The following is a 56,919-nucleotide window of genomic DNA, read 5'->3' as shown; positions in this document are numbered from 1 at the left end:
CGTGGCGCACATCAGTGATGCTGAGATGGCGCTGGTGCCGACGCTACTGATCCAGCGTCGTATCCAGATGACGGCGTGGATGGGCACGCACGCCGATACCGAGATGGCGCTCAGCCTCGGGCCGCACTGGGCCAGCCATTCGGTGCGGCTGTGCCGTCGCTATCTTGAGAGCAGCCAGCTGCCGGTAGGCGCGTGACCTGCACCAGCAGAGGGCAGCGGCGCGCGCTGATGGCGTAATCTGGTGCCTGCGCATCAAGCGCGCCAGCCGTGACAGGCGCGCTGACAGGAACGCAGATCGCCGCCAGGAGCGCGCCAGCGGCGGCCAGGCGGTGCATTGCCTTGCACCGCGCGCCGCCGGGTGACGCTGGTATGAAAATTGCTGGATCCCTTCATTCTGTTATCCGCGCGATCCCTGAGAGGTTCCCATGCAATCACTCATCTCTGCTGCTGATGCCTTCAGCGCGTTTGCCACACCCGCCAGCAACCGTGGCGTTCTGGCCGCGGCGGCGACCGGTCTGAGCGCCTTCATTACGGATAAAGGCGGCGATGTCGATCGCATCTTTGGCATCAGCGGTATCGATTCTGAACTGCTGGCCAGCCCGACACTGAGCCTCGGGCTGGTGAACTATTGCCGCGTGATGGAAGAAGCGGCGCGCCACTCCGGCTTTGATAACTTCGGTTTGCATTACGGCAGGCAGTTCAAACCGCAGTCATTAGGGTTAATTGGCTACATCGGACTGTGCTCGCCGACGCTGGAGCAGGCGCTGCACAATGTGGTGAACGCGTTTCCCTGGCACCAGCACGATACGCTGACGCGGCTGGTGGACAAGGGCGACTGCTGGCGGCTCGATTATCAGGTGCGCCACGGGGCGATCCTGGCGCGCCGTCAGGATGCGGAGCTGACGCTCGGCATGTTCCTCAACCTGATTCGCCACGTGGCGGGCAAAAACTGGGCGCCGCGCGAGGTGCACTTTGAACATCCGCGTCCGGAGCAGTGGCACGAGCACTGCAAAGTGTTTGATGCGCCGGTCTGGTTCGATCAGCCGTTTAACTCACTGCTGATCGCGAAACGCGACCTGCAGCGCGCCATGCCGGAGCAGGATGCGATGCTGCTGATGGTGATGCAGGATGCCATTCGCCGCCTCAACAGCAGCGCCAGCGTGCAGAGCGTGGTCGAACAGGCGCGTTCGCAGGTCAGCCTGACGCTCATTCAGGGCGAACCGGTACTGGAGGAGATCGCCGGCAAAATGGGGTTGTCGAGCTGGTCGCTGCAGCGACGCCTGCGCGAAGAGGGCATTAGCTTTAGCGCACTGGTGGATAAGGTGCGCTGCGAAATGGCCACGCACTATCTGCAGCAGAGACAATTGCCCATCTCGGAAATGGCGCTGCTGCTTGGCTATTCCGAGGTCAGCGCGTTTTCCCGCGCCTTCCGCCGCTGGTTCGGCATCAGCCCGCGTCAGTGGCGCCAGGATGGGCTGGTAAGTCAGGCCGGTGTGGCGCAAAGCCAAACCACGCTGGCTGGTCGCGCTGCGGCGGAGGCGGTAAGCCGCGCGACTGACCAATAAGCTGCCACGCACGCAAACACAGCGCTTCGTCGCCCTGGGTTTGCGTCACCGCGTAGCGCCCACTGTTCTGCCACTCCAGGCGCACCCAGCACTGCTGTCCGGCATAGCGCGCCGCATCGTGAAACTGCTTATTGAGCTGCTGCTGCAGTGCTTCACTCCAGTGGCAGGCGGCGCTGTCAGCATCGCCCTGCGGCTGGCACTGATTGGCCAGGCTGGGGGCCGGCGCGGACACCTGCTGGCAGGCGCTGAGCCCCACCATCATTACTAACCCACCTGATAGTCTCGCTAATCGATTAATTAAATTCATTAATAAGCCTGCATTTTCGCTAAAGATTCCTGGCGCTGCTGCCGACAGTCTACAGACCGCAGCAGGGAATGCTATGGCATTACTCTGACTGTCGGCATAACCAGAATTTGCCGCCTGGTGGCGGTGTTATCCCTTCCTTTATTCATGGACCAGAAATGCAGAAGAAATATGCCTTTGCGGCACTCTCCTTGTTAAGCGCCGCGCTGCTCAGTGGCTGTGCCACCGAGTCGTCGCGCGCCATCGACGCACCTCAGGTTCGCGCCGCAAGCCAGCCGGCTTATCAGGGCGTGCGCAGCCCAATCGCGGTGGGACAGTTTGATAACCGTTCGTCATACATGAATGGGATTTTCTCCGACGGCGTTGATCGTCTGGGCAACCAATCCAAAACCATTCTGATTACGCATCTGCAGCAGACCAATCGCTTCAACGTGCTGGATCGCAGCAACCTGAAAGAGCTGCAGCAGGAAGCCGATTTCAAACACAGCCAGCAGAACATCAAGGGCGCTAACTACATCATCACCGGTGACATCACCGAGTTCGGGCGCAAAGAAGTGGGCGACCAGCAGCTGTGGGGCATCCTCGGGCGCGGTAAAAGCCAGATCGCTTACGCCAAAGTGAACCTGAATGTGGTGGATGTGACCACTTCAGAAGTGGTGTACAGCGTGCAGGGCGCGGGTGAATACCAGCTGTCAGCGCGTGAGGTGATCGGCTTTGGCGGCACCGCCAGCTATGACTCTACCCTGAACGGCAAAGTGATGGATCTGGCGATCCGTGAAGCGGTCGACCACCTGGTGGATGGCATCAATAACGGCGCATGGCGCCCGGTGAAATAAGGATATTGACGATGAAATTACTGCAACTGAGCGCCGCGCTGATCGCGGCAGGCGTGCTGGCCGGCTGTGCGCCAAAAGGACCGGAGCCGATCTACTACTGGGGTGATTACCAGCAGCAGGTCTACAGCTATTACCAGAAAGACAGCGATCCGCAGAAGCAGATTGATGCGCTGAATCTGGATATCGAAAAGGCCAAAGCGGTGAACAAGCCGGTGGCACCCGGTCTGCACGCCCAGCTGGGCCTGCTGTACGCCAAAAACGGCAACACGGATAAAGCTTTCAGCCAGTTCGCCCTCGAGAAGCAGCTGTTTCCGGAATCGGCGCCGTACATGGACTTTCTGATGAAGAAAAAAGGAGTGAACCAATGAAAAAACTGATTGCCGTGTGCGGCGTATTCGCGGCGCTGCTGCTGACCGGCTGTGCCCAGAATAAGAAACCGTATGACTACAGCGCCTTCCGTGCCAGTAAGCCGGCGTCAATTCTGGTGCTGCCTGCCGATAACCGTGCGCCGGATATCAACGCGTCGCACAGCTTCACCTCGCTGGTGACCCAGCCGCTGGCGGAAGCGGGTTACTACGTGTTCCCGGTGGCGGTGGTGGAAGAGACCTTCCAGCAAAACGGCCTGAGCAACGGGCATGAAATTCAGGCGGTGAGCACGAAGCGCTTGCATGACATCTTCAACGCAGACAGCGCACTGTACATTTCGATTACCGATTATGGCAGCAGCTATCTGGTGGTTGATTCGGTGACCACGGTCTCGGCCACTGCCCGTCTGGTCGATCTGCGCAGCGGTAAAGAGCTGTGGCAGGGCATGGCCACCGCCAATGATTCTGAGAACAGCAACAACAGCAACGGCGGCATCATTGGCATGCTGGTGTCGGCGGCGATCAAACAGATTGCCAGCAACGCGGGCGACAAAGCGCACACCATTGCTGGTGTCACCAGCGCACGTCTGTTAGCGCAGAACGAGCAGGGTGGTCTGCTGGCCGGCCCGCGCTACAAAGCGCCGGTTACGCGTTAATCTACCTGGCGCGGCGATCAGCTGATCGCCGCGCCACTTCACGCATCACTCGCCCGGCAGCTCCAGTTTACTGTAGCCGAGCCCGTTCATTTTACGCACCCGGATCTGCACCGGGATGCGCTCTTTCATCGCTTCCACATGACTGATCACACCGATGGTTTTCCCGCTGGCGTTGAGCGCATCGAGCGCATCCAGCGCGGTGTCCAGCGTTTCGGCATCCAGCGTGCCGAAGCCTTCGTCGAGAAACAGTGATTCAATGCGCGTTTTATGGCTGACCAAATCGGACAGCGCCAGCGCCAGCGCAAGGCTGACGAGGAAGCTCTCGCCGCCGGACAGCGTACGCGTGTCGCGCGTGGCATCGGCCTGCCAGGTATCCACCACTTCCAGCTCCAGCTCATCGCTGACGCGGCGCTGCAATAAATAGCGGCCGTGCAGGCGATCGAGCTGGCGGTTTGCCAGCCACACCAGATGATCGAGGGTTAAGCCCTGAGCAAAGCGGCGGAACTTGTCGCCTTTGGCCGACCCGATCAGATCGTTGAGGCGGCTCAGCTGTGCCAGTTCCGCTTCGTCAGCGGCGATCTGCGCCAGCAGCGTTTGCTGCTGCTGACGCTGTTGGGTATCGCTGTGCAACTGCTGCTGCGCTTCCCCTTGCTGGCGTGCGTTGTCACGCAGCGCCACGCGCAGCTGCTCCAGCCGGGCGGCGATGGTACAAGCATCGGCATCGCTGAGCGCGGCCGGGCGCTGCTGCTGGTGATCGCTCAGCCGCTGCGCCAGTCTGGCATGCAGCGCGGCGTGCTGCTGATGCTGCTGCTCCAGCGTTTGCAGCCGCTGGCGCAGCGTCTGCACCTCATCTTCCGCCAGCAGCGCGGCGCGCAGGGCGCTTTCGTCAGCGAAATCACTGAGCAGCAATGCCTGCCGGAAGGCGCTTTCGGCGTCCGCTGTGCGCTGCGCCAGCGTCTGCTGCTGGCTGACAATCTGTTCATACTGACCTTTCAGGCCGTGCAGCTCGCTTTGCGCCTGCTGCCAGCGCTGCAGCTGTTGCGCCAGCGCCTGGTCATGCTGTTGCAGCGCGGCGTGCTGCTGCTGACGCGCGTCCGCCACGCGCCGGTCGCCAAACAGCTGCTGGCGCTGCTGCTGCTGGGCCTGCTGCTGCTGTTGCAGGTGGTTAAGGGCTTGCTCCAGGCTGGCGACCTGCTGCTGTTCACGCGCCAGAGTTTGCTGCAGGCTGCTGCCTTCCGTTTCGCTTTTCGCCAGCTGCGGCTGTAGCTCAGCAAGTAACCGCTCACTTTCCTGCCACTGCTGCCAGCGCTGCTGCAGCGTTTGCAGCCAGCCGGCGCGCTCGGGCGCTGCAGGCAGGCTAAGCTGATGGGCAGCCAGCTGCTGTTCCAGCTGCTGCAATTGCTGCTGACACGCCTGACGTTCACCACTGATGCGCTGGTCGAGCTCATCGCGCTGCTGTTGGGCGCTGGTGAGCTGCTGCTGCGCCAGCAGTTGCTGCTGCAGATGCTGCTGCCAGCGCTGCTGCTGGTGCAGATGCGCGTCTTTGGCCTGCTGCAACGTGACGGCCGCCTGTTCACGCGCCTGCAACTGCTGCTGCTGGCGGGCTTCGAGCGCGTCCTGCTGCTGCTGCCAGGCGCTGAATTCTGCGTGCTGTTCAGCGCTGAAGGTAAGCGCCAGCTCACCGCACAGCGCCTGCCAGCGCTCGCGGGTGGCGGCGATCTGCTGGTCGAGATCGGCGATTTCCTGTTGCAGCGCCTGCTGTTGCTGCTGCGACAGTTTAAGCTGCTCGCCCCGCGCGGTACCGGCTTCCCTGAGCTGCATCACGCGGCTCTCCAGCGCGGCCAGGCGCTGTTGATTTTCGTCCGGCTGCAACTGCTGGTAGCGGTCGATGGCCGGATGCTGGCAGGAGCCGCACAGCGGGCAGGGCTGTTCCGGCTGCAGCCGGGCCCGCTCGTCGGCCAGCTGAATAATCGTGCGCTCCAGCTCGCACAGGCGACGCACATCCAGTAGCGTCTGATGCTCGCGCTTGTACTCCTCGCGCAGCTGCTGCAACGCCAGCGCTTCCTGCTCAGCATGCTGCTGTAACTGCTGCAGCTTAAGCTGGCGCTGCTGGCGCTGCGGCTGGAGCGTTTGCCACTGTGCCGCCAGCAGGCTGAGCTGCTGACGTGCGCCGCGCTGCTGCTGATGCTGCGCCAGCGCCGTCCGCAGCGCCGGGCTGGCGATCTCCGCTTCCAGCGAAGTAAGCACCTGCTCCGCCTGCTGGCGCTGCTGCTGTGCCGCGGCTTCCGCCTGTTGCAGCGGCTGTGCCGCCTGTTCGCGCGCCTGCAGCGCCTGCTGCTGCTGTTCGAGCTGGCTTTGCAGTTGTTGCTGCTGCGCGCTGAGCTGCGTCAGCGTTTGCTCACGCTCTTCAAGCCGGGCGAGTTCGGCCTGCCAGCGCGCCAGTTCGCCGCCCCAGCGGGCGACAGCGGCTTCACTCAGGCGAAACGCCTGCTGCTGCGCCAGCTGTTGTTGTAAGCGTTCACTTGCCTGCTGATGCTGATCCAGCGCCTGCTGGCTGAGTAACAGGGTTTTTTGCTGTTCGCTCAGCAGCGCCTGCTGCTGCTCAAGCTGCTGTGCACGGCTGGCGATCTGCTGATCGAGCGGGATCACCTGTTCGCTCAGCAGCGTCTCCAGCTGTTGCTGTTCGGCCAGCGCGCGTTCACGTGCCTGCTGTGCGGCCTGATAGTGGCTTTCACCCTGCTGCAGCGCCGCTTGTGCCTGTTGCTGTTGCTGCTGTAACTGCTGCGCCTGCTGGTTCAGTGTCTGCTGGTCGCGCTGCAGCTGTTCGCGCTGCTGCAGTTTGTCGCGCAGCTTCTCCGCCGGTTCAGCACGCGCCAGCCGCTGGCGATCGCCTTCCGCCTGCTGCCAGGCCGCGGCGGCAGCCTGCAACGCCTGCTGCGCCTGCTGTTGCTCCGCGTTGAGCTGCTGCTGCTGCGTCAGCCACTGCTGCTGTTGCTGGGCCTGCGCCAGCTGCTCGCTCAGATCCTGTTCGGTGCGGGTGAGCTGGTCCAGCTGCTGCGCCAGTTCGGCGCGGCGGGCGTCATCGAGCAACTGCACCGCACCGGCGCGGGCGCGCAGCGTGTCGAGTGCCGCGCGCGCCGTGCGCCAGCGCTCGTAGATCTGCATCGAGATGTGGCCGTAGATTTCGGTGCCGGTCAGCTCCTCCAGCAGCTCGGCGCGCTCGCCGGGTTTGGCATTGAGGAAGGCGGCAAACTGCCCCTGCGACAGCATCATCGAACGGGTGAAGCGGGCAAAATCGAGACCGGACAAGGTTTCGATGGCTTTGAGCTTGTCACCGACTTTATCGGCGACGATCTGGTTGTCCGCCACGCGCGCCAGTTCGACGCGCGGCGCCTGCAGTTTACCTTCCGCCAGGCCGCGCGCGCGGTTCTGGCTCCAGAAGGCGCGCCAGGCTTCACCTTTGATCTCAAACTCCACTTCGGCGAGGCATTCAGCGGTGTCACGCGTCATCAGCTGATTTTCGCTCTGCGACAGGCCACCAAGGCGCGGCGTCTGGTGATAGAGCGCCAGACAGATGGCATCCAGCAGCGTGGTTTTACCCGCGCCGGTAGCGCCGGTGATGGCGAACAGCCCGTTGCTGGCAAACGGCTCGCGGCGGAAATCGATAAACCACTCGCCGCGCAGCGCATTGAGGTTTTTAAAACGCAGCGTCAGAATTTTCATGCGCCCGGATCCTCCAGCGTCGCCAGCGTGCTGCGAAACAGTTGCGTTAACTGCGCGCGCTGTTCATCCTCCAGCTGCTCCTCCAGCGCCAGCCGGCGGGCAAACACCTCTTCAACTTTCAGTTCGCTCAGGGTTTCGTTCTCCAGCCGCGCCAGGCTGCGCTGACGCTGATCGCGGCTGCGGCGCACCAGCAGCACCTCAACCGGCAGCGCGTCGGTAAGCTGTTCAATGCGGCGCTGCAGGTCGCTCAGGTACTCCTGAGTAGTGATTTCAATATCCAGCCACACCGGCAGATCGCCTTCATAGGTGTGAAACGCGGTCAGCTGCTGTTCGATCTCCGCCATGGCACCTTTCAGCATCTGCATCGGCTGGAATGACGGAATAACCAGCGGTGTGACGGACTCCAGCCGGGTGCTAAATTCCAGCAGGAATACGCTTTTCTCACGCCCCAGCTCATCAAAGCTGAGCGCAATCGGCGAACCGCTGTAGCGGATGTGATCGCTGTCGGCGATGCGCTGCGCACGATGGATGTGGCCCAGCGCAATGTAGTCGGCAGGCGGGAAGGCCTGCGCCGGAAAGGCGTCCAGCGTGCCGATGTAGATATCACGCACCGAATCGCTCTTGCTGACGCCCACGGTGGTGAGATGCCCGGTGGCGATGATCGGCAGCGTACTGCCCATGGCTTCGCGCTGCGCCACGGCGGCGGCATAACAGTGCTGATAGTGCTGCTCAATCGCCTGCAGCAGCGACAGCTGCTTATCGCGACCGGACTGACCCGCCTGGCTGCGCAGGATGTCGCGCGGACGCAGATAGGGAATGGCGCACAGCAGCGCGCCCGGCGTGCCGTCACGCTGTTGCAGCGTCAGCACCTGCTGCTCGCCGCCGGGCGTGGCGCTGGTAATGACGCGGGTATTGAGGCAGGCCAGCAGCTCGCGCGATTCATTCAGCGTGGCGACCGAATCATGGTTGCCGGCCAGCACAATCAGCTGGCAGCCGCTGGGCTGCAGCGCCACCACGAAACGGTTAAACAGTTCGCGCGCGTAGCTGGGCGGCGAACCGGTATCAAACAGGTCGCCAGCGACGATCAGCGCATCCACCTGATGCTGCACAATCGCGGCCAGCAGCCAGTCGAGGAATTGCTGGTGCTCGGCGGCGCGGCTTTTGCTGTAAAAGAACTGACCGAGATGCCAGTCAGCGGTGTGAATAATGCGCATGAATGCTCCGTGCCTGCTATCGCAAAGCGGCAGTATAACCGCTTAACAACGCAATGAAAAAAAAGCGAAACCGGTTGTCACAATTGCGCTTTTTATCTGATTATCATGAGGTGGGTTTTTCATAAAAGTGTCACAAAACTGACGCATAATGGCGCCGCAAACCCCCGTGACATGCCGTCACAATCGCAGGAGTAATAATGGCTAAGCGCATTTTGGTTGTGGAAGACGAAGCTCCCATCCGTGAAATGTTATGTTTCGTGCTGGAACAAAACGACTATCAGCCGATTGAGGCTGAGGACTATGACAGCGCGATTGGCAAGCTGATCGAACCCTGGCCCGATCTGATTCTGCTGGACTGGATGTTACCCGGCGGCAGCGGCATTCAGTTCATCAAACATTTAAAGCGTGAAGCCATGACGCGTGATATTCCGGTGATGATGCTGACGGCGCGCGGTGAAGAGGAAGATCGCGTGCGCGGGCTGGAAGTGGGCGCCGATGATTACATCACCAAGCCGTTCTCGCCCAAAGAGCTGATGGCGCGCATTAAAGCCGTGATGCGCCGCATCTCACCGATGGCGGTGGAAGAGGTGATTGAGATGCAGGGGCTGAGCCTCGATCCCTCCTCGCATCGCGTGATGTCCGAAACCACGCCGCTGGAAATGGGACCGACCGAATACAAACTGCTGCACTTCTTTATGACGCATCCGGAGCGCGTATACAGCCGCGAACAGCTGCTGAATCACGTGTGGGGCACTAACGTGTATGTGGAAGACCGCACCGTGGATGTGCATATCCGTCGTTTACGTAAAGCACTGGAAGTTTCCGGCCACGATCGCATGGTACAAACCGTTCGCGGAACAGGGTATCGTTTCTCTGCCCGCTACTAAACGGAGTCTTTTACCGTGCTGGAACGACTCTCCTGGAAGAGATTACTGACCGAGCTGGCGCTGGTGTGTCTGCCTGCGCTGGTGCTGGGTCTGCTGGTTGGCTATCTGCCGTGGTGGCTGTTACTGGCCGTGTGCGGCGTGCTGTTCTGGCACTTTAAAAATCTGATGCGGCTGTCGCACTGGCTGTGGATTGATCGTTCAATGACGCCGCCCACCGGGCGCGGCAGCTGGGAACCGCTGTTTTACGGCCTGTATCAAATGCAGTTGCGCAATCGCCGCCGCCGGCGCGAGCTGGGCAATCTGATCAAACGCTTTCGCAGCGGGGCCGAGTCGCTGCCGGACGCGGTGGTACTCACCACCGAAGAGGGCACCATTTTCTGGTGTAACGGTCTGGCCCAGCAGCATCTCGGGCTGCGCTGGCCGGAAGATAATGGCCAGAATATCCTCAACCTGCTGCGCTACCCTGAATTCTCCCGCTATATCCGCCAGCGCGACTTCAACAAGCCGCTGACGCTGGTGCTGAATAATCAGCATCACATGGAGTTCCGCGTCATGCCTTACAGTGAAGGGCAGTGGCTGATGGTGGCGCGTGACGTCACCCAGATGCACCAGCTGGAAGGGGCGCGGCGTAACTTCTTCGCCAACGTCAGTCATGAATTGCGTACCCCGCTGACGGTGCTGCAGGGCTATCTGGAGATGATGGACGACGCCGGGATGAATGAGCGCACCCGCAGCAAGGCGCTCAGCACCATGCAGGAGCAGACGCGGCGCATGGACAGCCTGGTGAAGCAGTTGCTGACGCTGTCACGCATCGAAGCGGCCCCCGCCATTGACCTGAAAGAGACGGTGGATGTGCCGACCATGCTGCTGCTGTTGCAGCGCGAGGCGGAAACCCTCAGCCAGGGCCGGCACAGCATCCATTTCCACACCGATCCGCACCTGAAGGTGTTCGGCAATGATGAACAGCTGCGCAGCGCGATTTCCAATCTGGTGTATAACGCGGTGAACCACACGCCGGATGGCACGCGCATCGACATCAGCTGGTTGCGCACCAAACAGGGCGCCGAATTTAAGGTGTGCGACAACGGGCCCGGCATCAGCGAGGAGCATCTGCCGCGCCTGACCGAACGCTTCTACCGCGTGGATAAAGCGCGCTCGCGCGCCACCGGCGGCAGCGGGCTGGGGCTGGCCATTGTTAAGCACGCGCTCGGCCACCACACCACGCGGCTGGAGATCAGCAGCGTGCCGCATCAGGAAACCTGCTTCCGCTTCGTGCTGCCACCGCGCTTGATTGTGGCGAACGGAATCCGCGAGAATGTGGCGCAGTAAACGCCACCGGACTCTGTGATGAAATCGCTGCTGCTCTCTCTTTTATTACTGTGCCCGCTGCTGGCGACGGCTCAGCAAAGCATGCTGACCGGCAACCTGAGCAGCGTGGGCTCGGACACGCTGGGCTACCTGATGACGCTGTGGGGCGAAGATTTCAGCCGTCAGTCGCCGGGCGTTAATGTGCAGGTGCAGGCGGCGGGATCGTCGACGGCGCCGACCGCGCTGGCCGCCGGGGCCGCTCAGCTTGGCGCCATGAGCCGGCCGATGCAGGTGGATGAGCGTCAGCTGTTTATCGCGCGCTATGGCTATGCGCCGCTGGCGGTGCCGGTGGCGATGGATGCGCTGGTGGTGGTGGTTAATCAGGACAATCCGCTGCCGTCCATCAGTCAGCCGCAGCTGGATGCGCTGTTCTCCGTGACCCGGCTGTGCGGCGCACAGCAGGTGCCGCAGCGCTGGGGCGATGTTGGCCTGCATACGGCGAACTGGGCAACGCGCAGTATTCAGCGCTTTGGCCGTAACTCCGCTTCCGGCACCTGGGGCTTTTTCAAGCAGCAGGCGCTGTGTCGCGGCGATTTCCGCGCTGACGTCGCGGAGTTTCCCGGCTCGGCGGCGGTGGTGCAGGCGGTCGCCAGCACGCCGAACAGCATCGGCTACGCCAGCTTTGGCTTTCACCTGAGCGGCGTGAAAACCCTGCCGATCGTCACCGCCAGCGGCGACAGCGTTATGCCGGATGCCGAATCGATCCGCAGCGGCCGTTATCCGTGGTCGCGCCCGCTGTATATTTACGTTAACAAGGCGCCCGGTAAACCGCTGCCGCCGCTGGTCGCCGCCTTTCTGCAGCAGGTGCTCTCTGCGCAGGGCCAGCGCCGTGTAACGGAGGCCGGCTACCTGCCGCTGTCCGATAGCCAGATCGCGCAGGCGCGCGCGGCGATTGCGCAAAACTAATTCACGCTGACCGATCATGAATTTTTTTCACGTCCCCTGAATTTTCTTCCATTGCCGCCGGTGGGGCGGCATGTCACTCTTATGGACATATAGCCATCCAGATGGCCAAAAATAACCGTACGCAATTATACCCTGACGCAATTATGTGTCAGTGCAGGAGTGAATATGCAACGCAACACCGCCCCGTTCCGCGCCGATACCGTCGGCAGCTTTCTGCGTCCCGCCGCCATTAAACAGGCACGTGAACAGTTCGCCAGTGGTGCCCTCAGCGCCGACCAGCTGCGTCAGGTAGAAGACGATGCGATTCGCCAGGTGGTGGAGCAGCAGCGCGCCAGCGGTCTGCAGGTGGTGACCGACGGTGAATTCCGCCGCGCCTGGTGGCACTTTGATTTCTTTGGCCATCTGCACGGCGTCGAGCTGTTTGAGGCCGATCAGGGCATTCAGTTCAACGGCGTGCAGACCAAAGCGCACGGCGTGAAGGTCACCGGCAAAGTCGCTTTTAACCCGCAGCATCCGATGCTGGACCATTTCCGCTTCCTGCAAAGCGTGGCCGGCGATGCGGTGGCGAAAATGACCATTCCCAGCCCGAGCGTGCTGCACTTCCGCGGCGGCCGTAAAGTGATTGATGCCACGGTGTATCCGGATCTGGAGCAGTACTTCGCCGATCTGGCAAAGACTTACAAAGAGGCGATCAAGGCGTTTTACGACGCTGGCTGCCGCTATCTGCAGCTGGATGACACCGTGTGGGCGTACCTGTGTTCAGGCGATCAGCAGCAGCAAATCCGCGAGCGCGGTGAAGATCCGCAACAGCTGGCGCGCATTTATGCGCAGGTGCTGAATCGCGCGCTGGAAGATAAACCGGCGGATCTCACCGTCGGTCTGCACGTGTGTCGTGGTAACTTCCGCTCGACCTGGATCTCGGAAGGCGGCTACGAGCCGGTGGCGGAAATTCTGTTTGGCAGCGTGAACATCGACGCGTTTTTCCTCGAGTACGATAATGAGCGCTCCGGTGGCTTTGAGCCGCTGCGTTTCATCAAACCCGGTCATCAGCAGGTGGTATTAGGGCTGATTACCACCAAAACCGGCGAGCTGGAAGACGCTGCACAGGTAAAGGCGCGCCTGCAGGAAGCGGCGCAGTTTGTCAGCCTCGACCAGATTTGCCTCAGCCCGCAGTGTGGCTTTGCGTCAACGGAAGAGGGCAACAGCCTGACCGAAGCGCAGCAGTGGCAGAAGATTCGTCTGGTTGTCGACATCGCACAACAGGTGTGGTGATGCTGTAAAGTTGTGCAAACAGGCGCGTAAAGCGCGCCTTTTGTGCATCCCTGCGGCGGTTTCTGCAAGGAGATCGCCCGCTTTGCAGAAACTTTAAGCAAATCATCTCAGGTGTTTTCCGACTATTTCCTGCTTATCCACTGCGTTCTGACGCTTTCCTGTTATATCCTTCTGGTTTTCCGATCCTGTATTGCCTTTCTTCGCTATAAACGTTTTAATTTGCGCCGTTGTCGATTCATCCCTCTGTGAACAGAAGAAAAGCAGTTTAAATCACCTGCGCTGTACCGATTCGGCCCGCATAACGCACTGGTCAAGCCAGTTAAGCCATTGTTTTCGCGCATCCAGGGGACAACACAAACCCAACTTCCACCGCAACATCAGCTACAGGCAGTACAGAAGTTTATGACACATCGTTTAACCTCCAGGGACATCCTGGCGCTGGGCTTCATGACCTTTGCCCTGTTCGTTGGCGCAGGAAACATCATTTTCCCGCCTATGGTCGGTATTCAGTCTGGTGAACATGTCTGGATTGCCGCCTTCGGCTTCCTGATCACCGCGGTTGGTTTACCGGTGATGACCGTGATCGCGCTGGCGCGCGTTGGCGGCGGTATTGATGCGCTCAGCTCACCGATTGGTAAAGCGGCCGGTCTGCTGCTCGCCACCGTGTGCTATCTCGCCGTCGGCCCGCTGTTTGCCACGCCGCGCACCGCGACCGTTTCATTTGAAGTCGGGATTGCGCCACTGACCGGCGACGGCCCGCTGCCGCTGTTTATCTATAGCCTGGTGTACTTCGCGCTGGTGATCGGCATTTCGCTCTATCCAGGCAAGCTGCTGGACACCGTCGGCCACTTCCTCGCGCCGCTGAAAATTGTCGCGCTGACCATTCTGGGCGTCGCGGCGCTGCTGTGGCCGGCTGGCGGCATTTCGCCGGCCACCGCCGACTACCAGCGTGCGGCCTTCTCCAGCGGTTTCGTGAACGGCTATCTGACCATGGATACGCTCGGCGCGCTGGTGTTCGGTATCGTCATCGTTAATGCGGCGCGTTCGCGTGGCGTGGAAGACAGCAAACTGCTGACGCGCTATACCATGCTGGCTGGCGTGATCGCCGGTGTTGGCCTGACGCTGGTGTACCTCAGCCTGTTCAAGCTGGGCTCCGGCAGCGGCGCGATTGTCGATCAGAACGCTAACGGCGCGGCGATTCTGCATGCTTACGTGCAGCAGACCTTCGGCGGTATGGGCAGTGTCTTCCTCGCCGCGCTGATTTTCGTCGCCTGTATGGTTACGGCGGTGGGCCTGACCTGCGCCTGCGCAGAATTCTTTGCGCAATACCTGCCGTTGTCGTATAAAGCGCTGGTGTTTATTCTCGGCCTGTTCGCCATGCTGGTGTCGAACCTCGGTCTCAGCCACCTGATTCAGATTTCGATTCCGGTGCTGACGGCTATCTATCCGCCGTGCATCGTACTGGTGGTACTGAGCTTTACCCTGAGCTGGTGGAATCGCAGCACGCGCATCATTGCGCCAACCATGCTGATCAGCCTGCTGTTTGGTATCGTCGATGCCATCAAAACCACCAGCTTTAAAGATGCGCTGCCGTTGTTTAGCCAGCATCTGCCGCTGGCCGATCAGGGACTCTCCTGGTTGCCGCCGTCGCTGGCGATGCTGGTGATTGCTGCGGTGGTTGACCGGGTGAAAGGGCGTGAGCAGGTTGCCGTTCACCAGTAAACGACATCGCTGTTAATTCCGACCACGGGCTTGCCCGTGGTTTTTTCATTTCCACAGGTACTGTTTGTTATGCAAGAAACCAATAAGCTCAAACGCGGACTGAGCACGCGCCACATCCGTTTTATGGCGCTGGGATCGGCGATCGGCACCGGGCTGTTTTACGGCTCGGCAGATGCCATCAAAATGGCAGGCCCCAGCGTACTGCTGGCCTACATCATCGGCGGCGCCGTGGCGTATATCATCATGCGCGCGCTGGGCGAGATGTCGGTTAACAATCCGCAGGCCAGCTCGTTTTCACGCTACGCGCAGGATTACCTCGGACCGCTGGCGGGCTATATCACCGGCTGGACGTACTGCTTTGAAATCCTGATTGTGGCGATCGCCGACGTCACGGCTTTTGGTATCTACATGGGCGTGTGGTTCCCGGAGGTGCCGCACTGGATTTGGGTGCTGTCGGTGGTGCTGATCATCGGCGCCATCAACCTGATGAGCGTGAAGGTGTTTGGCGAAGTGGAGTTCTGGTTCTCCTTCTTCAAAGTTGCCACCATCATCATCATGATCGTGGCCGGTTTCGGCATGATTTTCTGGGGCATCGGCAACGGCGGTCAGCCGACCGGCATCCATAACCTGTGGACCAACGGCGGCTTCTTTGCTCACGGTATCGTCGGCATGCTGCTGTCGCTGCAGATGGTGATGTTCGCCTACGGCGGCATTGAGATCATTGGTATCACCGCCGGCGAAGCTAAAGATCCGGCGAAATCGATCCCGCGCGCCATCAACTCCGTACCGCTGCGCATTCTGGTGTTCTATGTCGGCACGCTGTTTGTGATCATGTCGATCTATCCCTGGAACCAGGTCGGTACCGCAGGCAGCCCGTTCGTACTGACTTTCCAGCACCTCGGCATCGCCGCCGCCGCCTCCATTCTGAACTTTGTGGTGCTGACGGCCTCGCTGTCGGCGATTAACAGCGATGTGTTTGGCGTCGGCCGCATGCTGCACGGTATGGCGCAGCAGGGTCATGCGCCGAAGATGTTTATGAAGGTGTCGAATCGCGGCATTCCGTGGGTCACGGTGCTGGTGATGATGCTTGCCATGCTGGTGGCGGTGTACCTCAACTATCTGATGCCGGAAAAAGTGTTCCTGGTGATTGCCTCGCTGGCGACGTTTGCCACCGTGTGGGTGTGGATTATGATTCTGCTGTCGCAGATCGCGTTCCGCCACAAAATCGGCAAAGAGCAGGCCGGTAAGCTGCAGTTTGCTCTGCCGGGCGGCAGCGCTACGGCGTGGGTGGGAGTGCTGTTCCTTGCCTTTATCATCGCGCTGATTGGCTACTTCCCGGATACGCGTATCTCGCTGTACGTCGGGTTTGCGTGGATTGTCCTGCTGCTGCTGGCGTGGCCGCTGGCGAAGAAACGTAAAGCGTAAGAAGCTTTACTGCGGGCGAAGCGAGACTTCGCCCGCGTTGCATTACCAGTTTTTCCCCAGCGCCATCTCTCCGCCGTACGGATTCAGGTGATTGTTGTCATACCAGAGCGGCATGCCCTGATGAGTGACCAGACACCCCTGCGCATTACACAACGTCTCCTGCAGTGACAACACGCGCACGCCGCGCTGCTGATAATCCTTTAACAGATTTGCCACCGATGCGTTTGGCATCTGCATCTGCTGCGTGCGTTCCGCCGCCAGCGCCGCGCCATCCTGCGCGCTGAGCCAGCTATTCAGGCTGCGGCGCAGCGGCATATTGCGGTTATGGCTGTAGCGCAGCGGATCGAGCGTGATGGTCGGCACATCGTCTATCAGGGTGATCTTTTTCCCTGCCGCCAGCAGCTGCGCCACCACGGTATCCAGCCCGCTTTTCAGCGCCTGCAGATTGTCCTGCGCCGGATCGCGGAGACTGCGGAATCCGCTGCCCGGCTGCGCACTGAGGCCCGCCGCCCAGAACGCGCTGATCACCACTTCGTCTATTTTATCGCTCAGGATGATCGGCAGAACCCGCTGATTAAAATCGAGGCACTGCTGTGCATGCTGCGGTTTTTGCGGCATCGCGCGCGTGGCCTCAAGCAGGAAAGGGCAGGAGGCTTTGGTCAGCTGAAACAGCGGTTTCTGCTGCCGCCGGGCGTAATCGGCGACGTTGGCCGCCAGCGCCGCGGCATGGCTGTCGCCAATCAGCGCTATCGCCGGTGTGTCACTCTGCGGCTGGCACTGCGCATCACGGGCGGGCCGCGTGGCGCCGTAATCCAGCAGGCAGGGATCGCGCTGGGCGGCGACTTTCCATTCGTCGCCGAGCATCACCGCTTCACTGACGCGCGATTTCAGGCCACCGCTCTGCCACAGCAGCACCATGGCACCGGCTGCCAGCAGCGACGAGGCGCAGTAGCCGGGGATCAGCCAGCGCGTACCGCTGCGCGCCCGACGGAATGGCTGTTCGACGAAGCGCCAGGAGAGCCAGGCGATGACCAGCGCCACGGCACAGATGCTCAACGCCTGCCAGATACTGAGCGGTCGATCGCTGCAGATGCGTGCCAGACTGAGCAGCGGCCAGTGCCACAGATACCACGAGTAGAAAATTTTACCGATGAAGCGCATCGGCGCGTTCTCCAGCAGCCGCTGATTGAGCGGGCTGCGTGCACCGATCATCAGACAGGCCGCCAGCACCGGCAGCAGTGCCAGCCAGCCGGGAAAGCGATCGCTATGGCTGAGTAACAGCGTGGCACCGATGATCAGCAGCCAGCCAGCGAGATGACAGAGGCAGGCCAGCCGGCCGGTGACGGGGCGGGGTTGCCACAGCGCCAGCAGCACGCCGGCACCCAGCTCCCAGGCGCGGGTTGGCAGCAGATAAAACGCCTGAGTGCTGGAGAGGGGCGTTAACCACAGGCAGCCGGCCAGCGACAGCAGGCTGAGCAGTAGCACCACGCCGGTCATTGTGCGCCGCAGCCGCACGGCCAGCAGCAGAACAAACGGCAGCACGATATAGAACTGCTCCTCAATGCCCAGCGACCAGGTCATCAGGAGCGGATTGAGATCGGCATCCGCACTGAAATAGTCGCCACTCTTCAGTAACAGCATATTGGGCACCGAGAGAAACACCGCCATGCTGTATTTTGCCAGCTGGCTTAATTCCAGCGGTGATAACAGCAGATAACCGAGCAGCAGCAATACCATCAGCATAAAAAACAGTGCGGGCGCAATACGCCGGATGCGGCGTAAATAAAACTGATAAAACGAGAAGGTGCCGGCGGTAATTTCTTTACTGATAATACCACCAATTAAAAAGCCGGAAATAACGAAAAATATATCGACGCCAATAAAGCCACCCGGCACGGCGCTGACGCCGCAGTGGAACAGCACAACCAATATAATGGCGACAGCGCGCAGACCATCGATATCCGGACGATAGCGCAGCGAGACAGGTACAGACATAACAGGATCCCAGTTATTCAATGTTAATTTGCGATTTTATTACTGCGGGTAAAAATAGCTCGGCGCATCCTGTCGCCGAAAAATGTAAAAAGAGAAAGGTATTACTAAGGGATGATTGACCCGTGCAGCATATCGCAGTTTTTCAGCGCTAACGCTTTTAAGGGAAAAAAAAGAAAAGTCTCAGATAACCGTGCCCATCAGCTTGCAGTTTATTGCTGTAATTTCGCTGCAGGAATAAGCCGGCGTAATCTGTCTGGCTTAACCCGGCGGCTGGCGTCAGGGATAGTCCACGGGGATTACCGCGCGCTGATCAATGGCGGTGCGCCAGTGCTCAAGTGTCGATTGATAAGGACACAGCGTACCCACCGCCGTCTGGCGACAGTTTTGCTGATGCCACTCCTGGCGCAGCAGCGGGTGCTGCCGATCGATCGGCGTTAGCTGGCGTAGCGCATCCAGACTTTGCGCCTGAAAATAGACGCGCAACAGCAGCGTCTGCGTCTGGTTATCGCGCCAGCGCTCAAACACCAGGCTGCTGCCGGGCGGAATATTACCGCGCGCGTAGCCGGGCAGTTGCCAGCTGAAGCCGATCAGCGTGCGTAACATGGCGATATTGGTGTCGTGTGCCACCAGCAGCAGCCAGCGGGTGGAGGGCGTCGCCGCATCGTCCTGCAGGTTGCGCACCACCGCGTCCAGCAGCATCGACGCACGCTTTTGCGCGATATATGGCACATCATTACTCAGATCGTAATTGGCGGTCAGCAGCGGCAGCAGGGCGCTGATCTGCTGCGCCCGGGTGATGTTGCCCCACGCCAGCTGGCTGAACGGCAGATTTTCGCTCCAGCCGAGCCGTAAGGTTTCGGCCATGCTGGCCAGCACGCTGAGACCCTGCACGTAGGTATGGCCGCTTTTACTCTGCTTCAGCTGCCAGGGGCGATCGAAGAACGGGCAATCTGCCGCACACACCGCCTGCCTGAGCTGCTGCACGGCGGGCTGTAAACGCTGTTGCAGTGCGGTGAGATCGCCGGCGCGCGCCGCGACCGCTGCCCGCTCCGTGGCAGCATCCGTTTGGCCGAACGGCAGTTTTTCGCTCTGAAATAGCGGATCGACCGCCCCCGCGACGTGATGAACTGCCACATCGCAGTCAGGAAAGGCACCCTGCAGCAGTGCCTGCGCCGTGGCGCGGGTGCGCTGCAGCGGACTGGCGCGCACGTAGATTTGCCCGGCATCGGGACAGCCGGCACGCAGCAGGCCGAGCTGGCGATAGTGTTCACCCTGCCAGCGACCTTTATTCACGACCGCTGCATAACCGTGTGCGGTGAGTTCGCCGTCGGCGCTGCGCCAGCGCGGCCAGGCGCGCTGGGTGGCGGCTTCGATTTCCGTACGGTTACCTGCGGTGGGAGGACGCACGCCGTGACGACTGATCTCTACCACTTTTTCCAGCTGGTAGCGCGGCTGCGCCTGCGCGGTGAGCGCCAGCAAAGCCAGCAGCGCGCTCAGCAGCAGACGTGTCATAGCGTTGGCTGTGCCGGCAGCAGCGCTTTGAGCTGCGGATAGAGCACCGCGTTGGCCAGCAGCACCGGATTACCCTGTTGCAGGCCGTGGTGGCTGAGATAATCGTTGGTGACGCCGCCCGCTTCGCGCATCAGCACAATGCCGGGCAGGCCATCCCACGGATTCATATGCGCTTCGTAATAGCCAATCAGCCGGCCGGCGGCCGCCCAGGCGCTCATCAGCGCACCGGAACCGTTGCGGATAAACATGCCGCCCTGCGCCAGCAGCTGGCTGATAAAGGTGGTCAGCGGTTCAATCGGCTGGCTGTTCGAGCTGCTAAGGCCCAGCAGCCCCTGGTCGAGCCGCTGCGCGCTGTGTGCCTGAATGCGCTTGTCATTCACCCAGGCACCTTTGCCGCGGCAGGCGTGGAAGGTTTCCTGATGATTAGGATCGCTGACTACGCCAATCACCGGCTGATCGTCACAGACAATCGCCAGCGAGACGCACCAGTTGTGCAGGCCATTAAGAAAGCTGCTGGTGCCGTCAATCGGATCGATGACCCAGATAAAGCGCGCGCCGCTGACGTCACCGCCGCTCTCTTCACCCAGCACCGCATCGTCAGGAAAACGCTCATGAATCAGGTGTTTTACCAGCAGCTCAACGTTGCGATCCGCCTCGCTGACTACATCCTGCAAATCCTTCTTGTGCTCCACCACCAGCTGATGGCGCTGCTGATACCACGCCAGCGCGCGGCTGGCGGCGGTTTTCGCCACCTCACAGGCATAGTGATAACGAGCATCTAATTCGGTTAGCGTAGCTGATGACATTTTTCCCTCTTATCATTCACTGGCAATCGACGTGGCGAACCACGCCGGATAAAGCGCCATGGCTGTGTGACTGGCTTAACAAAAGTTAAGCAAGGCTTCATTAAGCCGCAGATGGCTGCGGCTGGCAAGGGGAGGCAATGCGGGGCAGCGGCAAATTGTGCTTCACAGCTGCCGGGCGCGCGCGGCGGCCATCAAGCGTGGATAGAACTGGAAAAACAGCGGTTCGAGCTGGGTGTAGTGGTCGACAAAATCCTGATAGGAGTCGCGCAGCGCCGCCAGCCGCGGCCGGCGATGCGCCATGCCGCTTAGCACGCGCGCCAGCCGCGCCGGGTCAGCATAGTGTTCAAACCAGCGTTCGCGCCACATTACCGCGTTGAGCTCGATAAAATCGCCCGGCGTGCCGGGCAGCTGCGGCACAATGTCGCGCTCGGCGGCGGCGCTAAAGGCGGACAGCGACTGCGCCGGATGCAGCTGATCCCAGTGGCGCGCCAGGAAGTGGTCCCAGATCACGTCGAGGGTGATTGGCGCTACGCGGCGCGTTTCGGCGCGGAACAGCTGACGCGCGCTGCGCACTTCCGGCAGGTTATCGGTCAGCACATCAATGCGCCGGTGCAGGGCAATACCGGCCACCACTGGCTGCGGCCACTGCGCCTCAACGTTGCCGCGCACAAAGTCGGCCAGCAGATTACCCAGCAGTGAGCTGTCGGCCAGGGTTGCGAGGTGAAGGTGAGCAAGAAAGTTCATGGCGCATTATAGGCAGAATCACACCGGCGCAGCCAGTTGTTCAGAATTGCCCACTTTTCCGCTAAACTATGCCGCCTGTTTTTTGAGTCCTGAAGAAGTGATGCATGCGTGTAGCCGATTTTGCCTTTGAATTACCGGAATCTTTGATCGCCCACTATCCGCAGGCGCAGCGCAGCGGATGTCGCCTGCTGTCGCTGGATGGCCCGAGCGGGGCGCTGAACCATTGCGTGTTTACTGATGTGCTGGATAAGCTCAATCCGGGCGATCTGCTGGTGTTCAATAATACCCGGGTGATTCCGGCGCGCGTCTATGGCCGTAAAGCCAGCGGCGGCAAAATTGAGATGCTGGTTGAGCGCATGCTGGATGACAAACGCGTGCTGGCGCACGTGCGCGCCTCCAAAGCGCCGAAGCCGGGTGCCGAATTACTGCTGGGCGACGACGAAAGCGTCAAAGCCACCATGGTGGCGCGCCACGATGCGCTGTTCGAAATCGAGTTTGCGGACGATCGCGCGGTGCTGGATATCCTGAACAGCGTCGGCCATATGCCGCTGCCGCCGTACATCGATCGTCCGGATGAGGAAGCTGACCGCGAGCTGTACCAGACGGTGTACAGCGCGCGCCCCGGCGCGGTGGCAGCGCCGACCGCCGGTCTGCACTTCGATGAGCCGCTGCTGGCGGCGCTGAAGGCAAAAGGCGTGGAGATGGCGTTTGTGACGCTGCACGTCGGCGCTGGCACCTTCCAGCCGGTGCGCGTGGAGAACATCAACGATCACATCATGCACTCTGAATATGCCGAAGTGCCGCAGGACGTGGTGGACGCGGTGCTGGCGTGCAAAGCGCGCGGTAACAAAGTGGTGGCGGTGGGCACCACCTCGGTGCGATCGCTGGAGAGCGCAGCGCAGGCCTGCCAGGATGGGCTGATCGCGCCGTTTTTCGATGACACGCAGATCTTTATCTATCCGGGCTATCACTATCAGGTGATTGATGCGCTGATCACCAACTTCCACCTGCCGGAATCGACGCTGATTATGCTGGTCTCGGCGTTTGCCGGTTATCAACACACCATGGCGGCTTATCAGAGCGCGGTGGCGGAGCAGTACCGTTTCTTTAGCTACGGGGATGCGATGTACATCACCCGTAATCCACAGGCTCCCGACGAAATCGTTGGTGGCTGAGTAATCAGACTGTTTCTCTGATTATCGAAAGAGGTCAATGTGAAATTTGAATTAGATACCACCGACGGGCGCGCGCGCCGTGGCCGTCTGGTCTTTGATCGCGGCGTCGTGGAAACCCCGGCGTTTATGCCGGTCGGCACCTACGGCACGGTCAAAGGCATGACGCCGGAAGAAGTGAAAGAGACCGGCGCGCAGATCCTGCTGGGTAACACCTTCCACCTGTGGCTGCGTCCGGGGCAGGAGATCATGAAACTGCACGGCGACCTGCACGATTTCATGCACTGGCAGGGACCGATCCTGACCGACTCCGGCGGCTTCCAGGTATTCAGCCTCGGCGATATCCGTAAGATCACCGAAGCCGGCGTGCATTTCCGCAACCCGATCAACGGCGATCCGATTTTCCTCGACCCGGAAAAATCGATGGAGATTCAGTACGATCTCGGCTCCGACATTGTGATGATCTTCGACGAATGTACGCCGTATCCGGCGGACTGGGATTACGCTAAACGCTCGATGGAGATGTCACTGCGCTGGGCGCAGCGCAGCCGCGACCGCTTTGACGCGCTCGGTAACAAAAATGCGCTGTTTGGCATTATTCAGGGCGGGGTTTACGAAGATTTACGTGATGTCTCGGTTAAAGGTCTGGTAGAGATTGGCTTTGATGGGTACGCTGTGGGCGGCCTGGCGGTGGGTGAACCAAAAGAGGACATGCACCGCATCCTGGAACACGTCTGTCCGCAAATTCCGCAAGACAAACCGCGTTATTTGATGGGCGTCGGCAAACCGGAAGATCTGGTGGAAGGCGTTCGCCGCGGTATCGATATGTTTGACTGTGTTATGCCAACGCGTAACGCGCGCAATGGCCATCTGTTCGTCACCGATGGCGTGGTGAAAATCCGCAATGCGAAATACAAAGATGACACCGCGCCGCTGGATGCGGAGTGTGATTGTTACACCTGTCGCAATTACACGCGTGCCTACTTGCATCATCTTGATCGCTGTAACGAAATACTGGGCGCACGTCTGAACACCATCCACAATCTGCGCTATTACCAGCGTCTGATGGCGGGTTTACGCCAGGCCATCGAAGAGGGTAAATTAGAGCACTTTGTTAGCGAGTTCTACCAACGGACGGGCAAAGCGGTTCCACCGTTAAACGTCTGATAATTCTATCAATGAGGGAAATTTAATGAGCTTTTTCATTTCTGACGCCGTGGCCGCAGCTGGCGCTCCGTCTCAGGGAAGTCCGTATTCTCTGGTGATCATGCTGGTGGTTTTTGGTCTGATTTTCTACTTCATGATCCTGCGTCCACAGCAGAAGCGCGCCAAAGATCACAAAAAGCTGATGGATTCCATCTCCAAAGGTGATGAAGTGCTGACCAACGGTGGCCTGGTGGGACGCGTAACGAAAGTGGCTGAAACCGGCTACATCGCTATCGCCCTGAACGACACCACTGAAGTAGTGATTAAACGTGATTTCGTGGCCGCCGTTCTGCCGAAAGGTACAATGAAGGCGCTGTAATTTATTCTTCCCGAAGGGAACTGCCGTGTTAAACCGTTATCCTTTGTGGAAGTACATCATGCTGGTCGTCGTGATTCTCGTCGGCCTGCTATATGCGCTTCCTAACCTTTATGGTGAGGATCCGGCCGTTCAGATCACTGGTGCGCGCGGTGGCGCCGCCAGTGAGCAAACGTTGGATCAGATCCAGACCGTATTAAAACAAGACAATATCCAGAGCAAATCCCTCGCGCTGGAAAATGGTGCCATTCTGGCCCGTTTCGCTAACACGGATATTCAGCTGCGCGCGCGTGAAGCCATCACCAATGCGCTGGGCGAAGATTTCGTCGTGGCGCTCAACCTGGCCCCTGCCACACCGCGCTGGCTGACCATGCTGGCCGCTGAACCGATGAAACTTGGCCTCGATCTGCGCGGCGGCGTGCACTTCCTGATGGAAGTCGACATGGACACTGCCCTCGGCAAGCTGCAGGAGCAGAATGCTGATGGCCTGCGCAGCGATCTGCGCGAAAAAAATATCCCTTACACCAACGTTAGCAAAATCGCTAACTACGGCACCGAAATACGCTTCCGCGACGGCGCCAGCCGTGATGCGGCCATCAGCTATCTGACGCCGCGCCATCGCGACCTGGTGATCACCAGCGCTGGCAGCGACACGCTGCGTGCGGTGATGACCGATGCGCGTCTGAGTGAAGCGCGCGAATATGCGGTGCAGCAGAACATTAACATCCTGCGTAACCGTGTGAACCAGCTGGGTGTAGCTGAGCCGCTGGTACAGCGTCAGGGTGCTGACCGCATCGTGGTTGAGCTGCCGGGTATCCAGGATACCGCGCGTGCCAAAGAGATTCTGGGTGCTACCGCAACGCTGGAGTTCCGCCTGGTCAACACCTCGGTGGATCCGAGCGCTGCCGCTAGCGGCCGCGTGCCGGGTGACTCGGAAGTGAAAAAGACGCGTGAAGGTCAGCCGGTGGTGCTGTACAAGCGCGTGATTCTCACCGGTGACCACATCACCGACTCGACGTCCAGCATGGATGAGTACAACCAGCCGCAGGTAAATATCTCGCTTGATGGCGCCGGCGGTAACATCATGTCCAACTTCACCAAGGACAACATCGGCAAGCCGATGGCGACCCTGTTTGTGGAGTACAAGGACAGCGGTAAGAAAGATGCGAACGGTCGTGCGATTCTGGTGAAGCAGGAAGAAGTGATTAACGTGGCGAACATTCAGTCGCGCCTCGGCAACAGCTTCCGAATTACCGGTATCAGCAACCCGAACGAAGCGCGTCAGCTGTCGCTGCTGCTGCGTGCCGGTGCGCTGATTGCGCCAATCCAGATTGTGGAAGAGCGGACCATCGGTCCAACCATGGGCCAGCAGAACATCACGCAGGGTCTCGAAGCCTGTCTGTGGGGTCTGATCGCCTCCATCATCTTTATGGTGGTGTTCTACAAGAAGTTTGGTCTGATTGCGACCAGCGCACTGCTGTGCAACCTGGTGTTGATTGTCGGCATCATGTCACTGTTACCGGGCGCCACGCTCACCATGCCGGGCATTGCCGGTATCGTGCTGACGCTGGCGGTGGCGGTGGATGCTAACGTGTTGATTAACGAACGTATTAAAGAAGAACTGCGTAACGGGCGCTCGGTACAGCAGGCGATTCATGAAGGCTATAAAGGCGCCTTCTCCAGTATCGTCGACGCCAACGTCACCACGCTGATTAAAGTTATCATTCTTTATGCGGTCGGTACCGGCTCGATCAAAGGGTTTGCGATTACCACGGCTATCGGTATCGCGACTTCCATGTTCACCGCTATCGTCGGCACCCGTGCCATCGTTAACCTGGTGTACGGCGGCAAACGCATCAATAAGCTGTCTATCTGAGGAGTGCGTTGTGGCACAGGAATATAGTATTGAACAGCTGAACCATGGGCGTAAAGTCGTCGACTTTATGCGCTGGGACACGCTGGCCTTTATCATCTCCGGCCTGCTGATTGTGGCGTCCATCGCCATTATCGGTGTGCGCGGCTTTAACTGGGGGCTCGATTTCACCGGCGGGACGGTGATTGAGATCAACCTCGAGAAGCCGGCGGATCTGGATGCGCTGCGTGACGGGCTGGTGAAGGCAGGCTTTGAGGAGCCGCTGGTACAGAACTTTGGCAGCAGCCGTGATGTGATGGTGCGTATGCCACCGACCACCGGCAATGCAGGCCAGGAGCTGGGCAACAAAGTGGTCGCCTCGATCAACCAGACGACGCAGCAGAACGCGACCGTGAAGCGAATTGAGTTCGTGGGCCCGAGCGTGGGCAGCGATCTGGCGCAGGCCGGGGCGATGGCGCTGCTGTCGGCACTGATTGCGATTCTGATCTACATCGGCTTTCGCTTTGAGTGGCGTCTGGCGCTGGGCACCGTGCTGGCGCTGGCGCACGACGTGATCATCACCTGCGGCATTCTGTCGCTGTTCCACATCGAGATCGATCTGACGATTGTGGCGTCGCTGATGTCGGTGATTGGTTACTCGCTCAACGATAAGATCGTGGTTTCCGACCGTATTCGTGAGAACTTCCGCAAAATCCGTCGCGGTTCTTCTTACGACATCACTAACGTGTCGCTGACCCAGACGCTGAGCCGTACGTTGATCACCTCGATCACCACGCTGGCGATGATCCTGATCCTGTTCATCTTTGGTGGCGCGCTGCTGAAAGGCTTCTCGCTGACCATGCTGATCGGTGTCACCATCGGTACCATTTCGTCGATCTACGTGTCGTCCGCGCTGGCGCTGAAGCTGGGCATGAAGCGTGAACACATGCTGGTGCAGAAAGTGGAGAAAGAGGGCGCCGATCAGCCTTCGATTCTGCCGTAATTGTGCCGGAGAAATGAAACGGGCTGCCTGAGTGCAGCCCGTTTTTTTATGCCTGACGCCAGAATTACTGGCCTGCAACGACCGTGCTGGCGTCCGCCACCGCCTGCACATCATGCACGCGCACGTAGCCGGGCTGACCCGGTGCCAGCCCGCTGAGTCGCAACGGTACGCTGACCGAACTGCGCGGCATCAGACTGGCGGGCACGGTAATGGTCTGGCTCAGGCTGTCGGCGTTCAGCGGCTTGCCGCTGGCGGGATCCATTTCGCCCCAAACCACGCGGGCGCTGAGCGCCGGCACCGGCTTATCATCGGTTGAACGGATATTCAGGTTAGCGCGGCTGCCGCTGGCTTCCCCCTCAACGTGCGACAGCGACAGGCGCAGCTTACCCAGCTGCGTCTGCAGCTCTACCGGCGTATTCGCCTGCGGGAGTAACCATGCGCCCTGCGTCGACTGGCTGTTGAGCTGCCCCTGAATCTCCAGCGCGCTGGCCTGACTGGTCAGTTTGCGCATCTGCTGGTTGAGCTGGCTCACTTCCTGATGCAGCGCTTTGACCTGAGGTGAAGCGGGGGTGGAGCTGCAACCACTGAGCACCAGCGCAGCAAGCGCTGCCGGCACCCAAATCATCCTGAACGTCATGCAATGTCCTTCCGGTTATTTAGGGATACGTAAAACCTGGCCGGGATAGATCTTATCAGGATGCGTCAGCATTGGCTTGTTCGCCTCAAAGATCTTGTTGTATTCGTTCGGCGTGCCGTACACCTGCTTCGAGATAGCGCTCAGGGTATCGCCTTTTTTCACCGTGTAGAATTCGGCCTGCGCGGCGCTGTCACTGGTGGTGACGTTATCTTCCACTTTGGTGATGCCGGCCACGTTACCCGCCGCCACCAGAATCTTCTCTTTCAGCTCCTGCGAGATACCGTCACCGCTGACCTTCACGGTATCGCCCTGGACATCGACTTTCACTTTATCGCTGTCGGGCAGGCCGAGTTGATTAATGTGCTCCTGCAGCTTTTTGCTCTGGTCATCGCCGCCTGACACCGCATCCCACAGTTTTTCACCCGCTTCTTTGACGAAATTGAATAAACTCATACATCCTCCTGTCATTAAGCCGGATTGGCTCTCTAAGCTTAGTAACTTTTCACGGTTTGCTGTAACCGTCAGGCGTCGCTGTGAGCCAGGTGGCGATTCTGCGCCCTGTATTTTGTTGCAACCGGGAACGCGCTACACTATCTGCCCCCAATTCTCGCGACAGGAAACGTCATGCATTGCCCATTCTGCTCCGCTGTGGACACCAAAGTGATTGATTCACGTCTGGTTAGTGAAGGCTCCTCAGTGCGCCGCCGCCGCCAGTGCCTGGTATGCCATGAGCGTTTTACCACCTTTGAAGTGGCCGAGCTGGTAATGCCGCGCGTGGTGAAAAGCAACGACGTGCGCGAACCCTTTAACGAAGATAAGCTGGCCAGCGGCATGATGAAGGCGCTGGAGAAGCGTCCGGTGAGCGCGGATGCCGTCGACAATGCGGTTAATCACATCAAAACCCAGCTGCGCGCCACCGGCGAACGTGAAATTCCCAGCAAGCTGATTGGTAACCTGGTGATGGAAGAGCTGAAGAAGCTGGATAAAGTCGCTTATATTCGCTTCGCATCGGTGTACCGCAGTTTTGAAGATATTCGTGATTTTGGCGAAGAGATCGCCCGCTTACAGGATTAATCCATGACCGATGCGCACTACATGGCGCGCGCGCTGGAACTGGCGCGGCGCGGACAATATACCACCACCCCAAATCCTAACGTCGGCTGCGTTATCGTGCGCGACGGCACGATCGTGGGCGAAGGCTGGCATCAGCGCGCCGGTGAACCGCACGCGGAAGTGCACGCGCTGCGCATGGCCGGTGACCACGCACGCGGTGCGACCGCGTATGTCACGCTGGAACCCTGCAGCCATCACGGTCGGACGCCGCCGTGCTGCGATGCGCTGATTGCCGCCGGCGTCAGCCGGGTGGTCGCGGCGATGCAGGATCCTAATCCGCAGGTGGCCGGGCGCGGCTTGTATCGTTTACAGCAGGCCGGCATCGACGTGAGTCACGGCCTGATGATGAATGAAGCGGAAGCGCTTAATCGCGGTTTTCTCAAACGCATGCGTACCGGTTTTCCGTGGATTCAGCTCAAACTGGGTGCCTCGCTGGATGGCCGTACCGCCATGGCCAGCGGCGAAAGCCAGTGGATCACTTCCGCAGCGGCAAGGCGCGATGTGCAACGTTTACGTGCCCGCAGTTCAGCTATCCTTACCACCAGCGCCACCGTGCTGGCGGACAATCCGTCGCTGACGGTGCGCTGGGATGAACTGAGCGAGACCGTGCGCCAGCAGCTGGATGAGAGCCAGCTGCGTCAGCCGGTGCGGGTGGTGATCGACAGCCAGCAGCGCGTGACGCCGCAGCACCGTTTGATCGCCCAGCCCGGCGAAACCTGGCTGATGCGCACGGAGGCTGATGCACAAAGCTGGCCGCCGGGCGTGAGTCAGATTGAGGTGCCGCCGCGCGGTGAGCAGCTCGATCTGGTGGCGATGATGATGCTGCTCGGTCAGCGTCAGATCAACAGCGTGTGGGTCGAGGCCGGTGCCGGTCTGGCTGGTGCGCTGCTGCAGGCCGGACTGGTGGATGAACTGATCGTTTATCTGGCCCCGAAACTGCTGGGTAATGCCGCGCGCGGCCTGTGTGCGCTGCCGGGACTGGAAACGCTGGCCGATGCGCCAGCGCTGAATTTTAGCGATGTGCGTCAGGTCGGCGACGATTTACGGCTGACCCTGACACCACGCTGAGCATGCACGGAAAAGCCTGAGCGCGTTGCCGAAGAGTATGATAGAATCCGCCCCCTTCTGCGGGGCCATAAAACAAACACCCAAAGGATATGTATGAAAGTTATCGAAGCTGCTGTTGCCACGCCTGATGCCAAGATTGCCATCGTAATCGCGCGTTTTAACAATTTCATCAATGACAGCCTGCTGGACGGTGCAGTTGACGCGCTGAAGCGTATTGGCCAGGTCAAAGCGGAAAACATCACCGTGGTCTGGGTACCGGGCGCTTACGAGCTGCCGCTGGCGGCACGCGCCCTGGCGAAAACCGGCAAGCACGACGCGATCGTTGCACTGGGCACGGTGATCCGTGGCGGTACCGCACACTTCGAATACGTGGCGGGTGAAGCCAGCTCCGGCATCGCTCACGTAGCGATGAACAGCGAAATTCCGGTGACCTTCGGCGTCCTGACCACCGAAAACATCGAGCAGGCGATTGAACGCGCCGGCACCAAAGCGGGTAACAAAGGCGCCGAAGCGGCCCTGACCGCACTTGAAATGATTAACGTATTGAAAGCCATCAAAGCCTGATTTTTGTAAGGGGAATTTTGTGAAACCTGCTGCTCGTCGTCGCGCCCGTGAGTGCGCTGTCCAGGCGCTTTACTCCTGGCAGTTGTCTAACAACGACATTGCCGATGTGGAATACCAGTTTCTGGCGGAACAAGACGTCAAAGACGTCGATATTAGCTATTTCCGCGAACTGCTGGCCGGTGTGGCGACCAACAGCGCGTTCCTGGACGGCCTGATGAAGCCTTACCTGTCGCGCCAGCTGGAAGAGCTGGGCCAGGTAGAAAAAGCCATCCTGCGCATTTCGCTCTATGAACTGAGCAAGCGTGACGATGTGCCGTACAAAGTGGCGATCAACGAAGGTATCGAACTGGCCAAAGTGTTTGGTGCTGAAGACAGCCATAAATTTGTTAACGGCGTGCTGGACAAAGCCGCTCCGCAAATTCGACCGAACAAAAAATAAGTGCAAAAGGCCGGCTCACCGGCCTTTTTTCATTGAGACCTGACTTATGTCCTGTGGTGAATTCGAACTGATCGCACGTTATTTTAACCGCGTCACCAGCTCCCGCCGCGATGTGGAGAAGGGAATTGGTGACGACTGCGCGTTGCTTAACGTGCCGGAAAAACAGACGCTGGCCATCAGCACCGATACGCTGGTGGCGGGCGTGCATTTCTTACGTGATATCCATCCGGCCGATCTCGGCTACAAAGCGCTGGCGGTTAACCTGAGCGACCTGGCGGCGATGGGCGCCGATCCGGCATGGTTAACGCTGGCGTTAACCCTGCCCGAAGTGGATGAGCCGTGGCTGGCGGCGTTCAGCGACAGCCTGTTTGAGCTGCTGGATTACTACGATATGCAGCTGATAGGCGGCGATACCACGCGCGGGCCGCTCAGCCTGACGCTGGGCATTCATGGCCTGGTGCCGGCCGGCCGTGCGCTGAAGCGCGCCGGGGCCAAACCGGGTGACTGGATTTTTGTCACCGGCACGCTGGGCGACAGCGCTGCCGGCCTGTCGCTGCTGCAGCACCATCATCGCCTGAACGATCCGGCGGTGCATGAAGTGCTGATCAAGCGTCATCTGCGCCCGATGCCGCGCGTGCTGCAGGGCCAGGCGCTGCGTAATCTGGCGACATCAGCCATCGATCTGTCCGATGGTCTGATCTCCGATCTCGGCCACATTCTCACCGCCAGCCGCGTCGGTGCCCGCATCAATCTGGATGCGCTGCCGCTGTCGGCCGCGTTGCGCGATCACTTTGAGCCGGAGCAGGTGCTGCGCTGGGCGCTGAGCGGGGGGGAAGATTATGAGCTGTGCTTTACCGTGCCGGAAGTCAATCGTGGTGCGCTGGATGTGGCGCTGGGCCATCTTGGCGTGGCGTATACCTGCATCGGCCAGATCGCGCCGGAAGCAGAAGGGCTGACGCTGCTGGAGAACGGCAAGCCGCGCAGTTTCCATCACAAGGGATTTGATCACTTTGACGCTAAATAAAGATGTGGCTAAAAGCCGTCTGCGCATGGCCAATCCGTGGCACCTGCTGGCGACCGGTTTTGGCAGCGGCCTGAGCCCGATTATGCCCGGCACCGCCGGTTCAATTGCCGCCATTCCCTTCTGGTGGCTGATGACGCTGCTGCCGCTGCAGCTGTATTCGCTGCTGGTGCTGATTGGCATTAGCGTGGGTGTCTACCTGTGTCACCGCACCGCGCGTGATATGGGTGTGCACGACCATGGCAGCATCGTGTGGGATGAGTTCATCGGCATGTGGATTACGCTGATGGCGATACCGGCGATGAGCTGGCAATGGGTGCTGACCGGCTTTGTGATTTTCCGTATTTTCGACATGTGGAAGCCGTGGCCGATTCGCTGGTTCGACCGTAACGTGCACGGCGGCATGGGCATTATGGTCGATGACATTATCGCCGGGGTCATTTCAGCGGCGATTTTGTATGGGCTGGGGCTGGTGCTTTAATGCGCCAGGTGCGCATGAATGCGCACCCTACAGAAAGCGTTGCCATGAATGCGTTGCCGCAGGCAGGTCGCCAGGAATGCGTAGCCCGCAGGCAGGTCGTATGAATACGTAGACCACAGGCAGGTCGCCATGCATGCGCTGCCTGTGACATCAGGTCGCACTGAAGGCGACCTGACTGGACGTTACTCGAATCCCACCACCGGATGCGGTTGGTAGACGCTCTCCAGCTCGGCGATATCGGTTGAACTCAGCTCCACGTCCACGGCTTTCACCAGTTCGGCAAACTGCTGCTCGCGCGAGGCACCAATAATCGGCGCGGTAACCACCGGCTTATGCAGCAGCCACGCCAGCGCCACCTGCGCGCGCGTCACGCCTTTGTCCGCAGCCACTGTTGCCAGCCGTTGCGCAATCGCCGCGTCATTTTCTTCGGTGCCGGTATAGAGTTTTTCCATCACGTTATCCGACACCGAACGCGCAGTGGTTTCTCCCCACGGACGCGTCAGCTTACCGCGCGCCAGCGGGCTCCATGGCAGCACCGCGATGCCTTCGCGCTGGCACAGCGGATGCATCTCCTTCTCTTCTTCGCGCTGAATCAGGTTGTACTGATCCTGCATACTGACAAAACGCGCCCAGCCATGCTGCTGCTGTAACTGCAGCGCCTGCGCAAACTGTGTGGCATGCATCGAGGAAGCCCCGATGTAACGCGCTTTGCCTGACCGCACTACCTGATCGAGCGCTTCCAGCGTCTCTTCAATCGGCGTGGCGTAATCCCAGCGATGAATCTGCAGCAGATCGACATACTCCATGCCAAGCCGCGTCAGGCTGTCATCAATCGACTGCAGAATATTGGTGCGCGACAGCCCCTGCGACAGGTTGCTCAGCGGAAAGTAGACTTTGGTCGCCACCACCACCCGATCGCGCTGCGCATAATCTTTGAGCGCGCGGCCGAGGATCTCCTCACTGCTGCCGTCGGAGTAGCTGTTAGCGGTGTCGAAGAAGTTAATGCCCGCGTCCAGCGCCTGCTTAATCAGCGGTCGGCTGCTCTCTTCCGGCAGCGTCCAGGCGTGGTTACCGCGCAGCGGATCGCCATAGGTCATACAGCCTAAACAGAGACGTGAAACCTGCAGATCGGTCTGGCCTAAACGAACGGTTTTCATGAAGGGCTCCTGCTCTTATGCGTGGGGTTTTACCCTCAAGCATAGCAGCAGGAGCGGGGAAGGGCGGTTACTGCGCCAGCCAGGCGGCGATTTGCTGCTGGATGCCTGCGGCGTCCAGCTGATAATCCTGACGCACTTCTTCCTGCGTCCCCTGCGGAATGAACTCATCCGGCAGGCCGAGGTTCAGCACCGGCACGCGCAGGCGTTTCGCCATCACGTATTCATTGACGCCGCTGCCGGCACCGCCTTTGATCGCGCCTTCTTCCAGCGTAACCAGCGCGTCGTGGCTGGCCGCCAGTTCGCTAATCAGGGCTTCATCCAGCGGCTTAACAAAGCGCATGTCGACCAGCGTGGCGTTGAGCGCGTCGGCGGCGGCCTGTGCTTCCGGCAGCAGAGTACCAAAGTTGAGGATCGCCAGCTGCTCGCCGCGGCGCTTAATCACCCCTTTGCCAAGCGGCAGGCTGGCCAGCGGTTCCAGCGTGGCGCCGGTGCCGGTGCCGCGCGGATAGCGCACCGCGCTCGGGCCATCCTGATAGTGGTAGCCGGTGTAAAGCATCTGACGACACTCGTTTTCATCGCTTGGCGTCATGATCACCATGCCCGGCACGCAGCGCAGATAGGCGATATCAAACGCCCCCTGGTGCGTCTGGCCGTCGGCACCCACGATACCGCCGCGATCGATAGCAAACAGTACCGGCAATTGCTGAATTGCCACGTCGTGAATCACCTGGTCGTAGGCGCGCTGCAGGAAGGTGGAGTAAATCGCCACCACCGGCTTATAACCGCCGATGGCCATGCCTGCGGCAAACGTCACCGCATGCTGCTCGGCGATCGCCACGTCAAAATACTGCTGCGGATAATCACGCGAGTAGCTCACCATGCCGGAGCCTTCGCGCATGGCCGGCGTCACGGCCATCAGCCGCGCATCGTCGGCGGCCATCTCGCTCAGCCAGTTACCAAAAATTTTCGAGTAGCTCGGCAGGCCCGGCGCGCTTTTCGGCAGCGAGCCGCTGGCCGGATCGAATTTTGGCACCGCGTGCCAGGTAATCGGATCTTCTTCCGCCGGCGCGTAGCCCTTGCCCTTTTTGGTCATGATGTGCAGGAACTGCGGCCCTTTCAGATCGCGCATATTCTTCAGCGTACTGACCAGCGTCAGCACATCGTGACCGTCGACCGGACCGATATAGTTAAAGCCCAGCTCCTCAAACAGCGTGCCCGGCACCACCATGCCTTTCAGGTGCTCTTCGGTGCGCTTCACCAGCTCTTTGATCGGCGGCAGCCCGCCCAGCACGCGCTTGCCGCCTTCGCGCAGGCGTGAATAGGTTTTCCCCGAGAGAATCTGCGCCAGGCGATTGTTCAACGCGCCCACGTTCTCAGAGATCGACATCTCGTTGTCGTTGAGGATCACCAGCATGTCCGGCTTGATATCACCGGCGTGGTTCATGGCTTCAAACGCCATGCCCGCGGTAATCGCGCCGTCGCCAATAATACAGGCGGTGCGGCGACCTTTGCCTTCGCGTTCGGCGGCCACGGCCATGCCGAGACCGGCGCTGATGGACGTCGACGAGTGGCCCACGCTCAGCACGTCATATTCGCTTTCGCCGCGCCACGGGAACGGGTGCAGGCCATTTTTCTGACGGATAGTGCCGATACGGTCGCGGCGGCCGGTCAGAATCTTGTGAGGATAGGCCTGATGGCCGACGTCCCACACCAGATGATCAAACGGGGTGTTGTATACATAATGCAACGCGACGGTCAGCTCGACGACGCCCAGACCCGAAGCAAAGTGGCCGGACGAGCGGCTCACGCTGTCCAGCAGATACTGACGCAGCTCGTCGCACAGGTCCGGAAGTTTTTCTTTAGGCAGTAAACGTAATTCCTGAACCGTGCCTGCTAACGCCAGTGTCGGGTATTTTGCAATATCAAAACTCATCAGAGACTCATTATATAAGTTATTTATCGCGTTCAATTATAAAGCTGGCCAGCGCCTGCAGAGCGGACGTGTCATACGACTGTGCCGCCAGCACCTCCAGCGCGCCCAGTGCTTCGCGATAGAGATCCTGCGCTTTGGCCCGCGCGTTATCCAGTCCCAGCAGCGCCGGGTAAGTGCTTTTCCCCAGCGCCTGATCGGCTCCCTGGGTTTTGCCCAGAACGGCGGTATCGCCGACCACATCAAGGATGTCATCCTGCACCTGAAACGCCAGTCCGATGGCGTTGGCGTAGATATCCAGCTGCGGCAGCGCATCGCGGCCCGCGGCACCCGCAGTGAGGGCGCCGAGACGCACGGCGGCGCGGATCAGCGCGCCGGTTTTATGGCGATGGATCTGCTCCAGCTGGTTCAGGTCCACGGATTGGCCTTCGGCGGCTAAATCCAGCGCCTGGCCACCGCACATGCCGGCCACGCCGCTGGCCTGCGCCAGTTCGGAAATCATGGCAATGCGATCCTGCGGGCTTACGCCGGGCATCGGCTGGTCCGCAAGAATGGTAAACGCCAGGGTTTGCAGGGCATCGCCGGCCAGAATCGCCGTGTCTTCGCCATATTTGATATGGCAGGTTGGCTGCCCGCGACGTAACGCATCGTCGTCCATCGCCGGCAGGTCATCATGAATCAATGAGTAAGCGTGAATGCACTCCACCGCTGCGGCGGGGGCATCCAGGCTGGCCGCCTCGGCGCGCAGCATCTCGCCAGTGGCATACACCAGAAACGGGCGCAGGCGCTTACCGCCTAATAGTGCCCCATATTGCATGGCGTTCACCAGAGGAGAACTCTGAAAAGGAAGTGGATCTATTAAGCGCGTCAACGCCTGGTTCACGCGCTCATGGTAGGCGCGCTGCAGTTGCACGAAATCCATTACTCATTTTCCGGCGTGAAAGGGGTGAGCGGGGCGTCTTTGTCGTCGCTCAGCAGAATCTGCACGCGCTGTTCCGCCGCCTGCAGGGTTTGCTGGCCGCTGCGTGCCAGCTGTACGCCGCGCTCGAATTCATTCAGCGCCTCTTCCAGCGGCAGTTCGCCACTCTCCAGACGGCTGACAATTTGTTCCAGCTGCTGCAGTGCGTTTTCAAAACTCACGGGCGCTTCGGCTTTTTTCGGCATAATCAGTGTCGACTCACAGGTTGGGACATTATGTTGCAATCGGTCATGGTAGCCGACGGGCATTGATTAGCAAAATAATCAATGCGGCGAAGGTTGCTTACAGCAGTCACCCGACAAAGGTGATATACTTGCGCGCCTCGGATGCGGTGGCTGATGCCAACCCGCAATTATATGATTTTACCAGCTAAGTGTTGATGATTTTAGCACTTATTTGCCCAACGAAGCTGTGTCGCCATGAAGTTTATCATCAAGCTCTTCCCTGAAATCACCATCAAAAGTCAGTCGGTGCGCCTGCGCTTTATTAAAATTCTGACCGGTAACATCCGTAATACCCTGCGCACCCTCGACGAAGAGATCGCCGTGGTGCGCCACTGGGATCACATCGAAGTGCGCGCGAAGAAGGAAGCGCTGCGTGCCACCGTCACGGAAGAGCTGACGCGCATTCCCGGTATCCACCATGTGCTGGCGGTCGAAGACCGCGCCTATACCGACATGCACGATATCTTCGAGCAGACGCTGGCGCTCAACCGCGAGCGGCTGGAAGGCAAGAGCTTCTGCGTGCGCGTGAAGCGTCGCGGCAAGCACAGCTTTAGCTCGCAGGATGTGGAGCGCTACGTCGGCGGCGGTCTCAATCAGCACATTGAAAGCGCGCGCGTGCAGCTGAATCATCCGGATGTGACGGTGAATCTGGAGATTGAAGACGATCGTCTGCTGCTGATTACCGGCCGCTATGAAGGCCTGGGCGGCTTCCCGATCGGCACCCAGGAAGATGTGCTGTCGCTGATTTCCGGCGGCTTTGACTCCGGCGTCTCCAGCTATATGCTGATGCGCCGCGGCTGTCGCGTGCACTACTGCTTCTTTAACCTTGGCGGCGCGGCGCATGAAATCGGCGTGCGTCAGGTGGCGCACTATCTGTGGCAGCGTTTTGGCCGTTCACATCGCGTGCGTTTTGTCGCCATCAATTTTGAGCCGGTGGTGGGCGAGATTCTGGAAAAAGTTGATGACGGCCAGATGGGCGTGGTGCTGAAGCGCATGATGGTACGTGCGGCATCGATGGTGGCTGAGCGTTACGGCGTGCAGGCGCTGGTGACCGGTGAGGCGCTGGGCCAGGTCTCCAGCCAGACGCTGACTAACCTGCGTTTGATTGATAACGCGTCCGACACGCTGATTCTACGCCCGCTGATCTCGCACGATAAAGAGCACATCATCAATATTGCGCGTCAGATCGGCACCGAAGACTTCGCCCGCACCATGCCGGAGTACTGCGGCGTGATTTCGAAAAGCCCCACGGTGAAAGCGGTAAAGGCGAAGATTGAAGCCGAAGAGCAGAACTTCGATTTCGACATTCTGCAGCGCGTGGTGCAGGAAGCCAGCAACGTCGATATCCGTGAAATCGCGGAGCAGACGGAAGAAGAAGTGGTGGAAGTGGAAACCGTGGCGTCATTCAGCGGCAACGATGTGGTGCTGGATATCCGTTCAATTGATGAACAGGACGACAAGCCGCTGGCGCTGACCGGAGTGGAAGTGAAATCGCTGCCGTTCTATAAGCTGAGCACTCAGTTCGGCGATCTCGATCAGAGCAGAACCTGGTTGCTGTACTGCGATCGCGGCGTGATGAGCCGGTTGCAGGCGTTGTATCTGCATGAGCAGGGCTTTAAGAACGTGAAGGTGTACCGTCCGTAACCGCGGCGGGAGTTAAGCCTGGCGCGCCTGATTTCGGGTGCACGGGCAAAACCCGGTGCGCAGGAATGCGCACCCTGTAATCACCGCGACGAATAAAACTGTGCGCTGATCCCGTGAGGTCGCCATTGATGGCGACTTTTTTTATGCGCGCTCTTCAAATTCCTGATAATTATAAATCCCTGCCGCCAGCACCAGCTGTGATGCGACTTCACGCGCTTGCTCTTTATCCACCAGCAGATCAATCAGCTTCAGGGCAAAATCGATCGCCGTGCCCGGCCCCTGGCTGGTCAGCAGATTAACGCGCGGATCCCACACCACGCGGCGCTCCATCCATTTCTCCTCCGGAATGGTGTGCTTCAGGCCGGGAAAACCGGTCATATTGCCCACCGGAAACAGGTCATGCGGCACCAGCACCGTGCCCGGCGCGGCACAGATCGCCGCGACAATTTTGCCTGACAGATGACACTGGCGTACCGTCTCCACCAGCAGCGGGCTGTCGCGGAAGGTTTCAGCGCCTTTGAGGCCGCCCGGCAGGACGATGGCGGCAAAATCGTTATCCGCCACTTCAACCAGCGGTGCGTCAGCCAGCAGGCGTACGCCGCGGGAGCAGACAATCTCGCGCGTGCCGTCGCTCTCCACGCTGGCGGTGGTCACCTTCAGGCCGGCGCGGACCAGCAGGTCAATGGTGGTGACTGCTTCGGTCTCTTCACTGCCATGGGCCAGGCAAACCAGCACTGATGCGTTCGCGCTCATATTGGGACTCCTTGCGTTTAATCAGGTCGTACAGGCGGGTGTTTTCCGGCAGTGCAATCCCCTGCGCGCGGGCGCGGCGCAGCAGGTAGCCGGTAATGTAATCAATTTCAGTCTGACGCTGCGCACGCACATCCTGCAGCATTGAGGAGACGTTGGCGGCGGTGCTGTCGATGACGTCGTAAATAATGTCGCGCAGGTTATCCAGCGCAATGTGCTGGCCCTCGCGCTCCATCACCCAGGCCAGCTCCTCGCACAGCCGTTTAATCTGCTCCGGCCAGGCGCGCAGCGCGCCGTTCTGGCAGTCGTGCTCAACCGTCAGCGTGTTGATCACGCAGTTAACTGCCAGCTTGCGCCAGCTGGCGGACGCGATGTTATCGTGCCACGCCACGTCCGGCAGCGCCTGATGCAGAATATCGGCGATATCGCTCAGCGCCGCGCTTTCGCGGCTGGCAGGCCCGATGTGGGTGATGCCCTGCGCGACATGTTTAATCACCGTGCCGTCGCGCATCGCCGCGTGCGTGGTGATGCCGCGCAGCAGCGGTTGCTGCACTTCTTTGAGCTCTTCGATCGTACCCATGCCGTTGTGCAGCAGCAGGATCGGCGCGTGGCGCGGCAGCACGCTTTGCAGGTTTTTCACCGCAGGTGAAACCTGTGGCGCTTTCAGGGTCACCAGTAGCAGCTGGCTTTCAGCCAGAAACAGCGGATCGTTAGCGATGAAGGTGTGATTGCTGACGTGGCCCTGCGGATCGACCACGTTGACCGAACAGTACGGCTGCGGTACGCGCAGCCAGCCCTGAACGTCATGTCCCTGGCGTGCAAGGGCCGCGAGCCAGATTTGCCCCAGGGCGCCGCAACCCAACACGGTAATTTTCATTATGCCTCCCGCTGGCGGGTGGGTGAATGGGTGTCACACCCTTAATTATAGCTTTCCGCGTCGCGTGTTTTATTAGCGCGACAAGACGCGTATTATGCATGTCACTTTAGTATCAGGAGAAGAAAAGATGCCATCTTTCGATATCGTTTCCGAAGTCGAACTGCCGGAAGTGCGTAATGCGGTGGAGAATGCCAATCGTGAGATCTCAACCCGTTTCGATTTCCGCAACGTGAGCGCCAGCTTTGAGCTCAACGAAAAGAATGAGACCATCAAAGTCACCAGCGAATCGGATTTTCAGGTGAAGCAGCTGGTGGATATTCTGCGTGAAAAGCTGCTGAAGCGCGGCATTGAAGGCGCAGCGATTGAAGTACCGGAAGAGATTGTGCACAGCGGTAAAAGCTGGAGCGTTGAAGCGAAGCTGAAAAAAGGCATCGAAAGCGATGTCGCGAAGAAAATCGTTAAGCTGATCAAAGACAGCAAACTGAAAGTGCAGACGCAGATTCAGGGTGAAGAGCTGCGCGTCACAGGTAAATCCCGCGACGATCTGCAGGGTGCGATGGCGCTGGTGCGCGGTGGCAACCTGGGTCAGCCGTTCCAGTTTAAAAACTTCCGCGATTAATCCCCTCTGTCGCGTGCCGCACGACGATACAGCGTGCTGCGCGCGACCCCCAGCGCCTGCGCCGCTTTACTGATATTGCCGTCATAGCGCTGCAGCGTTTCACTGATCAGCTGTTCATCGTGGCTTTCGCGCAGCGGCGGGGCTGGTGGGCGGCGATAGTCTGCTGGCAAGTGACTTTCCGTCAGCGTTTCGCCCTCATCGGCGAGCGCCAGCAGCACGCGCAGCAGACTGCGTAGCTGGCGCACATTGCCCGGCCACGGCTGCTGCGCCAGCGCCGTCAGCAGCGCCGGAGACAGCTGTACGCCACGCTGCGCGGCCCCCAGTTCCTGCCATAAATCGTGGATAAACCCGGCGACGTTCGGCCAGGCGCGCAGCGGCGGAAGGGTCAGCGCGAACTCCTGCAGACGATAGAGCAAATCTTCACGAAATTCGCCGGCGGCCACGCGCTGGGCCAGATCGCGATGCGTGGCGCAAATCACGGCAAAATTCACCGGCCAGCTGCGACTGGAGCCGAGCGGCGCCACCTCTTTTTCCTGCAGCACGCGCAGCAAACGGGTCTGCAGCGTCAGCGGCATATCACCGATTTCATCCAGAAACAGCAAGCCGCCATCCGCTTCGCGAATTTTGCCGATGTAGCCATTTTTACTGGCGCCGGTAAATGCGCCGGGCTGGTAGCCAAACAATTCGGATTCAATCAGCGCTTCGGGGATGGCGGCACAGTTGATGGCGACAAACTTGCCCGTGCGCCAGCGGCTTTGCTGGTGCAGCGCGCGGCTGACATACTCCTTGCCGCTGCCAGTTTCACCATAAATGCACAGCGAAACGCCGGCATCCAGCAAGCGCAGCATTTTTGCGCCGTCAGCTCCCAGCACGCGCGGCAGATCATGCGTGCGACTGTCCGGCACGCTGACGTGGCTGCGCTGCGGCGCGCGCAGGCGGAACCAGTAGCGCTGCGTGCCAATGTCGACCGCGGCGGGAACGCTGTTGGCCTGCTGCTGCAGTTGCGGAAACAGCTGCTGAAACGTCAGGCTGGCAAAGCGGTCGGCGCTGAGAGCCAGTTCGCGCATCGCCAGCCGGTTGGCTGCGGTCAGCACATTGTCAGAGAATACCAGCAGCAGTTCATCACTGGTGTCGATGCCCTGCGGCTGCGGATGCAGACTGAGCAGCCACTGCTGCGGATGCAGGCTCTGCTTCACCCACAGGTACTCGATCTGCTTTGCCGCTGCTTTCACCCGGTTCAGGGTATGCGGATGCGGAAAGTGTGCCGGACCCGAGATATCCAGCACGCCGGCTATCTGGCCGTTGGGCATCTGCAACGGCATCGCGGCACAGTACAGACCCTGATTGCGCGTCAGGAAATGCTGCTGGCCATCAATTTCACAGCCGTCATCAATCGCCAGCGCGGTGCCAATCGCATTGGTACCGCGTCCGCATTCACTCCACAGATTGCCGGGTGCCAGGGCAAACCGCTGGGCTTTCTCCAGCGCCTGCATATCGCCAAAAGTGTTCAGCACCAGCCCGCTGGCATCGGACAGGATCACCACCGACTGTGTCTCCGCCATCTGCTGCGCCAGCTGGCGGATGACCGGCTGCGCAAACTGCTGCAGCCCGGCGTTGCTGGCCAGCACATCGGCCAGCTCGCCCTGACGCACGCGCGGGAAATCGTCGGCGCTGCGCTCTAATCCATACAGCTGGCTGCGGAACCAGGAGTCGCTTAACAGCGGGTTGGCGTGCACGGCAGACGCGGCTGAATTTCCCTGCATGAGTGACCTCAGAACGGCGTGTAAGTGTTGCAACATTGTAGCGTTCGGGTTTCTGCACTGTTGCGATACGCAACACAGATACAATGTTTGTCGTGGAGGACTGACAGGGTAGCTGGCGGGGAATGAATTTATTTGATTGATAAATAATGCATTTATCGCTTTTGCGCCTGATGAGAAAAAACTGGCACGCGCGCTGCAATACCGACACAGGCAGTTGCGCTGCCTGTTCAGACCCTCTGACCTGATAATAAGGAGTTTGCGATGCGTTATGCACATCCCGGCACGCCCGGCGCGCTGGTCTCTTTCCAGGCGACCTACGGCAACTATATCGCCGGCAACTTCACCGAGCCGCTGAGCGGCCAGTACTTTATGAACACCTCGCCGGTAGACGGCAGCGATATTGCCCGGTTCCCGCGCTCCGACGCGCGCGATATCGATCTGGCGCTGGATGCCGCGCATCAGGCTGCGGATGCGTGGGGCAAAACCAGCGTACAGCAGCGCGCCAACCTGCTGCTGCAGGTGGCCGATCGTATGGAAGCCAGTCTTGAGAAGCTGGCGGTAGCGGAGAGCTGGGATAACGGTAAACCGATTCGCGAGACGCTCAACGCCGATCTGCCGCTGGCGGTCGACCATTTTCGCTATTTTGCCGGCTGCCTGCGCGCGCAGGAGGGCAGCACCGCTGAGATCGACGAAACCACGGTGGCCTATCACTTCCACGAGCCGCTCGGCGTGGTCGGACAGATCATCCCGTGGAACTTCCCGCTGCTCATGGCGGCGTGGAAGCTGGCACCGGCGCTGGCCGCCGGTAACTGCGTGGTGCTGAAACCGGCTGAGCAGACGCCGCTTGGTATTACGCTGCTGATGGAGCTGATTGGCGATCTGTTCCCTCCGGGCGTGCTGAATGTAGTGCAGGGCTTTGGCCGCGAAGCCGGCGAAGCGCTGGCCACCAGCAAGCGCATCGCTAAAATTGCCTTTACCGGATCCACGCCGGTCGGGCGGCATATCATGGCCTGTGCGGCGGAGAACATCATTCCCTGCACCGTCGAGCTGGGCGGCAAATCACCTAACATCTACTTCGCGGATGTGATGTCGGGCGAAGAGGAATTCATCGATAAAGCGGTTGAGGGGCTGGTGCTGGGCTTCTTTAATCAGGGTGAAGTCTGTACCTGTCCTTCGCGCGCGTTGATTCATGAATCGATCTACCAGCCCTTTATGGAGCGGGTGCTGGCCAAGGTTGCCACCATTCGCCGTGGCGATCCGCTTGATACCGACACCATGATCGGGGCTCAGGCTTCGCGCCAGCAATTCGATAAAATCCTGTCCTATATCAACATCGCCCGTGAAGAAGGCGGTCAGATTCTGACAGGGGGCGAGCGTGCGCATATCGCCGCGGAGCTGGATAACGGATTCTATATCCAGCCCACCCTGATCAAGGGCAGCAACCAGATGCGCTGTTTCCAGGAGGAGATTTTTGGGCCAGTGATTGGCGTCACCACATTCCACGATGAGGCAGAGGCGCTCGCGATCGCCAATGAAACCCAGTTTGGTCTGGGCGCGGGCGTGTGGACGCGCGATACCAATCTGGCGTATCGCATGGGTCGCGGCATTAAAGCCGGTCGCGTCTGGACCAACTGCTATCACATCTATCCCGCTCATGCGGCATTCGGTGGCTACAAGCAGTCGGGCGTCGGGCGTGAAACCCACAAAATGGCGCTCAGCGCCTATCAGCAAACCAAAAATCTGCTGGTCAGCTATGGCACAGCGCCACTGGGGCTGTTCTGAGTCCGCATCCGTTCAAATGGAGAGTGAAAGATGAATATGCAAATCAAAACCACCATGAAAGCCGCGATTGTGAAGGCGTTTGGTGAACCGCTGGTGATTGAGCAGGTGCCGGTGCCGTCCGTTGGGCCAGGACAGATTCTGGTGAAAATCGCCGCCACCGGCGTGTGCCACACCGACCTGCACGCCGCCGAAGGCGACTGGCCGATCAAGCCCAATCCGCCGTTCATTCCCGGTCACGAAGGCGTCGGGCAGGTGGTAGCCGTCGGCGAGGGCGTGAAACATCTCAAACTGGGCGATCGCGTCGGTGTACCGTGGCTCTACTCGGCGTGTGGTCACTGCGAGCACTGCCTCGACAGCTGGGAGACGCTGTGTCTGTCGCAGCAGAATGCCGGCTATTCGGTCAACGGCAGCTTTGCCGAGTACTGCCTGGCGGATGCCAACTACGTCGGCATCATTCCGGATAACGTTGAGTTTAATGAAGTGGCACCGATTTTATGTGCTGGCGTAACGGTTTACAAAGGCCTGAAGATGACCGATACCAAACCGGGTGACTGGGTGGTGGTTTCCGGCATCGGCGGGCTGGGGCACATGGCTATTCAGTATGCGGTGGCGATGGGGCTCAACGTGGCGGCGGTCGATATCGACGACGATAAGCTGGCGTTTGCCAAACGGCTCGGTGCCAGTGTGGTTGCCAATGCGAAGCAGGTCGATCCGGCGAAAGTGTTTCAGGAGAGCTTTGGCGGCGCGCACGGCGTGCTGGTGACGGCGGTATCGCCAAAAGCGTTTGAACAGGCGATCGGCACGCTGCGTCGCGGCGGCACCATGGTGCTTAACGGCCTGCCGCCGGGGAAATTCGATCTCTCGATCTTCGACATGGTGCTGGATGGCATCACGGTGCGCGGCTCAATTGTCGGCACGCGTAAAGATCTGCAGGAGGCGCTGGATTTTGCCGGTCGCCATAAGGTGAAAGCGAATGTCGCGGTTGAGCCGCTGACTAACATCAACGATATCTTTGCGCGCATGCACGCCGGCAAAATTGAAGGGCGTATTGTGGTGGATATGTCGCTGTAGTGACGCTGAGCGGACCGCGTGGAGCCAGAGCATCGCGGTCCGCTGAGGCTAAATCATTAACTGCTGGCGAGCAGCGCCTCCAGTTCCACGCGGCTCGTCACTTTGCTGTCAATTTTAATGTAGGCACTTTTCTCTTCCGGCACGATAAACACCGACGCCACGCCGGGCTGCGCGCGCAGCCGCTTCTCCAGATTCGGTACCGCCAGCACTGCATCGCTCAGCACCAGGCGCAGGCTGCTGACGTACGGCGGCTCCTGCATCGACATGGCGACAAACAGCCACGCCGCAGCCACTATTGCGCCGACCAGAAACACCGTTTGCGCATCGAAGTGGCCAAAAATCCAGCCGCCCAGGCTGCCGCCAATCGCGACGCCAATAAACTGGCTGGTGGAATAAATCCCCATGGCCGTGCCTTTGTAGCCCGCCGGCGACTCTTTGCTGATCAGCGACGGCAGAATCGCTTCCATCAGGTTAAAGGCGAGGAAAAACAGCTGCACGCCAATCACCAGCGTCCAGAAGTGGCCCGCGGCGCCCCACAGTACAATTTCCGCGATGATGATCAGCGCCACGCAGCCGACAAACACCCGCTTCATGCGGCGCTTTACCTCGGCATAGATAATAAACGGCACCACGGCGACAAACGCCACCAGCATGGTCACCAGATACACTTTCCAGTGTTCAGCCGCCGGGAAGCCCGCCTGTTCAAACTGGCCCGGCAGCGCGACGAAGCTCGACATCAGCAAAATGTGCAGACAGAGAATGCCGATATTCAGCTTCAGCAATTTGGGATTGGCCAGCACTGCGCGAATGCTGCCTTTGACCATGCCGGATTCGCGGTTCAGCACGTGGCCCGGCGCATTGGGCACTACCAGCAGGGTGATCACGATACCCAGGCTGGCGAGCAGGGCAATCATCCAGAACAGCGCGTGCAGACCCAGCGCGTGCGTGACAATCGGGCCGACCACCATGGCAATCGCAAAGGTGACGCCGAAGCTGATGCCGATAAACGCCATCGCTTTGGTGCGGTTCTGTTCACGGGTCAGGTCTGACAGCAGCGCCATCACCGCCGCGGCAATGGCACCGGAGCCCTGCAGCGCGCGACCAAGGATAATGCCCCAGATGGAGGTGCTGGTGGCGGCAATAAGGCTACCAAGCACAAACAGCAGCAGGCCACCGACAATCAGCGGCTTGCGGCCGATACGGTCGGACAGCAGACCAAAGGGGATCTGAAACACGGCCTGCGCCAGACCATAAATACCAATTGCCAGACCGATCAACGTTTCGCTGGCGCCCTGTAAAGCCATACCGTAAGTGGTCAGTACCGGCAGGACCATAAACATTCCCAGCATGCGCAGGGAAAAAACTGTGCCTAAACCCCATGTTGCCCGAAGCTCAACTGGTGTCATTCTATTATCGTTCATTCCAACCTCTGTAAGTTTATGCCCCTGGGACTTCAGGTTGCAGCGGCACAGGTTGCGCGCCCTTATCTGCGACCCGGCTCACCGGGACATGCAGCGCTTATTTTAGAAAGCAGGGCAGGGCGGGTAAAACAATTGTTTTTAAGCAGTGGTAACAAAAAGAAAGGGCGCGAAATTCGCGCCCTTGTCCGGAGTAACGGTCTGACTTACCAGACGTAAGTCAGCAGGTCCTTAGAGGCCGGGGCCATAAAGTCCACCGACATCATCACGCTCAGCGCAGTGATGGCGACAATGGAGAACACGAACAGTTTACGCGCCCAAACTTTGTCGTTTGAGGTTTTGTAACCTGACAGTGCCATACCCAGCCACCACACGCTGACGGCGGCAGCCACCACCAGATATTTGTAGCCAGCATAACCGCCCAGCGACAGCATCAGCGTGGCAATCATGAACGCCAGGATGTACAGCGTAATATGATTTTTCGCCACGGAGATGCCTTTCACCACCGGCAGAACCGGAATATTGGCGGCCTGATAATCTTTGAAGCGGAAGATGGCAATCGCGTAGGAGTGCGGCATCTGCCACAGGCTAAAGATAGCCAGTAAGATTAACGCGCCAGCATCAAACTGGTTGGTCACCGCGCAGTAGCCAATCACTGGCGGCGCAGCGCCAGAGAGGCTGCCAATCAGCGTGCCATAGACCGAATGACGCTTCATGTAGAGGCTGTAAATGCCGACATAGACGACGAAGCCCATCACCGCCAGCCACATGGCCAGCGGGTTAGCGCCAAAATACAGCAACGCAAAGCCAGCAATACCCAATGCGGTTGCATAAACCAGGCTTACTTTCGCCGAGATCAGGCCTTTGACCAGAACACGGTTCCGCGTTCTCTCCATTTTGATGTCGATGTCGCGGTCAATCACATTGTTGAATACACAACCGGATGCGACCACCAGCGAAACGCCCACCAAAGCGACGAGAAACAGGGGGTAATCAATGCTGCCTTTTGAAGCCAGCAGGAATCCACCGATCACAGAAATTAAATTGCCGAAAATAATTCCTGGTTTTGTTACTTGCAGGTATTGCTTAATCATTACGCGTGACTCTTTAGTGGGCCATCATGTTGTAGTTGAGGTTCCACATAATCCACAGTGAGCCAATCACCACAATCAGGATAATGACTGCGGAGAAGACAATGGCCACCATGTTCCAGCCACCCTCGGATTTGCTGTCCAGATGCAGGAAGTAGACCAGGTGCACCAGCACCTGAACCACTGCACACACCAGAACCACACCCAGAATGGTGCCGTGAGAAGCACTGCCATCCATCACCATCCAGAACGGGATCGCCGTCAGGATGATCGAGAGGATGAAGCCGATCATGTAGGACTTCACGCTACCGTGAGATGCACCATGTTCGTTTACAGAATGACTCATTACATGGCCCCCATCAGATAGACAACGGTGAATACGCAGATCCACACCACATCCAGGAAGTGCCAGAACAGGCTCAGACACATGATACGGGTGCGGTTGGTGGCGCTCAGACCGCGTTTAGCGATCTGGAACATCAGCACGGCCATCCAGATCAGACCAGAGGTCACGTGCAGACCGTGCGTACCGACCAGAGTAAAGAAGCCAGACAGGAAGCCGCTGCGGTCAGGACCGAAACCTTCCTTGATCAGGTGATGGAATTCATAGATTTCCATCCCGATAAATCCGGCACCGAACAGGAAGGTCAACGCCAGCCAGCTGATGACCGAACCTTTGTTCTGGTTGTTCATCGCAATCACTGCCATACCATACGTGATGGAGCTCAGCAGCAGCAGCGCGGTTTCAACCAGCACAAACGGCAGTTCGAAGATATCTTTACCTGCCGGGCCACCGGCAGTGTTGTTAACCATGACCGCATAGGTCGCAAACAGGGTTGCGAAGATAATGCAGTCACTCATCAGGTAGATCCAGAAGCCAAAGACTTTATTGGCTCCCGCATCGTGATGCCCATGCTCCGCATGGGCGTCGTGGTGGTGTTTAACGGTTTCAGTTGACATTATTTCAGACCTGCTTTGCTGATGTCATCAAAGTGCTTCTTCTCGATCTGCTCGATTTCAGCAACCGGTACGTAGTAATCCACGTCTTCATCGAAGCTCTTCACAATCCAGGTCACGATGGTGCCAAGGAAAGTAAGACCTGCCAGCCACCAGATGTGCCAGATCAGGGCAAAACCGAAGACTGTCATGAAGGCAGCGATAACAATGGCCGCGCCGCTGTTTTTCGGCATATGAATTTCTTCATATTTTTCTGGCTGCTTGTACGCTTCGCCTTTCTCTTTCATTTCCCAGAACGCATCACGCTCGTGGATATGTGGGATCACAGCAAAGTTGTAGAACGGCGGAGGTGAAGAGGTTGCCCACTCCAGCGTACGGCCGCCCCACGGGTCACCGGTCAGATCGCGGTTCTGCTCACGGTCACGTACCGATACCCAGAACTGGATAAGCTGGCACAGGATACCGCAGGCGATCAGCGCCGCACCGCCTGCTGCAACCACCAGCAGAGAGTGGAACTGCGGATCGATGTCCTGGCTCAGACGACGGGTCATCCCCATGAAGCCCAGCGCGTACAGCGGCATAAAGGCAACGAAGAAGCCGATGATCCAGAACCAGAAAGCACGTTTGCCCCAGGTTTCGTTCAGGGTGAAGCCGAAGGCTTTCGGGAACCAGTAGGTCACGCCAGCCATACAACCGAACACCACACCACCGATGATAACGTTGTGGAAGTGTGCAATCAGGAACAGGCTGTTGTGCAGCACGAAGTCTGCGCCTGGCACCGCCAGCAGTACGCCGGTCATCCCACCAACGGAGAAGGTGACAAGGAAGCCGATGGTCCACAGCATCGCCGAGTTGAACTCGATACGACCCTGATACATGGTGAACAGCCAGTTAAAGATTTTCACCCCGGTCGGAATCGCGATGATCATCGTCATGATACCGAAGAAGGCGTTAACGTTCGCACCGGCACCCATGGTGAAGAAGTGGTGCAGCCAAACGATGAACGACAGAACGGTAATGGCGATGGTTGCCCACACCAGCGAGGTGTAACCAAACAGACGCTTTTTCGAGAAGGTAGCCGTGACTTCAGAGAAGACACCAAACACCGGCAGAACGAGGATGTACACCTCCGGGTGACCCCAGACCCAGATCAGGTTGACGTACATCATCATGTTACCGCCCATATCATTGGTAAAGAAATGGAAGTCGAGGTAACGATCAAGCGTCAACAGTGCCAGCGTCACGGTCAGAACCGGGAACGCAGCGATAATCAGGACGTTAGTACACAGTGCTGCCCAGGTGAATACCGGCATCTTGAACAGGTCCATGCCCGGTGCACGCATCTTCAGAATGGTCACGAAGAAGTTGATACCGGTCAGCGTGGTACCAATACCGGAGAGCTGGAGACTCCAGATCCAGTAATCGACCCCGACGCCAGGACTGTATTCTGCCCCCGAGAGCGGTGGATAAGCCAGCCAGCCGGTCTGTGCGAATTCGCCCACACCCAGTGACAGGTTAACCAGGATCACACCGATAGCGGTGAACCAGAAGCTCAGGTTGTTCAGGAACGGGAAGGCAACGTCACGGGCACCGATTTGCAGCGGAACCGCGATGTTCATCAGACCCACCACGAAAGGCATCGCCACGAAGAAGATCATGATCACGCCGTGAGCGGTGAAGATCTGGTCGTAGTGGTGCGGTGGCAGTATGCCTGCTTCCCCGGCGGAAGCCATAACCTGTTGGGTACGCATCATTACCGCATCGGCAAAGCCGCGCAGCAGCATGACAAAGGCCATGATGATGTACATGATACCCAGTTTTTTGTGGTCGATGGAGGTTAACCATTCAGACCACAGATACTGCCATTTACCGAAATAGGTAATAGCAGCGATCAGCGCCAGACCACCAATGATGATACCGGCGACCGTAACCATGATAATGGGTTCATGGTAGGGCACTGCATCCAGTGTTAATTTTCCGAACATCGTATTATTCCTCGGCTCCCGCAGCTGCGGCGTGATTCATGTCCATGCCTTCGTGCGACATGTCCATTTTCCCGTGGCTCATCATGAACTTATCAATAACCTGCTTGAACAGTTCCGGATTCGCAGTTGAGAAATATTCCACCGGGTGATTTTCGCTTGGCGCAGCCAGTTTTTCGAAATCATCCATGGTGGTCAGCGTGTTAGGTGCCGCTTTAACTTTGGCAACCCACTGCTGGAATTCCGCATCGTCTTTGGTGGCAATGGCTTTGAACTTCATGCCAGAGAAACCGCGACCGCTGAAGTTAGCAGAGATACCGTCGAACGTACCTGGCTCGTTGGCGATCAGGTGCAGTTTGGTCTGCATACCCGCCATGGCGTAAATCTGGCTGCCGAGCGTAGGAATAAAGAAGGAGTTCATGACGGAGTTCGAAGTGATCTTGAAGTTCACCGGAGTATTTGCCGGGAAGGCAATCTGGTTGACGGTTGCAATACCCTGTTCCGGGTAGATGAACAGCCATTTCCAGTCCAGTGCCACTACGTCGATCTCAACCGGTTTCACGTCAGAGGCCAGCGGTTTGCTCGGCTCCAGCGCGTGGGTTGATTTCCAGGTCAGCACGCCGAGGAAGAGAATGATCAGGATCGGAATGGTCCAGACCACGGCTTCCACTTTGTTAGAGTGTGACCAGTTAGGGCTATACTTCGCGTTGGTATTGGTTGCCCGATATTTCCAGGCGAACACAACAGCCATTAAGACTGCCGGAATAACGACGATCATCATCAAGCCGAAAGCTGTCAGAATCAGTGAACGTTGCTCCAGTGCAATCTGTCCCTTGGGATTTAACAACGCACTATCGCAGCCGCTGAGTAATACAGCGCCTGCAATTAATGACAAAATCCCCAAACTTTTATTGTATTTCCTGAGTCTCATTTAACGACCTCAATGACAAAGGGCTCTATTGTCGTTTAAGTGTGCGCGCATTTTACGGGAAGGTTTATGCAGTGTAAACCAGCTTAAGGATGTGTCAGAAGGCTGTTGACACCTTTTGCTAAGGGTGTCACAGATGTTGCGCGGGGTGACAAATTATTAACTGCGACAAGCAGTTGGCGGCAATATAACAAAAACCAATGACATTAACCGCAGAGAAAACAGGGAAAGCATAAACCGGAGTTTTAATACTCATTTATTTAACAATTCTGCATCATTTTGGCGATGAAATTTCTACAAATTAATTGCTCACCGGATTTAAATATTACGCGGGTTTGTTAATTTAATGTTTCTATTTCGCGTTGAAAAAAATGCTATCGCTTAAAATTCGCCGGGGGCTATTTTTAAGCGATTTATCCCCGTCTGGCAAATAGCGCAGCGTTAATGTGCACGATTTGACGCTGTTTTTCTTAATGCCAGCCAGTCCAGCATCACGCCGAGCAGCACCGCCAGCAGCGCCAGCGCCATCCCTGCCTCAAACAGATGGGTCGGCAGCGTCGCGCTGTGCCAGATATCCGCCGCACGCAGTGCCAGCGTCAGCAGCCAGAGCGCCAGCAGCGTACAGCCCGCCGCGAACAGGCGTACCGTCCAGCGATAACCCTGTGGCCACAGGCTGCGCTTCATGAATTCACCGCTGTGCTGCATTGCCTGTAGCGTGCCGCGACACGCCCACAGCAGCAGCAGGCCCGGTACGGCGGCCACCACGGTAAAGGCATAAAATACCGGCCAGCCCCATAGTTCGACCAGCCAGCCAGCCGCCGGACCGACATACACGCGTCCAACCGCTGACAGCGCTGACAGCAGCGCGAACTGCGTGGCCGAGAACGATTTGTTGCACAACGTCATCAGCAACGCCACAAAGGCGGCGGTGCCCATGCCGCCGCACAGGTTTTCGATAAATACCGCGCTGGCCATGCTCCACAGATGCGGTGGCGTTACCGCCAGCAGCCAGTAAGCGAAATTAGATACTGCCTGCAGCACGCCGAAGATCATCAGCGCGCGGAACAGGCTCAGGCGTTGCATCAGCACGCCGCCGTACAGCGCACCAATAATGGTCGCCAGCAGGCCAAGCGTTTTATTCACCAGACCGACATCACCGGCGCTGAAGCCCACGCCGCGAATCAGAAAGGTGGTGGTGAGCGAAGCGGCGAACGCGTCGCCCAGCTTGTAGAGAATGATTAAGGTGATCAGCAGCCAGGCGTTGTTGCGCTGAAAGAAATCCTTCAGCGGAAACGCGACGGCCTGACGCAGCGAGTGCGGCTCGCGCACCGGCGCCTCAGGTTCACGCGCCAGCAGCGTGGCGATCAGTCCGGGCACCATCAGCAGCGCCATCAGCCAGTAGGTGGCCTGCCAGCCGAGATAGCGATCCGCCAGCCACAACGCCAGGCCGCCGGAAATCAGCATCGCCAGCCGGTAACCGAGCACGGTAATCGCCGCGCCGCTGCCGCGCTCTTCCGGCGGCAGCACATCGGTTTTCCACGCATCAAACACAATATCCTGCGAGGCTGAGCAGAACGCCACCAGCACCGCCAGCGCCGCCAGCAGGGTAAGGTCACGTGATGGCTGCATAAAGCCCATCGCCACAATACCGGCAATCAGCGCTAATTGCGTGACCAGCAACCAGCCGCGCCGCCGGCCAAGAAAGGGCGGGGTATAGCGATCCATCATCGGCGACCACAGGAACTTAAACACGTAAGCCTGACCGACGAGGGAGAAGAAACCAATGGTTTTCAGGTCGACATTCTCTACCGTCATCCACGCCTGGAGCGTACCGGCGGTCAGCGCCAGCGGCAGACCGGAAGCGAAACCGAGCAGCAGCAGGACCGCAGCGTTACGTTGGGTAAAAATACGCAGATAGTGAGATGTCATAGCCAGCCTGAAATGAAGCCCGGTCAGCGGGGACCGGGCAGGTTACTGCGGAAAATTAACGCGCGTTTTGCTTGATGAAGTTATTGACGCTGGTGTCCTGCGCCATATCGGCAATCACGTCGCTCAGGGTCGAGTTAACCGCGTTGGTGATCTTATCGTTAGTGGCGCTGAAGGCACCCTCTACGCTGTAAGTCTGACGGTAGTTTTTCACCTGCTTGTTGCCGTTTTTCGCGGTAGCGATAATAGAAATATCCGCTTTGGTGGTGATGCTGTAACGCACGTTGCCCTGCGTGACATCGGCATACAGACCATTAACCACGATCTGCAGATCCACCGCGCCGTTCGGGCCAATCATGTAGCCGCGCGAGGTCATCTGCTTCTCCAGCACTTCCTGCAGCAGGAAACGCAGGTCACGTGATGGGGTCAGGGTGATCAGCTGGCCGTCGCGGTTCACTTTGGCCAGCGCCTGATCGCTGCGCTGATCGGCACCGTTAACGCTGACGGTAACGCCCATCAGGCTCGGATCCTGCTGTGGCAGCTGGATTTTTGGCTGGATGTTCAGCGTGGTGTTATTGCTGGCGCAGCCGGCCAAAATAAAGGCAGCCAGCAGAGGGAATAACAGTTTTTTCAACATACTCATTCTCGTTAGCATATGGGTTGGTTTGCAAAACTGCGGTCATCATAGCATTGCGGCACGGCGAAAAAAGCCCCGCACCAGGGGAAATTGATTGTAAAGGATTTTTTCGGACATCCGGACGCGGTAACCGATTGACCGGCAGTCTGAGCAGGCTAAGATGCGCAGCGCAGCAGGATTTATTTCCTGCCGGACTGCGGGAAAGGTAAAAAACCTACTAATATTTAAACAGATGGGGCACAGCGCTCGCCGTAGAGGAGTGTTAACAATGATTCGCGAACAAATAGAAGAAAAGCTGCGTAACGCTTTTGAGCCTGCACATCTCGAAGTGCATGACGAAAGCTATCGTCATAACGTGCCTGCCGGTTCTGAAAGTCACTTCAAAGTGGTGATCGTCAGCGACCTTTTCACCGGACAGCGCTTCCTGCAGCGTCACCGCGCCATTTATGGCGAGCTGGCGACCGAGCTGGCAGGCAGCGTCCATGCGCTGGCGCTGCATACCTACACGCGTAAAGAGTGGGATGGGCTGCAGGATACCGTACTCGCCTCACCGAACTGTCGCGGTGCCGGTACGCTGGCCTGAGTTTTCCTCTCCAGCTTCCTGCAAAACGGCCTGCGGGCCGTTTTTTCTTACCTCAATGATGCGCAAACGCGATCTGCGGCGCAAAAAAGCAGCAAAACCGTTAAAAAGTGGTGAGTTTGCAGCCTCGACTCATTCCGGGGATGCCGCTATAATGCGGCGTCTATTTTTCCGGAATGTCTTCGGGACGCTTCTGGTGACAGGGATTAGGTTCTGCCTGCAGAGGCCGTCCCGGTTGTTGGATACGGCGCATTAATTGTGTGGTGTCTGAAGTTGACCGAGCACGTGATTTTTTGAGGTAACAAGATGACAGTTTCAGTAGAAACCACTCAGGGTCTGGGCCGTCGCATTTCGATTACTGTTCCTAAGGACAGCATCGAAAGCGCAGTGAAGAAAGAACTGGTGGAAGTGGCTAAGAAAGTCCGTATCGACGGTTTCCGTAAAGGCAAAGTGCCGGCTACCATCATTAATCAGCGCTACGGTGCCTCTGTTCGTCAGGACGTCCTGAGCGAGCTGATGACGCGTAACTTCGTTGACGCCATCATCAAAGAGAAGATCAACCCAGCTGGCGCACCGAACTACGTGCCGGGTGAGTATAAAGAAGGTGAAGATTTCACCTACGCGGTTGAGTTCGAAGTGTATCCGGAAGTTGAGCTGAAAGGCCTGGATGCAATCGAAGTTGAAAAACCGGTGGTTGAAGTGACCGACGCTGACGTCGACACCATGCTGGAAACCCTGCAGAAGCAGCAGGCGACCTGGAAAGAGACCGATGCCGCTGCGTCAGCAGAAGATCGCGCGACCATCGATTTCACCGGCTCTGTAGACGGCGAAGAGTTCGAAGGCGGCAAAGCGTCTGACTTCGTGCTGGCGATGGGTCAGGGTCGTATGATCCCAGGCTTCGAAGAAGGCATCACTGGCAAGAAAGCCGGCGACACCTTCACCATCGACGTGAAATTCCCGGATGACTACCACGCGGAAAACCTGAAAGGCAAAGACGCGAAGTTCGACATCGTGCTGAAGAAAGTGGAAACCCGCGAACTGCCGGAGCTGACCGCTGAATTCATCAAGCGTTTCGGTGTGGAAGATGGCTCCATCGAAGGTCTGCGCGCTGAAGTGCGTAAGAACATGGAGCGCGAGCTGAAAGGCGCTATCCGTAACCGCGTGAAGACGCAGGCGATTGACGGTCTGGTTAACGCGAACGAAATCGACGTGCCAGTGGCACTGATCGACAGCGAAATCGACGTTCTGCGTCGTCAGGCTGCACAGCGTTTCGGCGGCAACGAGAAGCAGGCGCTGGAACTGCCACGTGAACTGTTCGAAGAGCAGGCAAAACGTCGCGTTGTGGTCGGTCTGCTGCTGGGCGAAGTAATTCGCATCAACGAGCTGAAAGCCGATGAAGATCGCGTTAAAGCGCTGATTGAAGAGATGGCTTCTGCGTACGAAGATCCGCAGGAAGTGATCGAGTTCTACAGCAAAAACAGCGAGCTGATGAACAACATGCGCAACGTTGCGCTGGAAGAGCAGGCGGTTGAAGCGGTACTGGCGAAAGCCAAAGTGACTGATAAAGCCACTAACTTCCAGGAGCTGATGAACCAGACCTCTGCGGCCTGATTTGTGAGTTAACCCTGAGTGCTAAAGCCCGCGACCGCTGTGTCGCGGGCTTTTTCGTTTCTGGCGGAAACCAACCACATTTGTGCGCTATTTGACTAATTAATCGGCAAATTCTTCGCTAAGCTGTTTTTCCGTGTTAGCGAATGGGGAAAAGGTTGTTATGCTTGAAACAACTGGGCTGCATCCCCAGATACAGGGAGAATGCGTGAAAACAGTAAGACTGGCTGATTAACCGTCCTGTTATGTCGGAACGAGACCGCTGCGCATAGTTTTCGCCGCGCGCCTCGCGTAAAATCGGTACAGAATGTTGCCAATGAAATTTATCAGGAGACGGTAATGTCATACAGTGGCGATCGTGAATTTACTGCACCAACCAATGCGCTGGTGCCAATGGTGGTCGAACAAACCTCGCGCGGCGAGCGTTCTTACGACATCTACTCCCGCCTGCTTAAAGAGCGCGTGATCTTCCTGACCGGTCAGGTTGAGGATCACATGGCGAACCTGATTGTGGCGCAGATGCTGTTTCTGGAAGCTGAGAATCCTGAAAAAGACATTTACCTCTACATTAACTCGCCAGGTGGTGTGATTACCGCCGGTATGTCGATTTATGACACAATGAAGTTCATCAAGCCGGACGTGAGCACCATCTGTATGGGCCAGGCCTGTTCGATGGGCGCATTCCTGCTGACGGCGGGGACCAAAGGCAAGCGCTTCTGTCTGCCAAACTCACGCGTGATGATTCACCAGCCGCTGGGCGGCTATCAGGGCCAGGCAACGGACATTGAGATCCACGCGCGTGAAATCCTGAAAGTGAAGCAGCG

53 protein-coding genes (2 of these 53 cut by a window edge) are annotated in these 56,919 nt (G+C 58.7%); 29 read left to right on the top strand and 24 right to left on the bottom strand.

Translation table 11 applies throughout. From position 1 onward, the window contains the following. Positions 1-196, top strand: partial view of a phosphotransferase enzyme family protein gene (locus tag E7738_RS09695; protein WP_058757981.1) — the 3' portion only. 809 nt of this gene lie to the left of the window's left edge; only the last 196 of its 1,005 coding nucleotides appear in the window; the start codon falls outside the window, past its left edge; it ends in the stop codon at positions 194-196. 229 nt (positions 197-425) lie between these two features. Further along, entirely contained in the window at positions 426-1,565 is a 1,140-nt protein-coding gene (locus E7738_RS09690) for an AraC-like transcriptional regulator QhpR (RefSeq protein ID WP_021507136.1), read from the top strand. Here E7738_RS09690 and E7738_RS09685 read toward each other — a convergent pair. Beyond that, the gene (locus E7738_RS09685) at positions 1,447-1,827 is read right to left on the bottom strand and encodes a cell envelope integrity TolA C-terminal domain-containing protein (RefSeq protein ID WP_241492970.1); all 381 of its coding nucleotides are present in this window, start codon (positions 1,825-1,827) and stop codon (positions 1,447-1,449) included. The genes E7738_RS09690 and E7738_RS09685 overlap by 119 nt on opposite strands. Positions 1,828-2,027: 200 nt before the next feature. Between E7738_RS09685 and E7738_RS09680 the strand changes: the two genes are divergently transcribed. The 3 genes from E7738_RS09680 to E7738_RS09670 are packed head-to-tail and all read left to right on the top strand — an operon-like array spanning position 2,028 to position 3,726. After that, positions 2,028-2,705 carry a CsgG/HfaB family protein gene (locus E7738_RS09680; protein ID WP_021507138.1) on the top strand — a complete coding sequence of 226 codons (678 nt, stop codon included), beginning with the start codon at positions 2,028-2,030 and terminating at the stop codon, positions 2,703-2,705. Positions 2,706-2,716: 11 nt separating this feature from the next. Next, the gene (locus tag E7738_RS09675; protein WP_021507139.1) at positions 2,717-3,073 is read left to right on the top strand and encodes a DUF4810 domain-containing protein; all 357 of its coding nucleotides are present in this window, start codon (positions 2,717-2,719) and stop codon (positions 3,071-3,073) included. Next, positions 3,070-3,726 (top strand): DUF799 domain-containing protein, encoded by a 657-nt coding sequence (locus tag E7738_RS09670; RefSeq protein ID WP_021507140.1) that lies wholly within the window; start codon positions 3,070-3,072, stop codon positions 3,724-3,726. Before E7738_RS09675 ends, E7738_RS09670 begins: the two co-directional genes overlap by 4 nt. A 45-nt stretch (positions 3,727-3,771) precedes the next feature. Here the strand turns inward: E7738_RS09670 and E7738_RS09665 are convergent, their stop codons facing one another. Both E7738_RS09665 and sbcD read right to left on the bottom strand, forming a co-directional pair. Beyond that, positions 3,772-7,449 carry an AAA family ATPase gene (locus E7738_RS09665; RefSeq protein WP_394516314.1) on the bottom strand — a complete coding sequence of 1,226 codons (3,678 nt, stop codon included), beginning with the start codon at positions 7,447-7,449 and terminating at the stop codon, positions 3,772-3,774. Then, the gene (gene sbcD, locus E7738_RS09660) at positions 7,446-8,663 is read right to left on the bottom strand and encodes an exonuclease subunit SbcD (protein WP_058769372.1); all 1,218 of its coding nucleotides are present in this window, start codon (positions 8,661-8,663) and stop codon (positions 7,446-7,448) included. Before sbcD ends, E7738_RS09665 begins: the two co-directional genes overlap by 4 nt. A 197-nt stretch (positions 8,664-8,860) precedes the next feature. On the opposite strand from sbcD, the gene phoB reads away from it, so the two are divergent. The 6 genes from phoB to proY all read left to right on the top strand — a co-directional run bounded on the left by phoB (position 8,861) and on the right by proY (position 16,243). Then, positions 8,861-9,550, top strand: a complete 690-nt coding sequence (phoB, locus tag E7738_RS09655) for a phosphate response regulator transcription factor PhoB (protein WP_021507143.1) — start codon at positions 8,861-8,863, stop codon at positions 9,548-9,550. 15 nt (positions 9,551-9,565) lie between these two features. After that, complete coding sequence (gene phoR, locus E7738_RS09650; protein ID WP_021507144.1) at positions 9,566-10,879, top strand: phosphate regulon sensor histidine kinase PhoR; 1,314 nt, start codon at positions 9,566-9,568, stop codon at positions 10,877-10,879. A gap of 18 nt (positions 10,880-10,897) precedes the next feature. Further along, positions 10,898-11,824 (top strand): PstS family phosphate ABC transporter substrate-binding protein, encoded by a 927-nt coding sequence (locus tag E7738_RS09645; RefSeq protein ID WP_058781206.1) that lies wholly within the window; start codon positions 10,898-10,900, stop codon positions 11,822-11,824. Positions 11,825-11,989: 165 nt separating this feature from the next. Next, complete coding sequence (locus tag E7738_RS09640) at positions 11,990-13,096, top strand: cobalamin-independent methionine synthase II family protein (protein ID WP_394516313.1); 1,107 nt, start codon at positions 11,990-11,992, stop codon at positions 13,094-13,096. A gap of 402 nt (positions 13,097-13,498) precedes the next feature. Beyond that, the gene (gene brnQ / locus E7738_RS09635; protein ID WP_021507147.1) at positions 13,499-14,818 is read left to right on the top strand and encodes a branched-chain amino acid transporter carrier protein BrnQ; all 1,320 of its coding nucleotides are present in this window, start codon (positions 13,499-13,501) and stop codon (positions 14,816-14,818) included. A 69-nt stretch (positions 14,819-14,887) separates the two neighbouring features. After that, entirely contained in the window at positions 14,888-16,243 is a 1,356-nt protein-coding gene (gene proY / locus E7738_RS09630) for a proline-specific permease ProY (RefSeq protein ID WP_058775216.1), read from the top strand. A 42-nt stretch (positions 16,244-16,285) separates the two neighbouring features. Here the strand turns inward: proY and E7738_RS09625 are convergent, their stop codons facing one another. The 4 genes from E7738_RS09625 to E7738_RS09610 all read right to left on the bottom strand — a co-directional run bounded on the left by E7738_RS09625 (position 16,286) and on the right by E7738_RS09610 (position 21,300). Beyond that, positions 16,286-18,238: an acyltransferase family protein gene (locus E7738_RS09625; RefSeq protein ID WP_394516312.1), complete on the bottom strand. Its 1,953-nt coding sequence runs from the start codon at positions 18,236-18,238 to the stop codon at positions 16,286-16,288. Between the two features lie 276 nt (positions 18,239-18,514). Next, positions 18,515-19,750 carry a histidine-type phosphatase gene (locus E7738_RS09620; protein WP_283341791.1) on the bottom strand — a complete coding sequence of 412 codons (1,236 nt, stop codon included), beginning with the start codon at positions 19,748-19,750 and terminating at the stop codon, positions 18,515-18,517. Continuing rightward, on the bottom strand, positions 19,747-20,556 hold the full coding sequence (locus tag E7738_RS09615) for an inositol monophosphatase family protein (RefSeq protein WP_021507151.1): 810 nt from the start codon (positions 20,554-20,556) through the stop codon (positions 19,747-19,749). Before E7738_RS09615 ends, E7738_RS09620 begins: the two co-directional genes overlap by 4 nt. A gap of 162 nt (positions 20,557-20,718) precedes the next feature. Further along, the gene (locus E7738_RS09610; protein ID WP_058781210.1) at positions 20,719-21,300 is read right to left on the bottom strand and encodes an ACP phosphodiesterase; all 582 of its coding nucleotides are present in this window, start codon (positions 21,298-21,300) and stop codon (positions 20,719-20,721) included. Between the two features lie 104 nt (positions 21,301-21,404). On the opposite strand from E7738_RS09610, the gene queA reads away from it, so the two are divergent. From queA to secF, 5 genes are read left to right on the top strand one after another with little or no spacing between them, the layout of a single operon-like run. Next, a complete protein-coding gene (gene queA, locus E7738_RS09605) occupies positions 21,405-22,475 on the top strand; it encodes a tRNA preQ1(34) S-adenosylmethionine ribosyltransferase-isomerase QueA (protein ID WP_394516311.1) in 1,071 nt (356 codons plus the stop codon). Between the two features lie 39 nt (positions 22,476-22,514). After that, positions 22,515-23,639 (top strand): tRNA guanosine(34) transglycosylase Tgt, encoded by a 1,125-nt coding sequence (tgt, locus tag E7738_RS09600; protein WP_021507154.1) that lies wholly within the window; start codon positions 22,515-22,517, stop codon positions 23,637-23,639. A 25-nt stretch (positions 23,640-23,664) separates the two neighbouring features. After that, entirely contained in the window at positions 23,665-23,997 is a 333-nt protein-coding gene (gene yajC, locus E7738_RS09595) for a preprotein translocase subunit YajC (RefSeq protein WP_021507155.1), read from the top strand. Between the two features lie 25 nt (positions 23,998-24,022). Next, on the top strand, positions 24,023-25,870 hold the full coding sequence (secD, locus tag E7738_RS09590; RefSeq protein WP_071813591.1) for a protein translocase subunit SecD: 1,848 nt from the start codon (positions 24,023-24,025) through the stop codon (positions 25,868-25,870). Between the two features lie 10 nt (positions 25,871-25,880). Further along, a complete protein-coding gene (gene secF / locus E7738_RS09585; RefSeq protein WP_058769379.1) occupies positions 25,881-26,849 on the top strand; it encodes a protein translocase subunit SecF in 969 nt (322 codons plus the stop codon). A 64-nt stretch (positions 26,850-26,913) separates the two neighbouring features. Here secF and E7738_RS09580 read toward each other — a convergent pair whose 3' ends face one another. Continuing rightward, complete coding sequence (locus tag E7738_RS09580; RefSeq protein WP_058775221.1) at positions 26,914-27,486, bottom strand: SadB/YajI family lipoprotein; 573 nt, start codon at positions 27,484-27,486, stop codon at positions 26,914-26,916. A gap of 15 nt (positions 27,487-27,501) precedes the next feature. Further along, entirely contained in the window at positions 27,502-27,939 is a 438-nt protein-coding gene (gene lysM, locus E7738_RS09575; protein ID WP_394516310.1) for a peptidoglycan-binding protein LysM, read from the bottom strand. 171 nt (positions 27,940-28,110) lie between these two features. Here lysM and nrdR point away from each other — a divergent pair, with 171 nt between their 5' ends. From nrdR to pgpA, 6 genes are all read left to right on the top strand, one after another. Beyond that, a complete protein-coding gene (gene nrdR, locus E7738_RS09570; protein ID WP_031279647.1) occupies positions 28,111-28,560 on the top strand; it encodes a transcriptional regulator NrdR in 450 nt (149 codons plus the stop codon). A 3-nt stretch (positions 28,561-28,563) separates the two neighbouring features. Beyond that, complete coding sequence (ribD, locus tag E7738_RS09565; protein ID WP_058781212.1) at positions 28,564-29,667, top strand: bifunctional diaminohydroxyphosphoribosylaminopyrimidine deaminase/5-amino-6-(5-phosphoribosylamino)uracil reductase RibD; 1,104 nt, start codon at positions 28,564-28,566, stop codon at positions 29,665-29,667. A 93-nt stretch (positions 29,668-29,760) separates the two neighbouring features. Then, entirely contained in the window at positions 29,761-30,231 is a 471-nt protein-coding gene (gene ribE, locus E7738_RS09560) for a 6,7-dimethyl-8-ribityllumazine synthase (protein WP_058769383.1), read from the top strand. Between the two features lie 19 nt (positions 30,232-30,250). Continuing rightward, positions 30,251-30,670 (top strand): transcription antitermination factor NusB, encoded by a 420-nt coding sequence (gene nusB / locus E7738_RS09555; protein ID WP_031279648.1) that lies wholly within the window; start codon positions 30,251-30,253, stop codon positions 30,668-30,670. 46 nt (positions 30,671-30,716) lie between these two features. Beyond that, entirely contained in the window at positions 30,717-31,694 is a 978-nt protein-coding gene (thiL, locus tag E7738_RS09550) for a thiamine-phosphate kinase (RefSeq protein ID WP_021507164.1), read from the top strand. Then, positions 31,681-32,172: a phosphatidylglycerophosphatase A gene (gene pgpA, locus E7738_RS09545; protein WP_058781213.1), complete on the top strand. Its 492-nt coding sequence runs from the start codon at positions 31,681-31,683 to the stop codon at positions 32,170-32,172. Before thiL ends, pgpA begins: the two co-directional genes overlap by 14 nt. Before the next feature lie 182 nt (positions 32,173-32,354). On the opposite strand, the gene E7738_RS09540 is transcribed toward pgpA, so the two are convergent. The 4 genes from E7738_RS09540 to xseB all read right to left on the bottom strand — a co-directional run bounded on the left by E7738_RS09540 (position 32,355) and on the right by xseB (position 36,423). After that, positions 32,355-33,329: an aldo/keto reductase gene (locus E7738_RS09540; protein WP_021507166.1), complete on the bottom strand. Its 975-nt coding sequence runs from the start codon at positions 33,327-33,329 to the stop codon at positions 32,355-32,357. A gap of 67 nt (positions 33,330-33,396) precedes the next feature. Next, positions 33,397-35,262: a 1-deoxy-D-xylulose-5-phosphate synthase gene (dxs, locus tag E7738_RS09535; protein WP_058781214.1), complete on the bottom strand. Its 1,866-nt coding sequence runs from the start codon at positions 35,260-35,262 to the stop codon at positions 33,397-33,399. Between the two features lie 19 nt (positions 35,263-35,281). Further along, complete coding sequence (gene ispA / locus E7738_RS09530; RefSeq protein ID WP_021507168.1) at positions 35,282-36,181, bottom strand: (2E,6E)-farnesyl diphosphate synthase; 900 nt, start codon at positions 36,179-36,181, stop codon at positions 35,282-35,284. Next, entirely contained in the window at positions 36,181-36,423 is a 243-nt protein-coding gene (xseB, locus tag E7738_RS09525; RefSeq protein ID WP_021507169.1) for an exodeoxyribonuclease VII small subunit, read from the bottom strand. The genes ispA and xseB overlap by 1 nt, the downstream gene beginning before the upstream one ends. Before the next feature lie 234 nt (positions 36,424-36,657). Here xseB and thiI point away from each other — a divergent pair, with 234 nt between their 5' ends. Continuing rightward, complete coding sequence (gene thiI / locus E7738_RS09520) at positions 36,658-38,106, top strand: tRNA uracil 4-sulfurtransferase ThiI (protein WP_021507170.1); 1,449 nt, start codon at positions 36,658-36,660, stop codon at positions 38,104-38,106. A 141-nt stretch (positions 38,107-38,247) separates the two neighbouring features. Here the strand turns inward: thiI and yajL are convergent, their stop codons facing one another. Continuing rightward, entirely contained in the window at positions 38,248-38,859 is a 612-nt protein-coding gene (gene yajL, locus E7738_RS09515) for a protein deglycase YajL (RefSeq protein WP_058781215.1), read from the bottom strand. After that, positions 38,813-39,733, bottom strand: coding sequence for a 2-dehydropantoate 2-reductase (gene panE, locus E7738_RS09510; protein WP_021507172.1), 921 nt, complete (start codon positions 39,731-39,733; stop codon positions 38,813-38,815). Before panE ends, yajL begins: the two co-directional genes overlap by 47 nt. A gap of 127 nt (positions 39,734-39,860) precedes the next feature. Between panE and E7738_RS09505 the strand changes: the two genes are divergently transcribed. Continuing rightward, positions 39,861-40,352, top strand: a complete 492-nt coding sequence (locus tag E7738_RS09505) for a YajQ family cyclic di-GMP-binding protein (protein WP_021507173.1) — start codon at positions 39,861-39,863, stop codon at positions 40,350-40,352. Here the strand turns inward: E7738_RS09505 and E7738_RS09500 are convergent. Then, the gene (locus E7738_RS09500; protein WP_394516309.1) at positions 40,349-42,115 is read right to left on the bottom strand and encodes a sigma-54-dependent Fis family transcriptional regulator; all 1,767 of its coding nucleotides are present in this window, start codon (positions 42,113-42,115) and stop codon (positions 40,349-40,351) included. The two genes, E7738_RS09505 and E7738_RS09500, sit on opposite strands and share 4 nt — an antisense overlap. Before the next feature lie 261 nt (positions 42,116-42,376). Between E7738_RS09500 and E7738_RS09495 the strand changes: the two genes are divergently transcribed. Further along, positions 42,377-43,897, top strand: a complete 1,521-nt coding sequence (locus E7738_RS09495) for an acetaldehyde dehydrogenase ExaC (protein ID WP_058757961.1) — start codon at positions 42,377-42,379, stop codon at positions 43,895-43,897. Between the two features lie 30 nt (positions 43,898-43,927). Beyond that, a complete protein-coding gene (adhP, locus tag E7738_RS09490) occupies positions 43,928-44,968 on the top strand; it encodes an alcohol dehydrogenase AdhP (RefSeq protein ID WP_058757960.1) in 1,041 nt (346 codons plus the stop codon). A gap of 56 nt (positions 44,969-45,024) precedes the next feature. Here adhP and E7738_RS09485 read toward each other — a convergent pair whose 3' ends face one another. The 8 genes from E7738_RS09485 to E7738_RS09450 form a co-directional block, all read right to left on the bottom strand. Next, positions 45,025-46,389: an MFS transporter gene (locus E7738_RS09485; protein ID WP_031279651.1), complete on the bottom strand. Its 1,365-nt coding sequence runs from the start codon at positions 46,387-46,389 to the stop codon at positions 45,025-45,027. A gap of 203 nt (positions 46,390-46,592) precedes the next feature. Beyond that, positions 46,593-47,480, bottom strand: a complete 888-nt coding sequence (cyoE, locus tag E7738_RS09480) for a heme o synthase (RefSeq protein ID WP_021507178.1) — start codon at positions 47,478-47,480, stop codon at positions 46,593-46,595. A gap of 13 nt (positions 47,481-47,493) precedes the next feature. Further along, on the bottom strand, positions 47,494-47,823 hold the full coding sequence (locus E7738_RS09475) for a cytochrome o ubiquinol oxidase subunit IV (protein WP_022549333.1): 330 nt from the start codon (positions 47,821-47,823) through the stop codon (positions 47,494-47,496). Then, entirely contained in the window at positions 47,823-48,437 is a 615-nt protein-coding gene (locus E7738_RS09470; protein WP_021507179.1) for a cytochrome o ubiquinol oxidase subunit III, read from the bottom strand. The genes E7738_RS09475 and E7738_RS09470 overlap by 1 nt, the downstream gene beginning before the upstream one ends. Further along, entirely contained in the window at positions 48,437-50,419 is a 1,983-nt protein-coding gene (gene cyoB / locus E7738_RS09465; protein WP_021507180.1) for a cytochrome o ubiquinol oxidase subunit I, read from the bottom strand. Before cyoB ends, E7738_RS09470 begins: the two co-directional genes overlap by 1 nt. A 4-nt stretch (positions 50,420-50,423) precedes the next feature. Continuing rightward, positions 50,424-51,347, bottom strand: a complete 924-nt coding sequence (cyoA, locus tag E7738_RS09460; RefSeq protein WP_031279652.1) for a cytochrome o ubiquinol oxidase subunit II — start codon at positions 51,345-51,347, stop codon at positions 50,424-50,426. A 438-nt stretch (positions 51,348-51,785) separates the two neighbouring features. Continuing rightward, a complete protein-coding gene (gene ampG / locus E7738_RS09455) occupies positions 51,786-53,273 on the bottom strand; it encodes a muropeptide MFS transporter AmpG (RefSeq protein WP_104092650.1) in 1,488 nt (495 codons plus the stop codon). A gap of 55 nt (positions 53,274-53,328) precedes the next feature. Then, complete coding sequence (locus E7738_RS09450) at positions 53,329-53,907, bottom strand: lipoprotein (protein WP_021507183.1); 579 nt, start codon at positions 53,905-53,907, stop codon at positions 53,329-53,331. Between the two features lie 268 nt (positions 53,908-54,175). On the opposite strand from E7738_RS09450, the gene bolA reads away from it, so the two are divergent. The 3 genes from bolA to clpP form a co-directional block, all read left to right on the top strand. Then, complete coding sequence (gene bolA, locus E7738_RS09445) at positions 54,176-54,490, top strand: transcriptional regulator BolA (RefSeq protein WP_058757958.1); 315 nt, start codon at positions 54,176-54,178, stop codon at positions 54,488-54,490. Positions 54,491-54,793: 303 nt separating this feature from the next. Continuing rightward, a complete protein-coding gene (tig, locus tag E7738_RS09440; RefSeq protein ID WP_021507185.1) occupies positions 54,794-56,098 on the top strand; it encodes a trigger factor in 1,305 nt (434 codons plus the stop codon). A gap of 336 nt (positions 56,099-56,434) precedes the next feature. Further along, positions 56,435-56,919 carry the 5' portion of an ATP-dependent Clp endopeptidase proteolytic subunit ClpP gene (clpP, locus tag E7738_RS09435; protein ID WP_010616837.1) on the top strand. Its footprint extends 139 nt past the window's final position, so 485 of the gene's 624 nt are visible here — the first part of the coding sequence; its start codon is at positions 56,435-56,437; the stop codon falls past the right edge of the window.

The sequence above is a fragment of the Pantoea sp. SGAir0430 genome (assembly GCF_043549295.1).
Note: the sequence above shows the minus strand (reverse complement) of the source record. Positions and strands in the feature narration are given on the sequence as shown.

Excerpts from the sequence above, each read along its gene's own strand:
- E7738_RS09690 (WP_021507136.1), top strand. The coding sequence starts at position 426 with ATGCAATCACTCATCTCTGCTGCTGATGCCTTCAGCGCGTTTGCCACA.
- E7738_RS09685 (WP_241492970.1), bottom strand. The coding sequence starts at position 1,827 with ATGATGGTGGGGCTCAGCGCCTGCCAGCAGGTGTCCGCGCCGGCCCCC.
- E7738_RS09680 (WP_021507138.1), top strand. The coding sequence starts at position 2,028 with ATGCAGAAGAAATATGCCTTTGCGGCACTCTCCTTGTTAAGCGCCGCG.
- E7738_RS09675 (WP_021507139.1), top strand. The coding sequence starts at position 2,717 with ATGAAATTACTGCAACTGAGCGCCGCGCTGATCGCGGCAGGCGTGCTG.
- E7738_RS09670 (WP_021507140.1), top strand. The coding sequence starts at position 3,070 with ATGAAAAAACTGATTGCCGTGTGCGGCGTATTCGCGGCGCTGCTGCTG.
- E7738_RS09665 (WP_394516314.1), bottom strand. The coding sequence starts at position 7,449 with ATGAAAATTCTGACGCTGCGTTTTAAAAACCTCAATGCGCTGCGCGGC.
- sbcD (WP_058769372.1), bottom strand. The coding sequence starts at position 8,663 with ATGCGCATTATTCACACCGCTGACTGGCATCTCGGTCAGTTCTTTTAC.
- phoB (WP_021507143.1), top strand. The coding sequence starts at position 8,861 with ATGGCTAAGCGCATTTTGGTTGTGGAAGACGAAGCTCCCATCCGTGAA.
- E7738_RS09645 (WP_058781206.1), top strand. The coding sequence starts at position 10,898 with ATGAAATCGCTGCTGCTCTCTCTTTTATTACTGTGCCCGCTGCTGGCG.
- E7738_RS09640 (WP_394516313.1), top strand. The coding sequence starts at position 11,990 with ATGCAACGCAACACCGCCCCGTTCCGCGCCGATACCGTCGGCAGCTTT.
- brnQ (WP_021507147.1), top strand. The coding sequence starts at position 13,499 with ATGACACATCGTTTAACCTCCAGGGACATCCTGGCGCTGGGCTTCATG.
- proY (WP_058775216.1), top strand. The coding sequence starts at position 14,888 with ATGCAAGAAACCAATAAGCTCAAACGCGGACTGAGCACGCGCCACATC.
- E7738_RS09625 (WP_394516312.1), bottom strand. The coding sequence starts at position 18,238 with ATGTCTGTACCTGTCTCGCTGCGCTATCGTCCGGATATCGATGGTCTG.
- E7738_RS09620 (WP_283341791.1), bottom strand. The coding sequence starts at position 19,750 with ATGACACGTCTGCTGCTGAGCGCGCTGCTGGCTTTGCTGGCGCTCACC.
- E7738_RS09615 (WP_021507151.1), bottom strand. The coding sequence starts at position 20,556 with ATGTCATCAGCTACGCTAACCGAATTAGATGCTCGTTATCACTATGCC.
- E7738_RS09610 (WP_058781210.1), bottom strand. The coding sequence starts at position 21,300 with ATGAACTTTCTTGCTCACCTTCACCTCGCAACCCTGGCCGACAGCTCA.
- queA (WP_394516311.1), top strand. The coding sequence starts at position 21,405 with ATGCGTGTAGCCGATTTTGCCTTTGAATTACCGGAATCTTTGATCGCC.
- yajC (WP_021507155.1), top strand. The coding sequence starts at position 23,665 with ATGAGCTTTTTCATTTCTGACGCCGTGGCCGCAGCTGGCGCTCCGTCT.
- E7738_RS09580 (WP_058775221.1), bottom strand. The coding sequence starts at position 27,486 with ATGACGTTCAGGATGATTTGGGTGCCGGCAGCGCTTGCTGCGCTGGTG.
- lysM (WP_394516310.1), bottom strand. The coding sequence starts at position 27,939 with ATGAGTTTATTCAATTTCGTCAAAGAAGCGGGTGAAAAACTGTGGGAT.
- nrdR (WP_031279647.1), top strand. The coding sequence starts at position 28,111 with ATGCATTGCCCATTCTGCTCCGCTGTGGACACCAAAGTGATTGATTCA.
- ribD (WP_058781212.1), top strand. The coding sequence starts at position 28,564 with ATGACCGATGCGCACTACATGGCGCGCGCGCTGGAACTGGCGCGGCGC.
- ribE (WP_058769383.1), top strand. The coding sequence starts at position 29,761 with ATGAAAGTTATCGAAGCTGCTGTTGCCACGCCTGATGCCAAGATTGCC.
- thiL (WP_021507164.1), top strand. The coding sequence starts at position 30,717 with ATGTCCTGTGGTGAATTCGAACTGATCGCACGTTATTTTAACCGCGTC.
- E7738_RS09540 (WP_021507166.1), bottom strand. The coding sequence starts at position 33,329 with ATGAAAACCGTTCGTTTAGGCCAGACCGATCTGCAGGTTTCACGTCTC.
- dxs (WP_058781214.1), bottom strand. The coding sequence starts at position 35,262 with ATGAGTTTTGATATTGCAAAATACCCGACACTGGCGTTAGCAGGCACG.
- ispA (WP_021507168.1), bottom strand. The coding sequence starts at position 36,181 with ATGGATTTCGTGCAACTGCAGCGCGCCTACCATGAGCGCGTGAACCAG.
- xseB (WP_021507169.1), bottom strand. The coding sequence starts at position 36,423 with ATGCCGAAAAAAGCCGAAGCGCCCGTGAGTTTTGAAAACGCACTGCAG.
- thiI (WP_021507170.1), top strand. The coding sequence starts at position 36,658 with ATGAAGTTTATCATCAAGCTCTTCCCTGAAATCACCATCAAAAGTCAG.
- yajL (WP_058781215.1), bottom strand. The coding sequence starts at position 38,859 with ATGAGCGCGAACGCATCAGTGCTGGTTTGCCTGGCCCATGGCAGTGAA.
- panE (WP_021507172.1), bottom strand. The coding sequence starts at position 39,733 with ATGAAAATTACCGTGTTGGGTTGCGGCGCCCTGGGGCAAATCTGGCTC.
- E7738_RS09505 (WP_021507173.1), top strand. The coding sequence starts at position 39,861 with ATGCCATCTTTCGATATCGTTTCCGAAGTCGAACTGCCGGAAGTGCGT.
- E7738_RS09500 (WP_394516309.1), bottom strand. The coding sequence starts at position 42,115 with ATGCAGGGAAATTCAGCCGCGTCTGCCGTGCACGCCAACCCGCTGTTA.
- E7738_RS09495 (WP_058757961.1), top strand. The coding sequence starts at position 42,377 with ATGCGTTATGCACATCCCGGCACGCCCGGCGCGCTGGTCTCTTTCCAG.
- adhP (WP_058757960.1), top strand. The coding sequence starts at position 43,928 with ATGAATATGCAAATCAAAACCACCATGAAAGCCGCGATTGTGAAGGCG.
- E7738_RS09485 (WP_031279651.1), bottom strand. The coding sequence starts at position 46,389 with ATGAACGATAATAGAATGACACCAGTTGAGCTTCGGGCAACATGGGGT.
- cyoE (WP_021507178.1), bottom strand. The coding sequence starts at position 47,480 with ATGATTAAGCAATACCTGCAAGTAACAAAACCAGGAATTATTTTCGGC.
- E7738_RS09475 (WP_022549333.1), bottom strand. The coding sequence starts at position 47,823 with ATGAGTCATTCTGTAAACGAACATGGTGCATCTCACGGTAGCGTGAAG.
- E7738_RS09470 (WP_021507179.1), bottom strand. The coding sequence starts at position 48,437 with ATGTCAACTGAAACCGTTAAACACCACCACGACGCCCATGCGGAGCAT.
- cyoB (WP_021507180.1), bottom strand. The coding sequence starts at position 50,419 with ATGTTCGGAAAATTAACACTGGATGCAGTGCCCTACCATGAACCCATT.
- cyoA (WP_031279652.1), bottom strand. The coding sequence starts at position 51,347 with ATGAGACTCAGGAAATACAATAAAAGTTTGGGGATTTTGTCATTAATT.
- ampG (WP_104092650.1), bottom strand. The coding sequence starts at position 53,273 with ATGACATCTCACTATCTGCGTATTTTTACCCAACGTAACGCTGCGGTC.
- E7738_RS09450 (WP_021507183.1), bottom strand. The coding sequence starts at position 53,907 with ATGTTGAAAAAACTGTTATTCCCTCTGCTGGCTGCCTTTATTTTGGCC.
- bolA (WP_058757958.1), top strand. The coding sequence starts at position 54,176 with ATGATTCGCGAACAAATAGAAGAAAAGCTGCGTAACGCTTTTGAGCCT.
- tig (WP_021507185.1), top strand. The coding sequence starts at position 54,794 with ATGACAGTTTCAGTAGAAACCACTCAGGGTCTGGGCCGTCGCATTTCG.